48 protein-coding genes and 1 tRNA gene (2 of these 49 only partly in view) are annotated in these 56,366 nt (G+C 71.3%); 19 read left to right on the top strand and 30 right to left on the bottom strand.

Annotated elements, in window-relative coordinates:
- The 3 genes in view from ACQE3L_RS01600 to ACQE3L_RS01590 are tightly spaced (at most 4 nt apart) and all read right to left on the bottom strand, a layout consistent with a single transcriptional unit that may run on beyond the window.
- On the bottom strand, positions 1-47 hold the 5' end (the start) of the coding sequence (locus tag ACQE3L_RS01600) for a TRAP transporter permease (RefSeq protein WP_426962049.1). Its footprint begins 2,788 nt before the window's first position; the window shows 47 of its 2,835 coding nt (coding positions 1-47); its start codon is at positions 45-47; the stop codon falls past the left edge of the window.
- Positions 38-535, bottom strand: coding sequence for a DUF1850 domain-containing protein (locus ACQE3L_RS01595; RefSeq protein WP_426962048.1), 498 nt, complete (start codon positions 533-535; stop codon positions 38-40). Before ACQE3L_RS01595 ends, ACQE3L_RS01600 begins: the two co-directional genes overlap by 10 nt.
- A gap of 4 nt (positions 536-539) precedes the next feature.
- Positions 540-1,496 (bottom strand): TAXI family TRAP transporter solute-binding subunit, encoded by a 957-nt coding sequence (locus ACQE3L_RS01590; RefSeq protein ID WP_426962047.1) that lies wholly within the window; start codon positions 1,494-1,496, stop codon positions 540-542.
- A 158-nt stretch (positions 1,497-1,654) separates the two neighbouring features.
- Here ACQE3L_RS01590 and ACQE3L_RS01585 point away from each other — a divergent pair, with 158 nt between their 5' ends.
- Both ACQE3L_RS01585 and ACQE3L_RS01580 read left to right on the top strand, forming a co-directional pair.
- The gene (locus ACQE3L_RS01585; RefSeq protein ID WP_058365871.1) at positions 1,655-2,524 is read left to right on the top strand and encodes a CbiX/SirB N-terminal domain-containing protein; all 870 of its coding nucleotides are present in this window, start codon (positions 1,655-1,657) and stop codon (positions 2,522-2,524) included.
- Between the two features lie 2 nt (positions 2,525-2,526).
- The gene (locus ACQE3L_RS01580; protein ID WP_426962046.1) at positions 2,527-3,702 is read left to right on the top strand and encodes a DR2241 family protein; all 1,176 of its coding nucleotides are present in this window, start codon (positions 2,527-2,529) and stop codon (positions 3,700-3,702) included.
- Positions 3,703-3,733: 31 nt separating this feature from the next.
- Here ACQE3L_RS01580 and ACQE3L_RS01575 read toward each other — a convergent pair whose 3' ends face one another.
- The 4 genes from ACQE3L_RS01575 to ACQE3L_RS01560 all read right to left on the bottom strand — a co-directional run bounded on the left by ACQE3L_RS01575 (position 3,734) and on the right by ACQE3L_RS01560 (position 6,743).
- Positions 3,734-4,312 (bottom strand): DUF7524 family protein, encoded by a 579-nt coding sequence (locus ACQE3L_RS01575; RefSeq protein WP_426962045.1) that lies wholly within the window; start codon positions 4,310-4,312, stop codon positions 3,734-3,736.
- A gap of 143 nt (positions 4,313-4,455) precedes the next feature.
- The gene (locus ACQE3L_RS01570; protein WP_058365874.1) at positions 4,456-4,656 is read right to left on the bottom strand and encodes a methytransferase partner Trm112; all 201 of its coding nucleotides are present in this window, start codon (positions 4,654-4,656) and stop codon (positions 4,456-4,458) included.
- A gap of 78 nt (positions 4,657-4,734) precedes the next feature.
- A complete protein-coding gene (locus ACQE3L_RS01565) occupies positions 4,735-5,187 on the bottom strand; it encodes an OsmC family protein (RefSeq protein WP_426962044.1) in 453 nt (150 codons plus the stop codon).
- Positions 5,188-5,384: 197 nt separating this feature from the next.
- Positions 5,385-6,743: an adenylosuccinate synthase gene (locus ACQE3L_RS01560; RefSeq protein WP_426962043.1), complete on the bottom strand. Its 1,359-nt coding sequence runs from the start codon at positions 6,741-6,743 to the stop codon at positions 5,385-5,387.
- A gap of 277 nt (positions 6,744-7,020) precedes the next feature.
- On the opposite strand from ACQE3L_RS01560, the gene ACQE3L_RS01555 reads away from it, so the two are divergent.
- A complete protein-coding gene (locus ACQE3L_RS01555; RefSeq protein WP_426962042.1) occupies positions 7,021-7,326 on the top strand; it encodes a hypothetical protein in 306 nt (101 codons plus the stop codon).
- A gap of 94 nt (positions 7,327-7,420) precedes the next feature.
- Here ACQE3L_RS01555 and ACQE3L_RS01550 read toward each other — a convergent pair whose 3' ends face one another.
- The 8 genes from ACQE3L_RS01550 to folP all read right to left on the bottom strand — a co-directional run bounded on the left by ACQE3L_RS01550 (position 7,421) and on the right by folP (position 16,655).
- Positions 7,421-9,913 carry a DUF7527 domain-containing protein gene (locus tag ACQE3L_RS01550; RefSeq protein ID WP_426962041.1) on the bottom strand — a complete coding sequence of 831 codons (2,493 nt, stop codon included), beginning with the start codon at positions 9,911-9,913 and terminating at the stop codon, positions 7,421-7,423.
- A 133-nt stretch (positions 9,914-10,046) separates the two neighbouring features.
- Positions 10,047-10,520: an NUDIX hydrolase gene (locus ACQE3L_RS01545; protein ID WP_426962040.1), complete on the bottom strand. Its 474-nt coding sequence runs from the start codon at positions 10,518-10,520 to the stop codon at positions 10,047-10,049.
- 75 nt (positions 10,521-10,595) lie between these two features.
- The gene (locus ACQE3L_RS01540; RefSeq protein WP_426962039.1) at positions 10,596-11,057 is read right to left on the bottom strand and encodes a GNAT family N-acetyltransferase; all 462 of its coding nucleotides are present in this window, start codon (positions 11,055-11,057) and stop codon (positions 10,596-10,598) included.
- Positions 11,058-11,240: 183 nt separating this feature from the next.
- Complete coding sequence (gene psmA, locus ACQE3L_RS01535) at positions 11,241-12,011, bottom strand: archaeal proteasome endopeptidase complex subunit alpha (RefSeq protein WP_426962038.1); 771 nt, start codon at positions 12,009-12,011, stop codon at positions 11,241-11,243.
- A 3-nt stretch (positions 12,012-12,014) separates the two neighbouring features.
- Positions 12,015-12,494: an Rpp14/Pop5 family protein gene (locus ACQE3L_RS01530; RefSeq protein ID WP_426962037.1), complete on the bottom strand. Its 480-nt coding sequence runs from the start codon at positions 12,492-12,494 to the stop codon at positions 12,015-12,017.
- 6 nt (positions 12,495-12,500) lie between these two features.
- Positions 12,501-13,139: a class I SAM-dependent methyltransferase gene (locus ACQE3L_RS01525; RefSeq protein ID WP_426962036.1), complete on the bottom strand. Its 639-nt coding sequence runs from the start codon at positions 13,137-13,139 to the stop codon at positions 12,501-12,503.
- The gene (locus ACQE3L_RS01520; protein WP_426962035.1) at positions 13,123-13,818 is read right to left on the bottom strand and encodes an RNase P subunit p30 family protein; all 696 of its coding nucleotides are present in this window, start codon (positions 13,816-13,818) and stop codon (positions 13,123-13,125) included. The genes ACQE3L_RS01525 and ACQE3L_RS01520 overlap by 17 nt, the downstream gene beginning before the upstream one ends.
- 296 nt (positions 13,819-14,114) lie before the next feature.
- Positions 14,115-16,655 carry a dihydropteroate synthase gene (gene folP, locus ACQE3L_RS01515; protein WP_426962034.1) on the bottom strand — a complete coding sequence of 847 codons (2,541 nt, stop codon included), beginning with the start codon at positions 16,653-16,655 and terminating at the stop codon, positions 14,115-14,117.
- A gap of 114 nt (positions 16,656-16,769) precedes the next feature.
- On the opposite strand from folP, the gene trkA reads away from it, so the two are divergent.
- Together trkA and ACQE3L_RS01505 are read left to right on the top strand one after the other, a co-directional pair.
- Positions 16,770-18,110 carry a Trk system potassium transporter TrkA gene (trkA, locus tag ACQE3L_RS01510; protein ID WP_426962033.1) on the top strand — a complete coding sequence of 447 codons (1,341 nt, stop codon included), beginning with the start codon at positions 16,770-16,772 and terminating at the stop codon, positions 18,108-18,110.
- 78 nt (positions 18,111-18,188) lie between these two features.
- Positions 18,189-19,727, top strand: coding sequence for a TrkH family potassium uptake protein (locus ACQE3L_RS01505; protein ID WP_426962032.1), 1,539 nt, complete (start codon positions 18,189-18,191; stop codon positions 19,725-19,727).
- A 24-nt stretch (positions 19,728-19,751) separates the two neighbouring features.
- Here the strand turns inward: ACQE3L_RS01505 and ACQE3L_RS01500 are convergent, their stop codons facing one another.
- From ACQE3L_RS01500 to ACQE3L_RS01485, 4 genes are all read right to left on the bottom strand, one after another.
- Entirely contained in the window at positions 19,752-21,395 is a 1,644-nt protein-coding gene (locus ACQE3L_RS01500; protein WP_426962031.1) for a TrkH family potassium uptake protein, read from the bottom strand.
- On the bottom strand, positions 21,392-22,069 hold the full coding sequence (locus ACQE3L_RS01495; RefSeq protein WP_426962030.1) for a potassium channel family protein: 678 nt from the start codon (positions 22,067-22,069) through the stop codon (positions 21,392-21,394). Before ACQE3L_RS01495 ends, ACQE3L_RS01500 begins: the two co-directional genes overlap by 4 nt.
- A gap of 93 nt (positions 22,070-22,162) precedes the next feature.
- On the bottom strand, positions 22,163-22,420 hold the full coding sequence (locus ACQE3L_RS01490) for a hypothetical protein (RefSeq protein ID WP_058365887.1): 258 nt from the start codon (positions 22,418-22,420) through the stop codon (positions 22,163-22,165).
- A 109-nt stretch (positions 22,421-22,529) separates the two neighbouring features.
- Positions 22,530-23,657 carry a PGF-CTERM-anchored ABC transporter substrate-binding protein gene (locus ACQE3L_RS01485; protein WP_426962029.1) on the bottom strand — a complete coding sequence of 376 codons (1,128 nt, stop codon included), beginning with the start codon at positions 23,655-23,657 and terminating at the stop codon, positions 22,530-22,532.
- 62 nt (positions 23,658-23,719) lie between these two features.
- Between ACQE3L_RS01485 and btuC the strand changes: the two genes are divergently transcribed.
- The 4 genes from btuC to ACQE3L_RS01465 all read left to right on the top strand — a co-directional run bounded on the left by btuC (position 23,720) and on the right by ACQE3L_RS01465 (position 27,516).
- Positions 23,720-24,817: a vitamin B12 ABC transporter permease BtuC gene (gene btuC, locus ACQE3L_RS01480; RefSeq protein WP_426962028.1), complete on the top strand. Its 1,098-nt coding sequence runs from the start codon at positions 23,720-23,722 to the stop codon at positions 24,815-24,817.
- A complete protein-coding gene (locus ACQE3L_RS01475) occupies positions 24,814-26,112 on the top strand; it encodes an ATP-binding cassette domain-containing protein (protein ID WP_426962027.1) in 1,299 nt (432 codons plus the stop codon). Before btuC ends, ACQE3L_RS01475 begins: the two co-directional genes overlap by 4 nt.
- Before the next feature lie 99 nt (positions 26,113-26,211).
- Complete coding sequence (locus tag ACQE3L_RS01470; protein ID WP_426962026.1) at positions 26,212-27,207, top strand: class I SAM-dependent methyltransferase; 996 nt, start codon at positions 26,212-26,214, stop codon at positions 27,205-27,207.
- A 236-nt stretch (positions 27,208-27,443) separates the two neighbouring features.
- Positions 27,444-27,516, top strand: a tRNA-Thr gene (locus ACQE3L_RS01465).
- A 42-nt stretch (positions 27,517-27,558) separates the two neighbouring features.
- On the opposite strand, the gene ACQE3L_RS01460 is transcribed toward ACQE3L_RS01465, so the two are convergent.
- On the bottom strand, positions 27,559-27,894 hold the full coding sequence (locus ACQE3L_RS01460; RefSeq protein ID WP_426962025.1) for a hypothetical protein: 336 nt from the start codon (positions 27,892-27,894) through the stop codon (positions 27,559-27,561).
- Positions 27,895-28,121: 227 nt separating this feature from the next.
- Between ACQE3L_RS01460 and gfo6 the strand changes: the two genes are divergently transcribed.
- The 3 genes from gfo6 to gltB all read left to right on the top strand — a co-directional run bounded on the left by gfo6 (position 28,122) and on the right by gltB (position 35,712).
- Positions 28,122-29,195 carry a D-xylose 1-dehydrogenase Gfo6 gene (gene gfo6, locus ACQE3L_RS01455; protein ID WP_426962024.1) on the top strand — a complete coding sequence of 358 codons (1,074 nt, stop codon included), beginning with the start codon at positions 28,122-28,124 and terminating at the stop codon, positions 29,193-29,195.
- A 73-nt stretch (positions 29,196-29,268) separates the two neighbouring features.
- On the top strand, positions 29,269-30,744 hold the full coding sequence (proS, locus tag ACQE3L_RS01450) for a proline--tRNA ligase (protein ID WP_426962023.1): 1,476 nt from the start codon (positions 29,269-29,271) through the stop codon (positions 30,742-30,744).
- 306 nt (positions 30,745-31,050) lie between these two features.
- Positions 31,051-35,712 (top strand): glutamate synthase large subunit, encoded by a 4,662-nt coding sequence (gene gltB, locus ACQE3L_RS01445; protein ID WP_426962022.1) that lies wholly within the window; start codon positions 31,051-31,053, stop codon positions 35,710-35,712.
- Positions 35,713-35,773: 61 nt separating this feature from the next.
- On the opposite strand, the gene ACQE3L_RS01440 is transcribed toward gltB, so the two are convergent.
- Complete coding sequence (locus tag ACQE3L_RS01440; protein ID WP_426962021.1) at positions 35,774-36,595, bottom strand: aldo/keto reductase; 822 nt, start codon at positions 36,593-36,595, stop codon at positions 35,774-35,776.
- Between the two features lie 201 nt (positions 36,596-36,796).
- Here ACQE3L_RS01440 and ACQE3L_RS01435 point away from each other — a divergent pair, with 201 nt between their 5' ends.
- The gene (locus tag ACQE3L_RS01435; RefSeq protein ID WP_426962020.1) at positions 36,797-38,176 is read left to right on the top strand and encodes an MFS transporter; all 1,380 of its coding nucleotides are present in this window, start codon (positions 36,797-36,799) and stop codon (positions 38,174-38,176) included.
- Between the two features lie 30 nt (positions 38,177-38,206).
- Here ACQE3L_RS01435 and ACQE3L_RS01430 read toward each other — a convergent pair whose 3' ends face one another.
- Complete coding sequence (locus ACQE3L_RS01430; protein WP_426962019.1) at positions 38,207-39,214, bottom strand: amino acid kinase family protein; 1,008 nt, start codon at positions 39,212-39,214, stop codon at positions 38,207-38,209.
- Positions 39,215-39,293: 79 nt separating this feature from the next.
- On the bottom strand, positions 39,294-40,277 hold the full coding sequence (locus ACQE3L_RS01425) for a carbohydrate kinase family protein (RefSeq protein WP_426962018.1): 984 nt from the start codon (positions 40,275-40,277) through the stop codon (positions 39,294-39,296).
- 81 nt (positions 40,278-40,358) lie between these two features.
- Between ACQE3L_RS01425 and ACQE3L_RS01420 the strand changes: the two genes are divergently transcribed.
- Positions 40,359-41,366, top strand: a complete 1,008-nt coding sequence (locus ACQE3L_RS01420) for a transcriptional regulator TbsP domain-containing protein (protein WP_426962017.1) — start codon at positions 40,359-40,361, stop codon at positions 41,364-41,366.
- Positions 41,367-41,837: 471 nt separating this feature from the next.
- Here ACQE3L_RS01420 and ACQE3L_RS01415 read toward each other — a convergent pair whose 3' ends face one another.
- Positions 41,838-42,392: a GNAT family N-acetyltransferase gene (locus ACQE3L_RS01415; RefSeq protein WP_426962016.1), complete on the bottom strand. Its 555-nt coding sequence runs from the start codon at positions 42,390-42,392 to the stop codon at positions 41,838-41,840.
- A gap of 53 nt (positions 42,393-42,445) precedes the next feature.
- On the opposite strand from ACQE3L_RS01415, the gene ACQE3L_RS01410 reads away from it, so the two are divergent.
- Positions 42,446-42,724 carry a DNA-directed RNA polymerase subunit L gene (locus ACQE3L_RS01410; protein WP_058364933.1) on the top strand — a complete coding sequence of 93 codons (279 nt, stop codon included), beginning with the start codon at positions 42,446-42,448 and terminating at the stop codon, positions 42,722-42,724.
- A gap of 209 nt (positions 42,725-42,933) precedes the next feature.
- Here ACQE3L_RS01410 and ACQE3L_RS01405 read toward each other — a convergent pair whose 3' ends face one another.
- A complete protein-coding gene (locus tag ACQE3L_RS01405; RefSeq protein ID WP_058364932.1) occupies positions 42,934-43,152 on the bottom strand; it encodes a DUF7511 domain-containing protein in 219 nt (72 codons plus the stop codon).
- Positions 43,153-43,289: 137 nt separating this feature from the next.
- On the bottom strand, positions 43,290-44,105 hold the full coding sequence (gene hisF, locus ACQE3L_RS01400; RefSeq protein WP_426962015.1) for an imidazole glycerol phosphate synthase subunit HisF: 816 nt from the start codon (positions 44,103-44,105) through the stop codon (positions 43,290-43,292).
- A 162-nt stretch (positions 44,106-44,267) separates the two neighbouring features.
- Here hisF and ACQE3L_RS01395 point away from each other — a divergent pair, with 162 nt between their 5' ends.
- On the top strand, positions 44,268-44,414 hold the full coding sequence (locus ACQE3L_RS01395) for a DUF7550 family protein (protein WP_426962014.1): 147 nt from the start codon (positions 44,268-44,270) through the stop codon (positions 44,412-44,414).
- A 38-nt stretch (positions 44,415-44,452) separates the two neighbouring features.
- On the opposite strand, the gene glmS is transcribed toward ACQE3L_RS01395, so the two are convergent.
- Together glmS and glmU are read right to left on the bottom strand one after the other, a co-directional pair.
- A complete protein-coding gene (gene glmS, locus ACQE3L_RS01390) occupies positions 44,453-46,285 on the bottom strand; it encodes a glutamine--fructose-6-phosphate transaminase (isomerizing) (protein ID WP_426962013.1) in 1,833 nt (610 codons plus the stop codon).
- Positions 46,286-46,287: 2 nt separating this feature from the next.
- Positions 46,288-47,502 carry a bifunctional sugar-1-phosphate nucleotidylyltransferase/acetyltransferase gene (gene glmU / locus ACQE3L_RS01385; RefSeq protein ID WP_426962012.1) on the bottom strand — a complete coding sequence of 405 codons (1,215 nt, stop codon included), beginning with the start codon at positions 47,500-47,502 and terminating at the stop codon, positions 46,288-46,290.
- Positions 47,503-47,652: 150 nt separating this feature from the next.
- Here glmU and ACQE3L_RS01380 point away from each other — a divergent pair, with 150 nt between their 5' ends.
- From ACQE3L_RS01380 to ACQE3L_RS01370, 3 genes are read left to right on the top strand one after another with little or no spacing between them, the layout of a single operon-like run.
- A complete protein-coding gene (locus ACQE3L_RS01380; protein WP_426962011.1) occupies positions 47,653-48,264 on the top strand; it encodes a YqhA family protein in 612 nt (203 codons plus the stop codon).
- A 5-nt stretch (positions 48,265-48,269) separates the two neighbouring features.
- A complete protein-coding gene (locus tag ACQE3L_RS01375; protein WP_426962010.1) occupies positions 48,270-52,286 on the top strand; it encodes a pentapeptide repeat-containing protein in 4,017 nt (1,338 codons plus the stop codon).
- A 40-nt stretch (positions 52,287-52,326) separates the two neighbouring features.
- Positions 52,327-55,737 (top strand): pentapeptide repeat-containing protein, encoded by a 3,411-nt coding sequence (locus ACQE3L_RS01370; RefSeq protein ID WP_426962009.1) that lies wholly within the window; start codon positions 52,327-52,329, stop codon positions 55,735-55,737.
- Positions 55,738-55,788: 51 nt separating this feature from the next.
- Here ACQE3L_RS01370 and ACQE3L_RS01365 read toward each other — a convergent pair whose 3' ends face one another.
- The gene (locus tag ACQE3L_RS01365) at positions 55,789-56,001 is read right to left on the bottom strand and encodes a hypothetical protein (RefSeq protein WP_058364925.1); all 213 of its coding nucleotides are present in this window, start codon (positions 55,999-56,001) and stop codon (positions 55,789-55,791) included.
- An 87-nt stretch (positions 56,002-56,088) separates the two neighbouring features.
- On the bottom strand, positions 56,089-56,366 hold the 3' end of the coding sequence (locus ACQE3L_RS01360; protein ID WP_426962008.1) for an NAD-dependent epimerase/dehydratase family protein. The gene runs 727 nt beyond the window's last position; the window shows 278 of its 1,005 coding nt (coding positions 728-1,005); its start codon lies off the right edge, out of view; its stop codon occupies positions 56,089-56,091.

Genomic DNA, 56,366 nt, shown 5'->3' with positions numbered 1-56,366 from the left:
CGGTCGGTGCTGTCCGTCTCGGCGCCGGTGTCGTCGCTCAATCCCATTGGAAAATCTCTGGACGGAGGGTGGTTCGCGTCCCGACGTAAATGCGCACGGTTTCGGCGTTCGACAGCGCGACGAGGTCGTGGGTCTCCCCGTCGATCCGGAGTTCGTGGCCCGCGATCCGGCCGGGTTTGACGTACAGCTCCCCGGTCGAGTCGTTCGGCGCGAAGACGAACGAGCCGTTGCCGGTCCGCTCCACGTCCGCCTGTGCGGGCAGGCCCGCCCCGTACGAGGAGAACTCCATCCGCGTCATCACGAGCCGACCGTCGCGGCGTTCGTACGTCTCGATGACGGGCGTCTTCTCGACGCTGTGGGTGTACGACAGCACGAACCCCTCTGCGTCGCTCTCGATCAGCGTCTCGCCGTCGCTCGACTCGACGACGATGACCCGCTCGGTGAGCGGGGAGTCCGGGTGCGCGACGGCCGCCGCGGTCCCGCCCGCGAGCAGCGCGGCAAGCAGCAGCACGACTGCGGCCGTACGCGCGTTCACGGCGCTACTCGAAGTAGCGGGCCGCGCCCTCGTGCAGGTCGATCGACATGCCGTCCTGCGCGGAGTCGACGCTGATGAAGTCGGTCTTGATCGTCAGGTCGTCGAGGTTGTCGAAGATGGCCGCGGTGACCGCCTCGACCACGTCCGCCGAGTACTCCTCGCGCGTGGCGATCATCGCCTGCACGGAGACGGTGTTGATGTCCGACTCGAGCCCCTCGTAGGTGCCGCCGGGGATGGTGTCGTCCGCGAACCACGAGGCGGCGTCCTTGATCTCGTCGCGCGTGGACTGGTCGAGGCTGAGGATCTCCACGTCCGCGGTCTGTGCGAGGTCCTCGACCGCGCCGACCGGCCAGCCGCCGACGACGAAGGCCGCCTCCACGTCGCCGTCGCGGAGCTGGTCCGCGGCGGTGCCGAAGCCGGCGTTCTGCTCGTCGAAGTCCTCCTCGGTGATCCCGACGGTCTCGAGGATCTGGAGCGCGTTCACCTGCGTCCCCGATCCGAGGTCGCCGGTGTTGACTGACATCCCCTCCAGATCCGTCAGCGACTCGATGCCCGCGTCCGAGCGGACCACGATGTGGATCGTCTCGGGGTACAGCGTCGCGACGCCGCGGAGGTTCTCGATGGGACTGTCGGCGAAGGCGTCGATGCCGGTCCCGTTGGCGGCGAAGTACGCGATGTCGTTCTGCAGCAGCGCGAAGTCCGCGTCGCCGGAGCCGAGGCTCCCGGCGTTCTCGACGGACGCGCCCGTCGACTGGACCGTCAGCGAGTGGGGGGTCTCCTCGTCGACGACCGTCTTGAACTCGTTCGAGAGGGGGTAGTAGGTCCCCGACTGGCCGCCCGCGTGCCAGGAGATCTGCTCGCCCTCGCTGTCGCCGGTACAGCCCGCGAGACCGACGAGTCCGGCCCCGCCGATACCCTTGAGTACGTCTCGGCGGTTCGCGCCGAAGTTAGTGTTCGTCATGCAATCGTGGAATATGACTCGATATGATAAAGGGATATCGCATGATGAAGACCGATCTCTTCGAAAATAGTGCGAATAGGTAACAACCGACTGTACAGCGGACGCGCTCGGCCGCCGGCTCCGAAGTCCCTAAGGAGAGCGCGACCCTTCTCCCGGACATGCAGGCGCTCGTCATCGTGGCTCACGGGTCTCATCTCAATCCGGATTCGAGCACGCCCACCTACCGGCACGCGGACACGATCCGCGCGACCGGCGCGTTCGACGAGGTGCGAACCGGCTTCTGGAAGGAGGAGCCGCACCTCCGGGAGGTGCTCAGGACGACCGAGGCCGACGAGGTGTACGTCGTCCCGCTGTTCGTCTCGGAAGGGTACTTCACCGAGCAGGTGATCCCCCGCGAACTCCGCCTCTCGGGGTGGGACGTCGAGCAGTGGGGGTCGGACGGACTCTCCGCGGACCAGGCCACGCTGACGGCCGCGGACACCGGCCAGACGGTCCACTACTGCGGCCCGGTGGGGACCCACGAGGCGATGACGGACGTGCTGGTCCGGCGCGCGGAGACGGTGACCGGCGACCCCGACGTAGGCGAGGGGTTCGGCTTCGCGGTCGTGGGCCACGGTACCGAGCGCAACGAGAACTCCGCGAAGGCGATCGAGTACCACGCCGACCGCATCCGCGAGCTGGACCGCTTCGACGAGGTCCGCGCGCTCTACATGGACGAGGACCCCGAGGTCGACGACCTCCCCGAGTTCTTCGAGAGCGACGACGTGGTGCTCGTCCCGCTGTTCATCGCGGACGGCTTCCACACGCAGGAGGACATCCCCGAGGACGTCGGCCTCACCGACGACTACCGCGAGGGCTACGACGTGCCCGCCACCGTCGACGGCGTCCGGGTCTGGTACGCCGGCGCGGTCGGCACCGAACCGCTGCTGGCCGACGTGGTGCTCGAACGCGCCGCGGACGCGGGCGCGGACGTCGAGAACGCGCTGGAGTCGGTGCGCGAGACGACCCGCGTCGCCACGGGGGACTGACGATGGCGGACCGCGCCCCGGCGGCCGCCCCCGCCGACCCGCCGGACGTGACGCTCGGCGGCGCCGCCTTCGACGCGCTCGTCCGCGCGCTCGACGCCGGCGAGTCGGTCGACCACGGCGGCTTCACCGCACGGCCGGCCGACGCTGACGGCGACGGCTACCGCGTCGAGGCGGCCGACGGCGAGCGCCACGAGGGACTCTCCGAGAGCGGACTCCACGAGCTCGCGAGCGCGCACGCGACTGCGGTGACCGACTGGCACTTCCTGACCGAGCGGGTCGGCGAAGGCGGTCCGCGCGCCTCCTTCGTTCGGTGGCTGGAGGGCGTCGACGTGCACGGTGTCGACGCGGAGGGCGTGGCCGCCCGGTACGCCGCGCTCGCGGACGGCGCCGCCCGGGAGTGGGGCCAGCTGCTCGTCTCGGTCCGGCTCGGCGACCGGGGCGACCGCGTCTACGAGGTCAGACACGCCGACGAGGCGGGCGCGGACGCCGCGGACCTCGACGGCTACGACGACCCGCTGGAGGCGCGCCGGCTCGTCAAGTTCGACGACGACGACCGATACCGACCGCTCAAGACCGCGCCGACGCTCCCCACCGGCTGGGTCTTCGCGGCCCTCGACCACCGGAGCGTCTACGAGACGGTCGAGACGGTCTACCCCGCGACGGTCGCCAACTGGCACCGCGAGCGCGAGGGGGAACTCGACGTGAACCACTGGCGCGAGACGATGGAGCGGCAGTCGGGCATCTACGGCGTGATCCGGACGTGGGACCGCGGCGAGGGCCACGAGCACGTGAACTGGGTCGCGGAGGCGACCTGCGACGACTCGCAGTGCCTGAAGCGCCGCGAGTGGGAGTACGACGAGGAGACCGACCTCGACGTGGACGGCGGCGACGGCGTCTTCCCCTGCCGGGAGCCCTGTTCGCTCGTGGTCTCCGCCGCGCGCAAGTGGACGAAACTGGAGGGCGAGACCGAGCGCACCTACGAGTTCGAGCTGACGCCGAGCGAGAAGGAGCAGGTCGAGGCGATCATCGACGCGGTGGCGGACGACCGCACGGACGAGATCCGCGAGGCGGACGTCTACGAGGGGGCGAACCGCTACCGCACGCGGTTCCTGCGCGCGAAGCGGTTCGACGAGGCGGGGAACCTCTGCGGCGTTCCCACCGACGCGGACGAGGAGTAGCGCTCCGGTCCCGCACGAGGAGCGGGTCCGGTCACCGGACCGCGAGGTAGCTCGCCGCCGCGGCCGCGAGGACGACGACCGCGGCGCCCGCCTGAACCAGCGGGCTGTCGACGGCGAGCGCGACGGCGACCGCCACGACGAGCGCGACCGCCACCACCGCGACCGCGGTGACGCGCTCGCCGGTCAGGTGCTCGTCGACCGCCGCCGCGAGCGCCTCCGCCGGCGTCGGTTCCGGCTCGCGCTCCGGCGGCGAGGAGAGCGACTCGTCGACGATCACCGGCTGCTCGTTCCGCGGGCGGGGCTCGACCGCGAGCGTGACGTACTCCGTGGCCGCGCCGTGGCCGACGACGACTTTGAGTTTCCCCCGTACGGTGTCGTCCGGCTCGGCGGCGGTCACCTGGACGTGGGTGACGCCCTCGCTCTCGACGTAGTGGTTCGTGGCGGCCAGCGTCGCCACCTCCGCGAGCGTGTCGTCGAGGTTGAGGTGGACGTGACTCGCCTGCCCGCGGTTGACGAGCGCGATGCTGAACGACCCCTGGGCGGCGAAGCGGTCCGGCGCCGCGATGGAGTGGACGCCGTCCCCGTTCAACTCGACCTGCAGCGTCGACACACCTCGTCGTCGCGCCGACGCGTCAAAAAGGTTCAGTACGGCGGTTCGGTCCCCGACGCGGCGTCGCCACTCCGGTGCGGCGTCGCGACGGTGACGCGGCGCGCGACCGAGTCGGGTTCGCCGTCCGAAAAGGCCGGAGCTCCCTACGCAGCCGCTTCCTCTTCCTCGCGCATGTCCGGCGGGAGGAGGTTCGGGATGCCGTCCTCGATGGGGTAGACCTCGCCGCACTCCGTGCAGGTCAGCGTCCCGGCGATGACCTCGCCGTCCTCGCGCTCCGTGGCGTCGAGTTCGAGGTCCTCCTTGTCGAGCGGGCAGCAGACGATGTCCAGCAGCGACTCCTTCATGGTTCCGGGTTGACGGGGATTCGGCAAAAGCCTACGGGTTGGGCGGCGCGCCCCGCGATCGACCGGGCGTGGAGTCGGTCAGCGCAGGTCGACGCTCACGGCCGCAGGCGTGGCGTTCTGGAGGTTGTCGCCAACGGGACACCGCTCCTCCACCTCGGCGGCGAACCCGTCGAGTGCCTCGTCGTCGCCGTCCGCGGCGAGCTTGACCTCGACCCGGATCTCCTGAAACCCGGCGCGCGCCCCGTCGCTTCCATGCGCGAACTTCCGTGGGTCGAGATCGCCCTCCAGGCCGAGTTCGATCCCCTCGATTTCGACGCCGCGGTCTGCGGCGACGTTGTGCGCGGTGAGGTTGAGACACCCCGCCCACGCGCCGAGCAGGTACTCGACCGGCGTCGGCCCCTCGTTCGTCCCGCCGACCGCGGTCGGCTCGTCGACGACGAACTCGAAGTCGCGAACGCTCACCGTCGTCCGCGAGGACGTCTCTCCCTCGGCCGTCACGGAAAACTGCTGTGTCGGGTCGGTTTCGCTCATCGCGTGGCTATTGGTCGGACGCGGCGTCAACCCACGGACCGGACCGAGTGCTGCAGCCGTCGATGACGGTCAGTCTCGGTCAAAAATGGCCGATCGCGGGCCGTGTAACCTCCACGAGGCCGAAACCGTCGAGTTCTCGTCTCGTCTGCTTCGGCGATCGTTGCCGCGATCGCCGTCGACGGCGCGCCGCGGCCCTGCTACAGCCGGTCGAAGGGGTTCGCCAGCTCGACCGTCTCGGCGCGGTCCGGACCGACGCCGACCGCGTACACCTCGGTGTCGAGCTCCTCGGCGAGGTACGTGAGGTACGCCTGCGTCTCGTCGGGGAGCGCGTCTCCGCCCTCCGCGACGGCGGCGTCCCAGTCGGCGTCCTCGCTCCACGGCTCGAACTCGCGGAACACCGGCTCGCAGCGCGCCCACTCCTCGGTCGTCGCGGGGACCGTCTCGATGCGCTCGCCGTCGAGCTCGTAGGCGTGACAGACCTTCAGCTCGTCGAGGCCGGCCAGCACGTCGACGTGGTTCACCGCGATGCCGGTGAAGCCGGAGACGCGGGCGGCGTGGCGGAGCATCGGCACGTCGAGCCAACCGATGCGGCGCGGGCGGCCCGTGACGGTGCCGAACTCGCCGCCCTTCTCGCGGATGTAGTCGGCCAGTTCCTCCTCGCGGTCGGTGCCGTCGAGTTCAGTCGGGAGCGGCCCGCTGCCGACCCGCGAGAGGTACGCCTTCACGATGCCGACGACCTCGCCCTGCCCGACGACGGTCGGGCCGACGCCGGAGCCGACCGCGGCGCCGCCCGCGGTCGGGTTCGAGGAGGTGACGAACGGGAAGTTCCCGTGGTCGACGTCGATCATCGTCCCCTGGGCGCCCTCGTACAGCAGGTCGTCGCCCGCCTGCCGGCGCTCGTGGAGGAAGTCCGAGCAGTTGACGGTCATGTCCTCCTCGGCCATCCGGGCGCCGTGTTGCCCGTACTCGGCGACGAGGTGGTCGACGTCGAACGCCGAGGCGTGCTCGCCGGTCGAGACGTCGAGCCCGTACACCTCCTCCGCGAGCGCGCGCTTCTGCGGGACGACGTACGAGAGCCGCTCGCGCAACGCGTCGGGGTCGAGCAGGTCCGCGATCCGGACCCCGCGGCGGCCGGCCTTGTCCTCGTAGGTGGGGCCGATGCCGCGGCCGGTCGTGCCGACCTCCTGGCCCGACTCGTCGTCCGCCTTCGTCTCCTCCTCGACGCCGTCCAGCACGCGGTGGTACGGCATGATGACGTGCGCGCGGCGGGCGATGCGAACGTCCGGGTCGAGCCCCTGTTCGCGGAGGTCGTCCAGCTCGTCGAACAGCGTGCGCGGGTTGACGACGCAGCCGTTGCCCAGCACTCCGATCTTGTCGCGGACGGCCCCCGAGGGGACCAGCGAGAGCTTGTACTCGGTGCCGTCCTCGACGACGGTGTGGCCGGCGTTGTCGCCGCCCTGATAACGGACCACGACGTCCGCGTCCCCTCCCCACCGGTCGACGAGGGCGCCCTTGCCCTCGTCTCCCAGCTGGGAGCCGACGATGGTGACAGTCATACGTTCGTTCATCGGCAGGGGGTGTGAAACCGATTACGGTCCTCGGCGACTGATGATCCAAGAACGTGTCCTCTCGCCGAATCGGTTCCGTTTTTCTACCCTTGTACGTGCATGGGTGGCCCTCGGAAGGAAGCCGAGCACTCGACGGGCCACGGCCGGCCGCACCCGCGAACCGAACCGTTAACTACTCCCACGATAAACGATCGGACGCCGGTTTTCTCGGGACGCGCCGCGGACAGCAACTTTTAAACCCCCGAAAGACAAGTTAACATGTGGCATGATAGACCGACTTGAGAAGGAAGTCGATATGTTGGAACGGCACCTGCAGGTCCTGAAGATGGTCATCGAGAACGAGCCCATCGGGATCGTGAAGATGTCCAACGAGACGGGCTACCCCCACCACAAGGTGCGCTACTCGCTCCGCGTGCTGGAGGAGGAGAACCTGATCGAGCCCTCGAGCCAGGGCGCGATCACCACCGAGCGAACCCACGAGTTCGTCGACGACCTCGACGACAAGCTCGACGAGATCGTCGACAAGCTCGGCGAGATGCGGATCGACTCGGGCGCGGAAGTCGAGAGCTGAGCCGTCGGTTCGAACGTCGGTCACGGATCGCATCGTCGGTTTCGATTTCGTCCCTCCGTCGCTCGCAGGAACGCTTTCGGAGCGGCTCCTCCCGCTACAGTTCGGGCACCGTCAGGTGGAACCCGCCGTCTCGCGACTCCGCGAGACACAGGTGGTAGCCGCGCTTTCTGGCGATCTTCACGTAGCTCTTGCGCTTCGATCGGCTCAGGATGCCGCCGCCGGTGGCGTCGTCGGCCGTCTCCAGCGCCCCGGGCTCGAAGAAGCTCGACGTGACCGCGAACGCGGCCGCGAACGCGTCGTCGGACTCCGCGAGGTGGCTGCCGTGCTCGACCAGCTCCTCCAGCGTCCGCTCCGGCGTCGGCTCGCGGCTGTCGTTGAGGTCCGCGACGAAGAGCGGCGTTCCCATCCGGTCGCGCAACACCAGGTCGAAGGTGCGCTGCTCGCGTGTCTCCTCGCCGTCCTCCGTGCGTCGGATTGACGCGGAGCCGCCGATTTCCGCGCGGTCGATCTCCGGGATCGCGTCGTACAGGTCGGCGAGCGCCCCGACGTTGCCCGTCTCGCGCACCTCGAACGGGAGCTCCTCGGCGACCCACCGGGTGAAGCCGTACTCCATCGTGCCGCGGAGGAACTCCTCGTAGGGCTCGCCGTCGACGACGACACCCTCGTCCTCGAAGCTGGTGTGGTACTCCAGCCGGAGGTTCCCGGCGAGTTCCTCGCGGCTCACTTCCCCGTCGTGGGCCTTCTCCAGCGTGGCGCCCCCCTGCGACTCGTAGCGCACGAACAGGTTCGTCCCCGCGAGCGCGTCGGCGGGCGACATCGTCCGATCGCCGTCGGGAAGCTGTGCGCGCGCCTCGCGGAGGTCGCCGCGGACGGACTTCAGTTCGGACTCCAGCTCGGCGACCCGCGACTCCAACCGCTCGGCCTCCTCGCGGTACTCGTCGCGCTCGGCGGCGACCGCCTCGCGTTCCTCGGCCGCCTGCTCGCGCTCGGTCTCCGCGCGGTCGAGCTCCTGCTCGAGTCGGTTGACCTGCCGCTGGAGCTGGCTCCGCTGGACCGACGGTCGCTCGCTCACGGCCTGCTTCCTGTCGGCGGCCGTCTCGGGGTCCGCCTCCGACCCGGTTCCCGTCGGCCGGGGCTCCGTTCGATCGCCGCGGTCCCGGCCGTCGCCGCCGCTCGACCGGTCGCCGCTCGCTGCCTCGCTCGACCCGCCGCGCCCGTTCCGGGTCGACTGGCCTCCGCGCTCCGCTCGACCGCTCGACCGCTCCGCTCGACCGTCCGACCCCTCGCTCGACTGCTGTGGCCGCGTCCGGCCCGGCCCCGCCTCCGTCGGATCGAGCGCCGGGATCGACCGCGCCTCCCGCCACTCCTCCTCCTCGGAGAAGACGTCGTCGTCCGGGTCGGCCGGGGTCGACTCGCTCGTCGCCTCCGACTGCTGAGCGGCGACGTGGCCGGCCTCGCGCGTCTCGGCCGGAGCGTCCCCCCACCCCTCTGGAGGCCGTGCCCCCGAAGTGGACTCGTCGGCGGCGGTCTCGGCGTCCGACTCCCGGGACGGTTCGGGCCGGCGGTTCGACGGCGCAGCGGTCCGGCTCACGTCGGCGTCCGCGTCGGCGTCGCCGGCCGTCTCGTGGGTCGCGTCGTCGGCCGTCTCGTCCGCCCTCCCGCCGGTCGTCTCGCCGGGCGCCTCGTCGGTCGGCCCGTCGTCCGTCCGAGCGTCCGCGTCGGCCTCGGAGGCCCGCCTCCCGGCCTCGACCGTCTCCGAGTCGGATTCGGCAGCGGACTGTGCGGGGTCGGGATCCCCCGCTCCTGCGTCCGTGGGCTCGCTGGCCGCGGTGGACGACCCCGTGGCCGCCGAGGGGTCGGGGTCGATCGGCCCGACGGCCGTGTGGTCACTGTCGCCGTCGTCTGAGGCTGCTCGGTCGGACTCGGCCGTCTCGGCGGCGGTCCGTTCGTCCTCGCTGTCCTCATCGGCCGCGTCGGTCGCGTCGTCCGTCAGAGCGTCCGCGTCGGCCGTGTTGGCCGCGTTGGCTGCGTCGGCCGCGTTCGGCTCGGCGTCCGGAACCTCGCGCACGTCGAGGTCGACCTCGACCACGCGGTAGATGCCCACCTCGTCGTCGGCCAGGTCGAACGCCTCCTCGCCCGTCTTGAGGGTGCGGGAGTTGCCGACGAACGCGCACGCCAGCGACTCGCCGCCGTAGTAAGCGACGTAGTAGTCGCCCGACAGCACGTTCTCGGAGAGTTCGACGTAGCCGGTGAAGTTGCCGGCCGACAGCGTCGTGTCCGCCTCCGAGAGCGGGGTGTCGTTCGTGTAGTACTGCGCCCGCGTCTCGCCGCCCAGTTCCTGCATGGCGTACAGCAGCGGGAGGGCGTCGTGCGGGGCCTCGTAGGCGGTGCCCGACGCGTCCGCGAAGCCGTCGAGGTCGCCGTCGATCACTCCGACGACGCGGCCGTTCAGCATGAACAGCCACGCGGCGCCGTCGGTGACGGCCCCGGAGAAGTCCCGGTCCGCCAGCCGGCGGAGCCCGGCGTAGCCGTCCGCGTACGACGCCTCGTCCCAGCCGGTCACGTTGTCGATACGCTCGGCGTCCATTTGGGCTATCTCGCCGGAGGCGACGCAAATACTTTCCGGAGCGTGGGACGGGCGTCTGACACGTCTCGCGGGCGCTACGTGTTTTTCTCGTGACAGCGAGCCTGAACGCGTTCGACCGAGCCGCCCGCCGGTCTTACGCCTCGCCGACCGTCTCGATGGCCTCGATGCCGAGCCGGACCACGTCCGCGTCGAGGTCCGCGGCGCGGAGGTCCGCGGGCGCGTACCAGTCCCACGCGGCCGCCCCTCGCTCGTCGTGGCCGTCGGGGTCGATGTCGCGGCCGTCGACCCGCGCGAAGTAGCAGTGATCGATGTGCTGGTGGCCGACGCTGCCGTCCTCGTGGACGTTGATGTCGTGCAGCATCAGGTGTGCCGGCTGCGGGAGGCTGTGGCCCTGCGGCCCCTCGATGCCGGGGTCGTCCGCGACCAACTCGGCCTCCAGTCCCGTCTCCTCGCGAACCTCCCGCAGCGCCGCCTCGTGCGGGAGCTCGTCGCGGTCGACGTGTCCGCCCGGCGGGAGGCGGATGCCGAGCCGCTCGTGGGCGTGCAGCGCGGTCGCCCCGTCGTTGACGATGTACGTCGTCGCCGTGAAGTGGCGCGTCGTCTCCATGCGTCGGCTCAGGCGGGCGCGGAATATGGCCGGTTCGGTTCGCGGTCGGCCGGGTCCCGCCCGAACAGTTCCCTCTCAGAGTTCCTCCGTCCGGATCCACATCCCCTTCGAGGCCGGCGCGCTCTCCCGGAAGCCCCAGCGCTCGTAGAAGCCGTCGACGTCCGCCATCAGGTTGACGTACGCGCCCGCGGGCGCCTCGGTGCGGAGCCACGCGACGAGCGCGTCCATCATCGCCGTCCCGACGCCCCGCCCCTGATGCGCCTCCGCGACCGCCATGTCCGAGAGGTGGAAGACGGAGCCGCCGTCGCCGACGATCCGCGCCATGCCGACCGGCTCCCCGCTCGCCTCCTCCACGACGTGAACGCCGTAGGTCGTGTTCGGGAGCCCCCGCTCGACCGCCTCGCGCGACCGCGGGGTCATGTCCGCGGCCGCCCGCAGGGACAGAAACGCCTCGACCGAAGGGGTCGTCTCGCGGAGCGCGTAGCCGGCCGGGAGCGAGGGGTCGGCCGCCCGCCGCGCGTGCTCGTCGTCGCTCATAGACGGCGTCGCGCAGTCGCACCGGTTTGTGGTTTCGAAAAACTGCGGACCGCGCGGTCGGGGAGGCCCGGTCGCGCTCGGAGACGCAAAGCGGTGCGCTCGGGGACGGGATTGCGTGTGCGGGAACAGAAATGCGGCCGCCGAGACGTGCGTCTAGCGACAGAAATGCGGCCGCCGACCCGGCTATTCGTCGCCGTCGGCGGCGTCTTCGGCGTCGTCCTGTTCGTCCGCGAGCAGGCCGTGCTCCTCCAGAACCGTCTCCAGCTCCGCGGGGCTGCGCTCGTGGAACTGCTCGTCGTCGACCTCGATCGTGGCGACGCCGACGCCCTCGGGGGTGAGCCCGTCGTCGTTCACCTGGTCGAGCGCCTCGAGCGCGAGGCCGACCGCCTCCTCCGTCGAGAGGCCCTCCTCGTAGTGTTCCTCGAGGTAGTCGCGCACGTCGGAGCGGTTCGCGCCGATGGAGAGCGCCTTCCACTCGTAGGGGGTGCCCGACGGGTCCGTCTCGAACAGGCGCGGCTCGCCGTTCTCGATGCCGCCGACCACGAGCGCGACGCCGAACGGCCGCGCGCCGCCGACCTGCGTGTACTGCTGGATGTGGTCGGTGATGTTCTTCGTCAGCGTCTCGATGCCGATGGCCTCGCCGTAGCGGAGCTGGTTCACCTGCGCCTGTCGGCGGGCGAAGTCGATCAGCTGGCGGGCGTCCGCGACGTGGCCCGCGGAGGCGACGCCGACGTGGTCGTCGGCCTTGTGGATCTTCTCGACGCTCGCCGGCTCCATCAGCGGGGAGCGGGCGCGCTTGTCCGCCGCGAGGACGACGCCGTCCTCGGCGCGGACGCCGATGCTCGCGGTCCCGCGCTTGACGGCCTCGCGCGCGTACTCGACCTGGTAGAGGCGACCGTCGGGCGAGAAGATGGTGATCCCGCGGTCGTACGCCTGCTGTTGTTGTCCTTGCATGGTTTACTCGAAATCGAGCGGCGTCGCGCCCACGCGGCCCGCGTCCGCCTCGACGTCGGCCGCGTCCCCGCGGACGACGGCCGGTCGCTCGGACCCCGCGAACGCGACGTCTCTCCGTACCGAATTTCCGCCGCCCCGACCCATATATCTTTCCTCACAGGCACGTACCGTGCCCGAGATCCCGCGCACGGTCACGCGGACGGGGTCCCCGCCGACCTCGCTGATGCAGGCCACCGCCGCCCGCGCCTCGCCGACGTGGCCGTGTCTGACACGGACCAGCGCCTCGCCCTCGCCGTCGGAAAAGGAGAAGTCGAAGAGGGAGAGGTCGGCGTCCGCGCTCCCGGGGTCGCCGAGCAGGTTGCCCGCGCTGTACCAGAGCGCGCGCTGGAACTCACGTCGCGAGAGGTCGGCGTCCGGCCACGCCTCCAGCCCCACGGCGAGGTAGCGCCACCGCGGGCGGAGGTGTTTCGGGAGGTGCTTCACGCGACGCTACTCCGCCCCTGGCACCTCGTCGCCCTCGCCGATCCGGTGGGCGACGATCACGCCGATCATGTCGTGGACGCGCTCGACCGCGGTCACGGCGAAGCCCAGATCGGTGAACGCCTCCACGAGCGTCCCGACGGTTGCGGGGTCGTCGACCTCCGGGCCGTAGAACTCCTCGTTCCCCTCGGTCCCCTCGAAGAACATCAGGTCGCCGAGCACGATGCGGTCCGCGCCGGTCGCGGCCCACGCGGCCAGCGCCTCGCGCTTGCCCGCGTCGTCGAGGTGATGCAGCGCGAAGTTCGAGGTGACCACGTCCACGCTCGTCCCCGGGTCGAGGTTCGGGTCGCGGAACTCCCCGTGACCGAACTCGACGTTCTCGACGCCCTGCTTTTCCGCCTTCGCGCGGGCCTGGTCGAGCATCCCCTCGCTCACGTCCCGACCGATCACGCGCGCGGCGCGGTCGGCGACCCCGAACGCGATGGCCCCGGTTCCGGTCCCCATGTCCAGCACCACGTCCCTGGGTTCGGGGGCGGCGTGCTCGATCACCAGCGACGCGCAGGCGTGATACTCCTCGCTCTTGGACTCGTCGTAGTCGGCCGCCTTCTCGGTGAAGCGGGCGGCGTGTTCCTCAACGCTCTTCTTCATACCGCCCTCGTTCGACCCCCGGCGCAATGAACTCCTCGGAGAGCCGCCGCCGGTTCGTCCCGACGATCGCGTCCCACTCGGCCAGCCCCGCCGCGACGCGCTCCGCGGAGAAGCCGATCGCCTCGCCGACCGCCCGAAGCTCCCGCGGCGCCCTGAGCTGGAGGTGGCTCCGCGCGTTCGCGCTCACCACGTATGGCGCGTCGTAGTGGTCGACGATCTCGCGGAGCTTCCGGAGGTCCGAGAGCGCGCGCACGCGGTCGCCGCCGGTCGAGCGCAGCACCGGCCCGAAGTCGAACTCCACGCGCGTCCCGTGCTCGGCCGCCGCCTTCGCGAGCACGTGGTTGAACTCCCCCCGACCGGCCATCGGCCGCGAGAGCACGTCGACGCGGTCCGACTCGACCGCGAACCGGTTGAGCGCGTCGTCGCCGCCCCGCAGCGTCACCACGGTGAAGTCGGGCCGGAAGTTCCCGACCGCGCCGCCGGCGCTGCCGGGGTCGTCCGCTCGGATCTCGACGCCCGCGGCCACGTCGACGCCGTACTCCTCCCGGATCGCGTCCGCGTCGAAGTCGGCCTCGCGCGTGCGGACCACGATCCCGTCGTACCCCTGTTCGGCCGCGGTGCGGGCGAACCGCGCGACCGTCGCCTCCCCTTCGGGGTGTGCGTGGACCGCCTCGTACATGCCCCGGCGTTCGGCCCCCCGTGCTTTGGCGGTTGCGCTTTTCGGGGACCGGCCTCCTCGAGACTCGTCGAACCCGCCGCGAAGGTTCATACGGAAGGACGCGCCCAACGCGCCACGGGCGTTCGCGGTGTCTCACCCGGGACACCCGGAGTCCGAATAAGCCGGTCCGCCGCCCGCGGCGACGCGCCGTCGCGCGAGTCCGCCGGGAGCCGCGACGGCGGGCCGGTCGAGCCCTCGTCCGCCAGCCGCGGGTCCACCGAGCGTGCGCGCCGTGCCCGACCGGCCCGCCGTCGCGGCTACTCCAACTCGTCCGGATCGGCGGCCGCCTCCGCGGCGTCGACCGCGGCGCGGTTCGCGGCCACGTCGTGGACGCGCACGATGTCCGCTCCGCGATCGGTCGCGACCGCCGTGCCAGCGACGGTCGCCGCCTCGCGTTCCTCCGGTCCTCGTCCGATGGCGCCGAACAGCGACTTGTGGGAGTGGCCGACTAGCACCGGACAGCCGAGCGCCGCGAACTCGTCGACGCGGCCGAGCAGCTCGAAGTCCTCCGCGGGCGACTTCCCGAAGCCGAGACCGGGGTCGACGATCACGCGCTCGCGGTCGATCCCCGCGCGCTCGGCGAGCAACAGCCGCTCCTGCAGGTCGCCGACGACGTCCGCGACCACGTCCCCGTACTCCACGTCGGTCGCGGGGTCGACCGGCGCCTCGACGCTGTGCATCACCACGACCGGACAGCCGGCTTCGGCCACCACCTCGCGCATCCGCGGGTCCGCGAGGCCGGTCACGTCGTTGATCACGTCGGCGCCCGCGTCGAGCGCCGCCTCCGCGACCGCGGGCTTGCGCGTGTCGACGGAGACCCACACGTCGCCGGCCGCGACCTCGGGCACCTCGTTGACCGCCTCGACCACGGGCACCACGCGGTCGATCTCCTCGTCGACGGGGACGGGTTCCGCGCCCGGGCGCGTGGACTCGCCGCCCACGTCGAGGATGTCGGCACCCGCCGCGACCATGCGCTTCGCGCCGTCGACGGCGTCGCCCAGCGCCGCGTGTCGCCCGCCGTCGTGGAACGAGTCCGGCGTCACGTTGAGGATGCCCATCACCGCGGTGCCTTCGGCCCACGGATACGCCGCGTCGTCTCCCGCGCGGGACCCACCGCCCCGGCCGCTCACCGCGGTCGCGTCGAGCGGCGGCAGCTCGACCGCTTCGCGGAGGTCGCTCGCCACGTCCGCCATTCCGGTCCCCTCCGCCGCGAGCCGGATCGTCGCCTCGTCGTACGCCCCGACCGTCGCAGCGCAGACGACCGCGACCAGCTCGCCCCCGTCCGCCGCCTCGGAGACGATGCACTCGCCGTCGGCCGCCCGGATCGCCGTCGCCAGACGCTCCGCTCGCGCCGACTGGAGTCGGGTCTCCACGACGCGGTGGTCCAGCGACGGCGCCGTCTCGCCGACCGTCGCGGGGGCGGCGTCGGCGCTCTCCAGCAGCGCGGCCGCCTCACCCGCGTCCTCGACGCGGACCGGCCGCGGCGCGTGCGTGTACGTCGACCGCGCCTCGGCGACCGCGAACAGCGACCCGGTCACGAGCACGCAGTCCTCGGGGGCCGCGCGCTCGCGGGCGGTCCGGAGCGCATCCGCGACCGCATCGGCCGACTCGACCGTCTCCACGCCGCCGTTCCGGAACGCGGCGGCGAGCACCTCCGGGTCTTCCGCGCGGTCCAGGTCCGGCCGACAGGTCACCACGCTGTCGGGCGTCGGCAGGTTCTCGACGGTGCCGGCGTGGTCCTTGTCGTGCATCGCGGCGAACGCGAGGTGGAGGTCGCCGTAGTCGTAGTCCGCGAGCGTCTCCGCCAGCGTCTCGCAGGCGGCCGGGTTGTGCGCGCCGTCGAGGACCACGAGCGGCGCCGTCTCCAGCACCTCGAACCGGCCGGGCCACGTCGCCCGCGCGAGCCCGTCGAGGACCGCGCCGTCCGGGAGGTCGGCGTCCAGCGCCGCGGCCGTCGCCCGCGCGAGCGCGGTCGCGACGCCGGCGTTCGTCGCCTGATGCTCGCCGACCAGCGGAACGCGCGCGTCGTACGCCCAGCCGTCCCCGTCGACCGCGACCGCCGCGTCGCAGGGGCCGACCCGCCCCTCGTAGGCGGCGGTCACGTCCGGGTCCGTCGCGGGCGCCTCGACTCCCGGACCGTCGACGGTCACGACCTCGCTTCCCGCCTCGCCGGCGACCTCGCGGACCACGTCGAGCGCCTCCCCGCCGCAGGCGGTCACGAGCGGCGCGTCCGTGGGCGCGATCTTCGCCTTCGTCCGGGCGATCTCCGCGACGGTGTCGCCCAGCACCGCGGTGTGTTCGAGCGAGACGTTCGTCACCGCGGCCGCCAGCGGGGCAACCGCGCTGGTGGCGTCGTACTCGCCGCCCATGCCGACCTCGAGGACGGCCACGTCGACGTCGCGCCGTGCGAACTGCCAGATCCCCATGGCCGTGACGACCTCGAAAAACGTGAGCGGTTCGCCCGCGGCGGCCCGCTCGACCAGCCACGGCTTCGTCTCGGCGACGAACGCGGCGATGGCGTCGTCGCTCATCGGGCGTCCGTCGACCCGGACGCGTTCGGAGAGGTCCTCCAGGTGCGGGGAAGTGTACAGGCCCACGGAGAGGCCGGCCTCCCGGAGGACCGACTCCGTCATCCGCGCGGTGCTCCCCTTGCCGTTGGAGCCGGCGACCTGCACGAACGCCACGTCCTCCTCGGGGTTGCCGAGGTGGTCGAGGAGGGCCGCGACCGACTCTGTGCCCGGGCTGACGGAGAAGCGGCGGAGGTCGAACAGGAAGCTCGCCGCCTCGTGGTAGCGCATACCCGGAGGTGGTCGGGGCGTCGCTTTAGCGTAACGGACCCGGGTGGCCGAAGCGAACCCATTTAGTCGCTCCGCGTAAACGCCGCCGTATGACCATCGAGGAGGGGCCTTAGCGTGCGCGTCGTCATCATCGGGGCCGGGCAGGTCGGCGAGAGCATCGCGGCCGACCTCCAGCACGACCACGACGTGGTCGTCGTCGAGAACCGGGCCGAGCGCGCTGACGAGCTGACATACGCGCTCGACGTGCTGACCGTCTCCGGCGACGGCACGGAGCTCTCCACGCTGGAGGACGCCGGGGTCGCGGACGCCGACATGGTGCTCGCGACCACCGACGACGACGAGACGAACATCGTCGCCTGCTCGACCGCGAAGGCGCTCTCCGGGTCGGCGTTCACCATCGCGCGGATCAAGAACACGAAGTACCTGCGGACGTGGGAGCGCGACGAGGGCGCGTTCGGCATCGACTTCATGGTGTGTACGAACCTGCTCACCGCGGAGTCCATCGTCCGCGTCGTCGGGCTCCCGGCGGCCCGCGACGCCGACATGTTCGCGAACGGTCGCGTCCAGATGGCCGAGTTCGAGGTGAGCGAGGGGTCGGCGATCGCGGACCAGACCGTCCAGGAGGCGGACCGCTTCGATTCGCTGACGTTCGCGGCCATCCTGCGGAACGGCGACGTGGAGATCCCGCGGGGCGACACCTGCATCCAGACCGGCGACCGCGTCGTCGTCATCGGGTCGCCACGCAGCGTCCAGCAGTTCGCACGAACGCTCGCGCCGAAGCGGTCGCCCGAGAAGGACGCGGAGGTCGTCGTGATCGGCGGCTCGGAGATCGGCTACCACGTCTGCCGGCTGCTGGAGGAGCGCGGGCTCTCGCCGCGGCTCGTCGAGCAGGACTCCGACCGCGCCCGCAAGCTCGCGGAGGACCTCCCCGAGACGCTCGTGATGGAGTCCGACGCGACCGACATGGGCTTTCTCGAACGCGAGCACATCGGCGACGCCGACATCCTCGTCTCGACGCTCGACTCCGACGAGAAGAACCTGCTCGAGTGTCTGCTCGCGGAGCGGCTGGGCGTCGAGCGCACGGTCGCGGTGATCGACCGCACCTCCTACGTCGGCCTCTTCGAGACAGTCGGCGTCGACGTGGGGCTCTCGCCGCGGGAGGTCGTCGCCGAGGAGATAACGCGGTTCACGCAGTCCGGCTCCGCCGAGAACATCGCCTTCATCGAGACGGACAAGGCGGAGGTCCTGGAGATCCAGCTCGACGACTCCAGCCCGCTCGTCGGGCGGACGATCCAGGACGCGGTCGGGGACCTCCCGAAGGGCGTCGTCATCGGCGCCATCACCCGGAACAAGGAGTTCATCGTCCCCCGGGGCGACACCGAGCTACACCCCGGCGACCACGTCGTGGTCTTCGTGGACGCCGCGGTGCTCGACGAGGCGATGAGCGTACTGTAGCGGATCTCTTCGGAGACCCGGAGCTTTCTTGCCGCTCTCATTGGATAGCCGAACCATGTCTAGTTTCGTGGGAGGACCATGTCGGCCGTAAAAGTCGAGTGGCGAACGAGCCTCGCCGTCACCGGGACGGTGCTCAAGCTGATCGCGGCCGCGATGGCCGTCCCGCTGATCGTCGCGCTCGTCTACGGCGACGACCTACTCGTGTTCGGTGCGTCGATCCTGATCACGATCGGGATCGGCATGGCGCTCGAACGGCTCGACCCGGAGCCCGATCTCGGACCGCGCGAAGCCTTGTTGCTCGTCGCAATAGTCTGGTTTGCGGTCGCTGCCGTCGGAACGATCCCCTACCTGCTCGCCGGGTTCGGAACCGGGTCGACCCTCGCGAATCCGGTCAACGCGCTGTTCGAGTCCATGTCCGGCTTCACGACGACGGGCGCGACGGTAATGGGCGAAATATCGACCGACCAGCACTCACACGCCCTGCTGATGTGGCGACAACTGACGCAGTGGCTCGGCGGAATGGGGATCATCGTGCTGATGGTGGCTATTCTGCCGGAGCTTGCAGTCAACGGTGCCGAACTGATCCAAGCCGAAGCGCCAGGTCCGCAGCTCCAGAAGCTCACGCCGCAGATCCAGGAAACCGCACGCGTCCTCTGGAAAGTGTACTTCGCCTTCACGGTCGCGCTCGCGACTGTCCTCTATCTCCTCCATCTTGTCGGCTACGCACCGAACATGGACCTGTTTAACGCCGTCTCACACGCCTTCACCACGATGCCGACGGGTGGGTTTTCGCCGAAAGCGGACAGTATCGCGGCGTTCTCGGCGGCCGTCCAGTGGGCCATCATTCCGTTCATGGTGGTCGCAGGCGTGAACTTCGGGTTGTTCTGGCACGTTCTCACTGGCGAGACACGAAACTTCTTCCGTGACTCGGAGTTTCGGGCGTACCTCGGCGCTATCGCGGCACTGACGGCGGTGCTCTCGGGGCTGCTGTTTACCGGCGCCGCGCCGACGCTTGAGATCGGCGGTGCGACTGAAGGTACCTTCGAGAATTCGCTCCGACAGGCGGCGTTCCAGATCGGGTCACTGATGAACTCGACGGGATACGCGACCAGCGACTTCGCCCAGTGGAGCTCCTACGGACAGATCTATCTCCTGTTTGCGATGTTCGTCGGCGGGTCGGCCGGATCGACGGGTGGCGGAATCAAGGTCGTCCGGTGGCTCATCGTGCTGAAGACGCTTCACCGGGAGCTGTTCCGGACCTCACACCCCAACGCCGTCCGTCCGATCCGGCTCGCGGGCCGGGTCGTCGACGAGGCCGCGATCCGGGGCGTGATGGCGTTCTCGATACTCTACCTGCTGCTGTTCGGCGTGGGTGCGGTGTTCATCTCGCTGGACGCGGCGCGGATCGGGATCGATCTGACGCCGCTTGAGGCGATCGGCGGGTCGCTGGCGACGATCGGGAACATCGGCCCGGCGTTCGGCCGCCTCGGGCCCTTCGGATCGTACCTGATGCTCCCCGACACCACGAAGCTGTTCATGGTGTTCCTGATGTGGATCGGGCGGCTGGAGATCCTCCCCGTGTTGGTGCTTTTCACCGGCGCCTTCTGGCGCCGGTGACGGGGTTCGGTCACGTCGCCGCCATCAGTGGCCGAGCCCGTACACGACCGACCGAACCAGCGCGAGGACCGGAATGATCTCGAGCCGACCGATCCACATGTTGAACAGGAACATCGTCTCCGCAACCGGGTGCATGTCCGGTCCGGCGATGCCGGTCGAGAGTCCGACGTTCCCCTGTGCGCTCGCGACCTCGAAGAGGGCGTCCGCGTATCCGAACTCCGGCCCGGCGAGGTTGACCAGTACCACGCTCCCCGCCACGAGGAAGAGGATCCAGAGCAGGCTCACGATGGCGGCCTCGCCGAACTCGCGTTCCATCTCGCCGCGGTCGAGCACGCGGCCGTCGATACGGGCGACCGCGACCGCGCTACTCGGGAGGAAGGCGCGCGAAAACTGCCAGATTGCTCCCCGTCCGATGGTGTAAGCGCGGACGATCTTGATCCCGCCCACGGTGCTCCCGGCCGCGCCACCGATAACCATCGACGCGCTCGTGATCAGCTTTGCCCCATCGCCCCACTCGCCGATGGGTGCCGACTGGAAGCCCGTACAGGAGAGCGCGCTCACGAGCTGGAACGTAGAGTCTCGGAGCGCGTCCGTTTGAGCGCCCGTCAGCCCGAGCGCCGCCCAGTCTCCGTCGAAGGCGGCCGGGAGCGCGTTCGCGGTCAGGACGTTCTGAACGCCCAGCAGGACGACACCGACCGCCAGCAGGATGAACAGCCACCGCGTCTGGAGGTCGCCGTACAGCTCCCCGAGATCGTGGTCGGAGAGGACGGCGTAGTGGACCGGAAACGCGATGGCGCCGAGGACCATGACCGGTAGCAGCACTCCCTCCACGAGTGGGGAGTCGTACGTCGCGATCGAGTTGTCGGTGACGCTGAACCCGCCGGTCGTAAGCCCGGTCATCCCGTGGTTCAACGCCTGCCACGCGGTTTCCGCCAGCGAAAGCGTGGTCCCGTAACTGCTCGTTCGGATAGCGACGAACAGCAGCACGGCGGCCAGCAGCGTGTAGCCCACGACGATCTTCCAGACGGTCCGGACCGTCGAGACTACGCTCGGATGGATCCGCTCTGAGCGCGCCTCGCTTCGGTAGAGGGCGTAGCTCCCGCTGCCGGGACGCGCGAGGATCGCCACCGTCAGCACGATGACGCCCACGCCGCCGACCCACTGGATGAACGAGCGCCACCACTGGACTGCACGCGGGAGCGACGGTTCGTGTCGAGCCATGGTGAGCCCGCTACCCGTCCAACCGCTCATGCTCTCGAAGAGCGCGTGGAGGGGGTTCGCGAAGACACCGAGGCTGGACGCGTCGTAGGCCGCACCCGCGGGCACGTACGTCGCCATCACCGATGCCGGGACGAGGTGCGCCGACAGGAAGAACGGGAGCGCACCGAAACACGCGGTCGCGAACCAGCCGCCCGCCGCGATGACCATCCCGTGTTTCATCTTCGGTTCCGGTGCGGCCGCGAACCGCCGTCTGGCCGCGGCGCCTGCTACGACGGTGATGCCCGCGGACAGAAGGAACGCGGCGCCGACGTACCACTCGCCGAAGACGGCCGCGAGAGACGCGGAGACGACCATCAGCGTCGACTGCAAGCCGACGAGCGACCCGATGTCCCGGACGATGGTCGCGTAGTCGGAGGGCAGTCCCCCGACGCGTTTTCCGGCCGTCATTTGTCGGGACGTCCGAACAGCCCGTCGACGTTCTCCGGGACGCCGGACGCGGAGTAAATCGTCAGCAGGTCCTCGGGCTCGATACGGGTGTTCCCGCGAGGGGTAATCGGCGGCTCCCCGTCATCGCGCTCGACCGCAACCACGAGCATCTCGTCACCGAGGTGGCCCGCTTCCGCGGCCTCGGCCAACGTGAGTCCGGCCACCTCCCCGTTCGGGAACACCTCCACCTCGAAGACCTCCGCCGTCTCGCCGATGTGCATGTGATCGACGATGGAGGGTCGTCGGGCAGACCGATAGAGGTGTTCGGCGATCAGTCGCTGAGGGTTCTTCATCGTGTTGACCCCGATCCGCTCGAACAGCGCCATGTGTTCTGGGTCATGGACGACCGAGACGACCGTCGGTACGTCCAACTCGCGGGCGAGCAGACACACCATCACGTTCGTGGCGTCGTGGTCGGTCGTCGAGACGAGGCTGTCAGCCCGACCGGCCTCGGCCTCCTCGAGCGTCTCCTTCGTAGTCGCGTCCGCGTTGAGGACGAGACAGTCGAAGTCCATCGCGGCCTCGTTCGCGCGCTCCGGATCGCTCTCGATGACCACGACTTCGTTCCCGTCTCGTGTGGCCATCTCGATGAGCGGCCGACCGATGTCGCCGGCACCGACGATCACGACGTACATGGTCCGCACTGTAACAGGAATTCGGATAAGCGTCCCGATCGGTTGAGGGCGCTCTCGCTCGGCTCACTGGCCGCCGGTCCCGCCGGCACACGGTCAGTGGCGCTTGATGTGGTACGCATAGCCCCACACGAACGCCAGCACCGCGATGGCCGCGACGTACAGCGCCGTCGCGGTCAGGCCGGCGTCGAGCGTCACGATCGGATGCGCGCTCACGACGGTCGCGGCGGACTCGATCATCGCCTCCACGTCCCTGGTCGTGACGAGCGTCTCGATGAGTCGGGAGAGCACGGGCCCGACCAGCAGCACGACGACCGCCGCCATCGCGTGCGAGAGGCCAGTCTGCGTCGGCATACGTAGTACCTGCGCGGGGGCGGCAAAAATCTTTATTCGGACGACAGGTTCGCCGTCGCGGCGGGGCGTCGCCGCCGGCGACGGGGATCGAGGCGTTTCGGCCGCGCCGCTATCGCCGGACGCGAGTCGCCGCGAGCGCGCTCCCGAGGACGGCGACGAGCGCGGCGACCGCGCCGAAGCCGGGCGCGGAGTCGCCGGACGTGTCGCCCTCGGTGGTCCCGGGCGCCTCAGTCGTCGCGGGAGCCTCCGTCGCGTCCGCCGTCTCCTCGTCGTCGACCTCGCCCTCGGCCTCCACCGAGACCTCGGAGCGTTCCACGTACGTCGAGTTGTCGTAGATGTCCCCGTGGACCTGCCGGGTCATGTCGTGGATCGTGTTGACCACGCTGGCGGGCGCGGGCTGGTTGAGCCAGTGGACCTCCAGGTAGACCGCGTTGCCCTCCTCGCCCGCGGTCGTGCTGGCGTACGGCTCCTCGTCGAGCGCGGAGTCGCCGCGGCTGTTGACGACGATCCACTCGGGGTCGAGTTCGAGGACGACCTCGTCGGAGATCTGCGGGTAGCCGTCCGCGACCGTCGCGGCGGTGTTGTTCGTCCCCGCGAGCGTGAACGTCGCGTTGATGAACGTGTCGCCGCCGGCCACGAAGCCGCTGCCGAGCGGGTAGAGCACGCGCGGCCGGTCGGCGTCGGCGGTGACGTTCGAGACCGCGTCGACGTTCGCGTTCATCCACGCGTTCGTCTCGGCGGCGCCCTCGCAGTTGCCGGTCAGCTTCCCGATGGTGGTCGTCTTCTGGGCGATGTCGTCGGTGGTTTTCGCCTCCGGGAAGTGGTAGACGGTCAGGCCGGCGTCGCGCAGCGCCTGGACCTGCCCGGCGGAGGCGTTCGGCGCCAGCACGAGGTCCGGCTCCGTGCCGGCGACCTTCTCGACGTCGACGCCGCGCTCGGCGGAGACGTCGGTCTTCTCGTCGGCGCCGTCGAGGTACATCGCGTACTGGGTCACGCCGACGACCTGCGACTCGCCGCCGATCTCCCACATCGTCTGGGCCGCCGAGGGGTTCGTCGTCGTCACGCGCTCGGGCGGTTCTTCCAGGGTTATCTCCTCGCCGGTCGCGTCCGTCATCGTGACCGGGAACTCGCACGTCTCGTAGGTCGCGTCGGGCTGGGCCGCCGCGGGCGCCGCGAATCCGCCGAGCGCGGCGGTCGCGACGAGCAGCGCCGTCACCAGCACCAGTCTGTCACGCATCGTCTATCAAACGCGGATAGTCCAATAAGTATTTATCTAACGCAAGCCGGGTTGTGAACGAGATGCGCACCCTGACGCGGACCGCGGGCTGGTCGGCCGCGCTCTGCTGTCTGCTGGCGGTCGTCGTCACCGCCAGCGCCGCGCTCGGGCCCGTTCGCGTGCCGCCGGTCGAGGTGGCGAAGGTGCTGTTGAACGGGGTCGCGGTGCCCGCGAGCGTCGAGTTCGGCGTTCGCGGCGCGATCGGCCCCCTCCTGGTCCCGAGCGTCGACGTGGGCTTCGCACCCGTGTTCACCTACCCGGTCGAGGACCTCCACCGACAGATCGTGGTGAACATCCGGCTGCCGCGGATCCTGCTCGGAGCCGTCGTCGGTTTCGGGCTCGCGGCGGCCGGCACCGTGATGCAGGGGTTCTTCCGGAACCCGATGGCGGACCCGTCGATCATCGGCGTCTCCTCGGGCGCCGCGACGGGCGCGGTCGCGTTCCTCGTGTTCCCGGCGACGATCCCGTTCGGCTTCGGCCTGCAGGGCGCGGCGTTCTCGGGCGCGCTGCTGGCGGCGTTCGGCGTCTACGCCATCGCCACGCGGAACGGCCACACGCCCGTCGCCACCCTGCTCCTGGCCGGCGTCGCGGTCCAGACGTTCCTCGGCGCGGTCATCTCCTACCTCCAGTTGCAGGCGGAGAACAACCTCCGCGAGGTCGTCGCGTGGCTGATGGGCCACCTGGGCAACGCCTCGTGGGACGAGGTCCGGGTGACGGTCGTCGCCGTCCCGCTGCTGTTTCTGGTCCTGCTGGCGTACGCTCGCGACCTGAACGTCCTGCTGCTCGGCGAGGAGGAGGCCCGCGGGCTCGGCATCGCGGTCGAGCGCACCAAGTTCGTCCTGCTGTCGGTCTCGGCGCTGATCACCGCCGCGGGCGTGGCGGTGACCGGCGTCATCGGCTTCGTGGGCCTGATCATCCCGCACATGCTCCGGCTCGTGGTCGGCCCGGACCACCGGATACTGCTCCCGACCGCCGCGCTCGCGGGCGCCTCGTTCCTCGTCGCGGCGGACACCGTCGCGAGGCTCGGCGCCGCGGAACTCCCCGTCGGCGTGGTCACGGCCGCGGTCGGCGCGCCCTTCTTCCTGTTCCTGCTGCGTCGCCGGGAGGTGCACGAGCTGTGAGCCGGACGGACGGGGAGGTCGGCCCCTCCGGCACCGACCACTCCGGCTCCGGTACCGACCACTCCGACGCCGACCGCTCCGTGGCGTCTCCAGTCATCGGCGCCGAGGGCCTGACCGTCTCGCTCGGCGGCGTCGAGGTGCTGTCGGGCGTCGACCTCGAAGTCCGACCCGGGGAACTCGTCGGCCTCGTGGGGCCGAACGGCGCCGGCAAGACGACGCTCTTGCGCGCGCTCCGCGGGTCGCTCGACCTCGACGCGGGGACCGCCTCCGTGGGCGGCGATACGGTCGCGGGCCTCCCGGCGAAGGAGATCGCGCGGCGCGTCGCCTCCGTGCCGCAGGACGCGACGCCCTCCTTCGAGTTCACCGTCGAGCAGGTGGTGGAGATGGGCCGGACCCCGCACCGCTCCCGCTTCTCGGGACCGGACGCGACTGACGCCGCGGCCGTCGAGGAGGCGATGGACCGCACCGCAGTCGCACAGTTCGCGGACCGTCCGGTGACCGCGGTGTCGGGGGGCGAGCGCCAGCGCGTCCTCCTCGCGCGGGCGCTCGCGCAGTCGACTCCCGCGCTCCTGCTGGACGAGCCGACCGCGGGCCTCGACGTGAACCACGCCGTCCGCACGCTCGAACTCGTCTCGGAACTGGTCGCCGAGGGGAAGGCGGCGCTGGCGGCGATCCACGACCTCGACCTGGCGGCGCGCTACTGCGACCGGATCGTCGTGTTGTCCGACGGGGCGGTGCTCGCGGCCGGGCCTCCCGAGGAGGTGTTGACCCGAGGATCGATCCGCGAGGCGTTCGACGCGCGGGCGGCGGTCACCGAGGACGCGACCACGGGCGCGCCGCGCGTGACCCCCCTCCCGGACCTCCGCGAGGGCGCGCCGACCGCTCGGGTTCACGTCGTCGGCACCGGCACGCGGGCGGCGACCGTTCTGGGACGGCTCGCGGCGGCCGGCCACGCCGTGAGCCTCGGCGTCGCGCCGAGCGGCGACGCGGCCGCGGCGACCGCACGCGAGGTCGGGGCGGAGCCGGTCCTCGTCCCGGCGTTCGCGGGCGTGAACGACGACGCGCGCGAGGCGGCCGCGGAGCGGGCCGAGGGGGCGGACGCGGTCGTCGTCGTCGGTGAACCGGCTGCCGGGAACCGGGCGGTCGCGGAGACGGTTCCCCCCGCCCGTCGAGTGCTGGTCGACTGCGGCTCCCTCGACGGTGCGGCGGTCGGCGACGGGGACGTGGTGGAAACGGTCGGCGAGGTCGTCGCCGACGCGGACGAGAACCCGGTCGGCGGATTCCGGTTCGGCTAGTCGTCACTCTCGGCCGTCAGGCCCACCCTCCCGTCGAGGCCGATCGCCGGTGATCCGCGAAGCGTCACGCTTTATCCCCGCGGCCGCGGATGCCCGACGATGAGTGTCCCCTGCCTCGCCGTCTCCCGCGAGCGCGGCGAGACCGTCCGGAGCCGCCTCGCCGAGGCGGACGCGCTCGACGGCGACCACGAGATCACCGTCGAGGGCGACACGATCTACATCCCCGTCACGGACCCGGCGGCGGTGCCCGCGGACCTGGCCGGGGAGGTCGTCGAGCGCGAACCGGCGGCTCGGGAGTCCCCGGAGTCGCCCGCGGACATCCTCGGCTACGAGCCCTCCATCGAGCGCCTCGGCGACGTGGTGATCCTCGACGAGGACGACCCCGAGCGCGCCGCGGAGATCGCCGAGGCGGTGATGGCCTCGCACGTCCCCTGCGAGACGGTCGTCAACCGTGCGTCGCCGATCGAGGGGGAGTTGCGCGTCCGGCAGTGGGAGGTGCTGGCCGGAAACGGCACCGAGACGGTCCACCGCGAGTACGGCCACGAGTTCCTGCTCGACATCGCGGAGGTGTACTTCTCGCCGCGGCTCGCCACGGAGCGCCACCGCGTGACCGAGCAGGTCGACGCCGGCGAGCACGCGTTCGACATGTTCGCGGGCGTCGGCCCCTACGCGGTGCCGATGGCCGCGAAGGGCGCCGAGGTCGTCGCCTGCGACCTCAACGAGCGCGCGGTCGCGTACCTGCGGGAGAACGCCGAGCGCAACGGCGTCGCGGACCGGCTCACCGCGATTCAGGGGGACGTACGCGAGGTCGCCGACGAGTGGGCCGGCTGGGCGGACCGGCTGGTGATGAACCTCCCTCACTCCGCGGACGAGTTTCTGGACGCGGCCGTGACGCTCGCGGGCGATACGTGCGTGATCCACTACTACGACATCCAGCACGAGGACGACCCCTTCAGGCCGGGCGCGCGCGCCATCCGGGAGGCGGTCGCGGACGCGGGCGGCGAGTACGACGTGACCGTCGAGACCGAGCACGTCGTCCGGTCGTACGCGCCACACGAACTGAACGTCTGTCTGGACGTACGGCTGGAGAAGTAGAGCGATGTAGCGGTCGAGGGAAGCGATGGCGCCGGCCTGTTCCGTTTCAAAAAGTGCGCTGCCGTGATCGTCACCAGCAGCCGGAAGCCCTCGACCGCTCGTGCGGTCGCGGCGACGGGGGACAGCCGGTGCGTTGTCGCCGGATCGCTCGGACGAATCGGCGTGCGTCACCCTGACGCAGTGGCCCGATTCCGGAACCCTTATTTCCTTCATCGGGGTACGTGGAGGTACGTCGCGCCGGAGTAGCTCAGCTGGCAGAGCGATTCCTTCGTAAGGAATAGGTCGAGGGTTCAAATCCCTCCTCCGGCTTTCTCACGGAACGCCGCCGACCGCCGCCAGCCGTCCCGTTTCTCAGTCGTCTTCGTCGGGCTCGAACCCCAGCTCGCGCATCCGCTCGGCGACGCGTCGCTCCGTCTCCTCGGAGTACTCGCGCCGTGCGTCGCTCTCGACGTTGACGTACTTCAGCCGTCGCACCCGGTTGACGAGGTCGTCGGAGAGGTCGTAGTCATCCAGGTCGACCGCGAACAGCCCGAGGTCCTCGAGCAGCCGCTTCTGGACGCGGTCGGCCTCGGCGCCGGACGCCGCCCGACCCTCGGCGTCCAGCATCCCGATCACCTTCTCCTCGTCCAGCTGCTCGATCAGCCGGTCCATGCTCTTGGCGTCGGTCGCGTGCGGGCGGTCGTCCATGCCCCGATCATTGTTCTTTGCTCACATATGTGTTCGGACGGCACGGACACGTCCGGCGCGCTTCTCGGCCAGCGCCCCGTCACCCCCGAGAACGATGCCTCGATGGACGCCCGCGTCTCGGTTCCTCGATCCGACAGGACCGTCCTCTCGCACGGTTGGCGACCTCGTCCGACTCCTCCCGCTACCGCAACGCCAGCATCTTTTGCGCTGGCCCGCACCGTTTCCGTATGGACCTCGACGCGCTGTACGACCGCTTCGACGAGCGCGACTGGGAGACCCCCGCCGAGGGGACGCTCCGGGTCGCGATGGTCGGTCTCGGCGGCTGGACGCGGAACCACGCGATCCCGGCGGTCGCGGCCGGCGACTACTGCGAGACGACGGTGCTGGTCTCGGGCCACGCCGACAAGGCGGAATCGGTCGCCGCGGAGCTCCCGGGCGAGCCGGAGACGCTGGACTACGAGGCGTTCCACGCGGGCGCCGCCAGCGAGGCGTACGACGCGGCCTACGTCGCGACGCCGAACGCGCTTCACCTGCCGCACGTCCGCGCGGCCGCGGACCTGGGCAAGCACGTCCTCTGTGAGAAACCGCTCGAGGCGAGCGCGGAGCGCGCCCGCGCGCTGGTCGACGCCTGCGAGGAGGCCGGCGTGACGCTGATGACCGCCTATCGCCTCACCGCGGACCCCGCGGTTCGGTTCGCGCGGGAGCTCGTCCGCGAGGGCTACGTCGGCGAACCGGGACTCGTCCGCGGCCACATGACGCAGCCGGTGCTGGACCACGGCGACGCCGACCAGTGGCGGCTCGACCCCGACCTCGCGGGCCGCGGCACCTCGGTCACGGACCTGGGGATCTACCCCCTCAGCACCGCGCGGTTCGTGCTCGACGCCGACCCGGTTCGCGTCTCGGCGGCGATGTCCAGCGAGCACTCGGCGTTCGCGGACGTGCCCGACGAGCGCGCGAGCTTCCGGCTGGAGTTCCCCGACGGCCTCGTGGCCGACTGCGCGGCCAGCCAGAACCTCCAGCGGTCCGGGAGCTTCAGGATCGTCGGAACCGAGGGGGAGATCCGGTTCGATCCCGCGTTCTACGGCGACCCCCGACGCACCCTCGCGCTGCAGCGCGGGTCGACGAGTACGGAGTTCGCCTTCGACGCGGTCGACCAGATGCGCGCGGAGTTCGACTACTTCGGCAACCGCGTGCTGGCCGGCCGCGAACCGGAGGCCGACGGCGCCTTCGGCGCGGCCGACGTGGCCACCATCGAGGCGGTCTACGACGCGGCGAAGCGAGACGCACCGGTGGAGCTGTGAGGGAGCTCCCGAGACCGGGAGTCGGTGACACGCCTTCGGAGGGTTTACGTCCCACACGCCGGATTTTCCGGTAATGACCGAGGACGACCAGGAGCTCGGGATCACCGAGTCCAAGTCGCACAACACCGGTGAGTGGTACGCGGAGGTCGTACAGAAGGCGGGCCTCGCGAACTACGGTCCCGAGGGGATGAGCGGATTCATCGTCACGCGCCCCCGCGGCTACGCGCTGTGGGAGGCGGTCCAGGGCTTCCTCGACGCGAAGTTCAAGGAGACCGACGTACAGAACGCCTACTTCCCCATGTTCATCCCCGAGTCCTACCTCGAGCGCGAGAAGGACATCGTCGAGGGGTTCGACCCCGAGGTGGCGTGGGTGACCCAGGGCGGTCACGAGGAGCTGGAGGAGCGACTCGCGGTCCGGCCCACTTCCGAGTCCATCATCGCGCCCTACATGGCCCAGTGGATCCGGAGCCACCGCGACCTTCCCCTGCGCGTGAACCAGTGGTGCTCGGTCGTGCGCTGGGAGGCCACGGAGACGAAGCCGTTCTTCCGCACGAAGGAGTTCCTCTGGCAGGAGGGCCACACCGCCCACGAGAGCCACGAGGAGGCGTGGGAGGAGACGATGACGCGGCTCGACCAGTACGAGTCCGTCTACGAGGACCTGCTCGCCATCCCCGTGCTGCGCGGCCAGAAGCCCGACCACGACAAGTTCCCCGGCGCCCACACCACGACCACGGTCGAGGCGCTGATGCCCGACGGGAAGTCCGTGCAGGGCGGCACCTCCCACCACCTCGGGCAGTCGTTCGCGGAGGCGTTCGACATCACCTACTCGGACGAGGACGAGGAGGAACGCGTCGCGCACACCACCTCGTGGGGGCTCTCGTGGCGCTGTCTCGGCGCGCTGATCATGACCCACTCCGACGAGCAGGGGCTGGTGCTCCCGCCCACCGTCGCGCCCACGCAGGTCGTGATCGTCCCCATCTGGCAGGCCGACACGAAGGAGGACGTGCTCGAGTACGCCGAGGGCGTCGCGGACGACCTCGCGGACGCGGGCGTCAGCGTCGAACTCGACGACCGCGACGAGCGCAATCCCGGCTTCAAGTTCAACGAGCACGAGCTCAACGGCGTCCCCCTCCGGATCGAGATCGGTCCCCACGAGGTCGAGGACGGGGAGCTCACGCTGGTCCACCGCCCCGACGGCGAGAGCGCGGTCGAGGACCGCGAGGACGTGGCCGACACCGTGCGGTCCCACTTCGACGAGATCTACGGGAAGCTGTACGCGGCCGCCGAGGAGAACCTCGACGGCGAGGTGCGCGAGGCCGACGACCGCGCCTCCATCCTCGGCACGCTCGGCCAGCACGGCGGCTACGTGAAGACGCCGTGGTGCGGCGACGAGGCCTGCGAGGAGGAGATCAAAGACCAGATCGCCGCCGAGATCGTGATGGTCCCCTTCGAGGACGAGGACGACCTCGTCGACGCCGACCACGAGGAGACCTGCGGCGTCTGCGGCGAGGCGGCCGAGCGGACGGCCTACTTCGCGAAGTCCTACTGACTCGCGGAGTTGGTCCGTCACGCTGCGACCGAAACCGAACGGTTGATCACACGGATCTCCCAATATCTCTCCCGATCGGGTTTACAGTATAAACCTAAATGGCAAAATATCTGGAGAGTAGGCCGCTCCCATCTCCGTAAATGCCTTCGATATCCAAAAATACACGTCATCGATGGCCGACCGTCTACCCATGTGCATCAATGCCAGTCCCTGAAGAATAATGACCTAATATTCCCTAATGGGTGGGTAAGGCACCCTACCCATATCAGGGTTAGTCCTTTAACTCGAACTGCGTTTTGGTAGTGTATGACCAAGCCACACAGTAACACCCTCGAACCGGACGCGTCCGGGTCGGCGGGTCGCGACGCGGAGGCGAGCGGAGACGGGCTCGCGTCGCCGGACGACGACCGATCGAACTGCGGCGTCGGCGGGGTCGTCGACCTCGCGGGCGAGCCGAGCCACGACACCGTCGCCGACGCGGTCTCACTGCTGGAGAACCTCCAGCACCGCGGGACGACGGGAGCGGAACCGAACACCGGCGACGGCGCCGGGATCATGGTCGAGCGCCCGGACGGCTTCTTCGAGTCCGTCGTCGACGCCGACCTGCCCGACGAGTACGCGGTCGGCTCGCTGTTCATGCCCGAGGAGCCGGCCGCGGAGGCGGCGCTTCACGAGGTCGTCGCGGAGACGTTCGCCGAGTACGGGCTCGAGGTGCTCGCGTGGCGCGAGGTGCCCACCGACGCCGACGGCGCGGACCTCGGGGCGACCGCGCTCGACTCCGAGCCGAACGTCGTGCAGGTGTTCGTCGCGCCCGCCGCCGACGCGGACCTCGACGCGCGCTTCACCGACCCCGAGGCGGACGACACGGACGCGAACCCCCACCTCGGCTTCGACCGCGCGCTCTACGTCGCCCGGAAGGCCGTCGAGTCGGCCGCCGCGGACGTGGATGGCGGCGGCCGCTTCTACGTCTGCTCGCTCGACCGCCGCCGCGTCGTCTACAAGGGCCTGCTGAAGGGCGACCAGCTGGCCGCCTACTTCCCCGACCTCTCCGACGAGCGGTTCGCGAGCCGGGTCGCGCTGGTCCACGCCCGCTTCTCGACGAACACGCTCGGCGCGTGGCACCTCGCGCACCCGTACAGAAACATCGTCCACAACGGCGAGTTCAACACGATCCAGGGCAACATCAACTGGATGCGCGCCCGGGAGACGGACGTCTCCCACCCAGGCTTCGGCGCGGACCTGGAGACGGTCAAGCCGGTCATCGACGACCCGAACCAGTCCGACACCGCCAGCGTCGACAACGCGGTCGAGCTCCTGCTCCAGACCGGCCGGGACCTCCCGCACGCGCTCCGGATGCTGATCCCGGAGGCGTTCCGCGGCGACGACCTGATGAGCGAGGAGCGCGCCGACTGGTACGACTACCACGCCTCGCTGGTCGAGCCGTGGGACGGCCCGGCGCTCGTGATCGGCTTCGACGGCGACCGCGTCGCGGGCGTCCTCGACCGGAACGGGCTGCGCCCGTGCCGCTACGAGGTGACGAGCGACGACCGCCTCATCGTCGGCTCGGAGGTGGGTGCGATCCCGACCGACCCCGGCGAGGTCGAGTCCCGCGGCCGCCTCCAGCCCGGCGAGATCTTCGTCGCGGACTTAGAGAGCGGTCGGGTCGTCCCCGACGACGAGGTCTTTGACGACCTCACCGACGAGAAGTACGGCGAGTGGGTCGACGAGGAACAGGCCGCCCTTGAGGAGGTCGCGGCCGAGACGGGCGACGCCGCGGCGGACGCGGACGACGCCGATCCGGCCGAGCCCACCGTCGAGGAGGTGCGCGCCCACCAGGCCGCGTTCGGCTACACGACCGACTCGCTGAACCACCTCGTCGAGCCGATGGCCGAACAGGGGAAGGACCCGGTCGGCTCGATGGGCGACGACACGCCCCTCTCGGTGCTGACGGAGGTCGACCGCCCGCTGTTCACCTACTTCAAACAGCTGTTCGCGCAGGTGTCGAACCCGCCCATCGACTACATCCGCGAGGAACTCGTCACCTCGCTGGAGTCGCGGCTCGGCTTCCAGCGCAACCTGCTGGACGAGTCGGCCGACCACGCCCGCCAGATCGTCTGCGACTCCCCGGTCCTCACCGAGGCGGAGACGGCCTCGCTGAAGGCGCTCGGCGACGACCCCGACGACGCCTTCGAGAGCGCTGTCGTGGACGCCACCTTCGACCCCGACGCGGACCTGGCGGACGCGGTGGCCCGCCTGCGCGACGACGCGGCCGCGGCCATCGAGGCCGGCGCGGACGTGGTCGTCGTCTCCGACCGCGCGGTCGGCCCGGACCGGCTCGCCATCCCGAGCCTGCTGGCGACCGGGGCGGTCCACCACCACCTCGTTCGCAACGGGCTCCGCAACCACGCCGGCCTCGTCGTCGAGTCGGGCGAACCCCACGAGGTCCACCACCTCGCCACGCTGGTCGGGTACGGCGCCGGCGCGGTGACGCCGTACCTCGCGTACGACTCCATCCGCGACACGGTCGCGGGGCCGGACGGCGCGGACGCCGACGAGGCCCTCGCGGCGTACAGAAAGGCGCTGGAGGACGGCCTGCTGAAGACGATGGCGAAGATGGGCATCTCCACGGTGGAGTCGTACCAGGGCGCCCAGATCTTCGAGGCGGTCGGGCTCGACTCCGAGTTCGTCGGCGAGTACTTCGAGGGGACGGAGATCAGGACCGAGGGGATCGGCGTCGACGAGATCGAGGGCGACCTCCGCGCCCGCCACGCGATGGCGTTCGGCGCTGACCCTCAGCTGGAGACCACCGGCGAGTACGAGCACCGCTCCTCGGGCGTGAAACACGGCTGGAACCCGCAGACGGTCGGCACGCTCCAGCAGGCGGTCCGCGCGGGCGACTACGAGCAGTACGAGGAGTTCGCCGACCTGGTCAACGACCAGTCCGAGAGCCTCCAGACGCTGCGCGGCCTGCTCGAGTTCGACTCCGACCGCGACCCGGTTCCGGTCGAGGAGGTGGAGCCGGTCGAGGAGATCGTGGAGCGCTTCTCGACGGCCGCGATGAGCCTCGGGAGCCTCTCGCCGGAGGCCCACGAGAACAACTCCATCGCGATGAACCGCCTCGGCGCCAAGTCCAACACCGGCGAGGGCGGCGAGCCGCCGGAGCGGTTCGACACCGAGCGCGAGTGTAACGTCAAGCAGGTCGCCTCCGGGCGCTTCGGCGTCACCGCGGAGTACCTCGCGAGCGCCGACGAGCTACAGATCAAGATGGCGCAGGGCTCCAAGCCCGGCGAGGGGGGCCACCTCCCCGGCGAGAAGGTCAACGAGATGATCGCGCACGTCAGGTGTTCGACGCCCGGCGTGGGGCTCATCTCGCCGCCGCCCCAGCACGACATCTACTCCATCGAGGACCTCAAGCAGCTGATCTACGACCTGAAGGCGGCCAACCCCGAAGCGGACGTGAACGTCAAGCTCGTCTCGGAGGCCGGCATCGGCACCATCGCCGCGGGCGTGGCGAAGGCGAACGCGGACGTGGTCCACGTCTCCGGCCACTCCGGCGGCACCGGCGCGTCGCCGAAGACCTCGATCAAGAACGCGGGGCTGCCGTGGGAGCTCGGCCTCGCGGAGGCGAACCAGATGCTGCGGGCGACCGGCCTGCGCGACCGCATCCGGGTCACCGCGGACGGCGGGCTCAAGACCGGCCGCGACGTGGCCGTCGCCGCCCTCCTCGGCGCTGAGGAGTACGTCTTCGGCACCGCGTCGCTGGTCACCTCCGGCTGCGTGATGGCCCGGCAGTGTCACGAGAACACCTGTCCGGTCGGCGTCGCCACCCAGCGCGAGGACCTGCGCAAGCGGTTCCCGGGCGAGCCGGAGCACGTCATCAACTACATGACGTTCATCGCGCAGGAGCTGCGCGAGATAATGGCCGAACTCGGCTACACCGACCTCGAGGAGTTCATCGGCCGGCCCGACCTGCTGACCCAGCGCGAGACCGACCACGAGAAGGCGAGCCACCTCGACCTGTCGGCGGTCATCGCCGACCCCGCGGGCGACGTGCGCACGAAGATCCGCGAGCAGCGCCACGAGGAGGTCGCGACCGCGCTCGACTGGGACCTCATCGACGCCGCCGAGCCGGCGCTCGCGGAGGGCAAGCCGGTGACGGTCTCCGAGGACGTGACGAACGTCGACCGCGCGGTCGGCGCGACGCTCTCGAACCGCGTCGCCTCCGAGTACGGCGGCGAGGGACTCCCGGACGACACGATCACCTGCGACCTCGACGGCTACGCGGGCCAGAGCTTCGGCGCGTTCCTCGCGCGCGGCGTCACGATGGACCTCACCGGCGCCGCCAACGACTACGTCGGCAAGGGGCTCTCGGGCGGGAAGGTGGTGATCCGGACGCCCGCGGACGCCGGCTACGACCCCGCCGACAACGTCGTCGCGGGCAACGTCTGCCTGTACGGCGCGACCGCCGGCGAGACCTACGTCAACGGCGTCGCTGGCGAGCGCTTCGCGGTCCGCAACTCCGGCGTGAAGGCGGTCGTCGAGGGCGTCGGCGACCACGGCTGCGAGTACATGACCGGCGGCGTCGTCGCGGTGCTGGGCGAGTTCGGCCGCAACTTCGCGGCCGGGATGTCCGGCGGCGTGGCGTACGTCCACGACCCCGACGGCGAACTCGCCGAGAAGGCCAACACCGGGATGGTGACGCTCTCCGACGACCTCTCCGAGCGCGACGAGGCGATGCTCCGGCGGCTGGTGGAGAATCACGCCGCCTACACCGACAGCGCCCGCGCGCGGGAACTGCTCGACGACTGGGCGAACGCGGTCGAGGCGTTCACGCGCGTCCTCCCCGACGCCTACGCGGACGTCATCGCGGAGGGCGTCGGCGACGACGTGCGCGAGGACCTCCCCGACGCGGCCGAGGCGGGCGCCAACGTCCACGGCGACGCCGGCGCGGTTTCGGGCGACGACTGAGCGTCGAGGCCGCGCCTGACGGGGTTTTTGTCGATGACGTCAAGCAGCACGAGCGTCCCGCTTATCGGTTCCAGGCCGCCTCGTCGGGGTCGATCAGGCGCTCCTCGGCGTCGATCCCGTCGATAGCCGCGAGGTCCTCGTCCGGGAGGTCGACCTCGAGCGCGGCGTAGTTCTCGTCGACGTGGTCGCCGGTCCCCTTCGGGATCGGGACGACGCCGCGGGCCAGCGCCCACGCGAGCGCGGCCTGCGCGGGCGAGCAGTCGTTGCGCTCGGCGACCGCGGTCAGCGTCGGGTCGTCGAGGACCTCCCCGCGGCCGAGCGGCGAGTAGCCGACGAGGTAGTGGCCGTCGTCGTGTGCGAGCTGCCGCAGCTCGTCCTGCCGGAACCGCGGGTGACACTCCACCTGATGGGCCGCGATGGGCGCATCGAGGATCCCCGCCGCCTCCTCCAGCAGGTCGGAGGTGAAGTTGGAGACGCCGACGTGACGGGTTACGCCCGCCTCGCGGAGGTCGTCGAACGCCGGCAGCGTCGCCGCCGCGTCGTACGCGCTCGTCGGCCAGTGGACGTACAGCAGGTCGACGTAGTCGAGGCCGAGTCGGTCGAGGCTCTCGCGGGCGGTCTCTCGGACGTCCTCGGGCGCGAGGTTATCGGGGTGGACCTTCGTCGCCACGACCACGTCCTCGCGCGAGACGTCGGCGTCGGGGTCGTCGAACGCGCGCGCCAGCCCCTCGCCGACGGCCGCCTCGTTGTCGTACATCTGCGCGGTGTCGACGTGTCTGTAGCCGCGCTCGAGCGCGCGGCGGACGGTCGCGGCGCACTCCTCGGGGTCGTCGTTGCCGGAGGTGCCGAGACCGAGCGTCAGGTCGAGGTCGGTGTCGCTCATGGCCCTCCGTTCGGCCGGGGGGCGCATAAGCGGCGGTGCTGCGGAAAGCGAGGCGGGCACCCGCGTCGCGCTCGCGGAGCCCCACCGCTCCCCGACGAAGCCGTCGCGCTCGCGGAGCCCCACCGCTCCCCGGCGAAGCCGGCGCCTCGCGCGGAACGCCTTTTGTCCCGGAGCGAGAGAGGTCGACGTGGTGACACGGACGTGAGCGACCGGTGGCTGTACGCGTGGGGGGCGGGCTACGCCGCGGTCGGGGCCGCGTCGCTCCTCCTCCCGCTGTACGCGGTCTCGCTCGGCGCGGGCGCGGCGGTGGTGGGAGCGATGGCCGCCACCGCCGCCTTCGCGGGCGTGCCCGGCGCGCTGCTGTGGGGACGCCTCGCGGCCCGAACCGGGCGTCGGCGGCCGTTCGTCCTCGTCGCGCTCGGGGCGCTCGCGGGCGTGCTGGCGCTGGTCCCGTTCGCGAGCACGCCGCTCGGCCTGCTCGTCGGCAACGCGGCGATGTGGTTCGTCGTCTCCGCGGCCGCGCCGGTCCTGAACCTGATCGTCGTGGAGGGCCGGCAGGTCGCCGAGTGGGACGCGCGGATCGCCCGACTCAACGCGGTACAGGGCTACGGCTGGGTCGCGGGGCTTGTGCTCGGAACCGTCTGGACCGCGACGGTCCCGCGCGCGCTCGGCGCGGTGGCCGCACAGGAACTGTTGTGCTTCCTGCTCGCGGTCGTCGCGACGGGCGCGCTGGCGGCGGCCGCGCGCTGGTACCCCGAGCCCGCGACCACGAGCGCCGCGCGGTTCCGACGCGTCTTCGCACGCCTCGACCGGGACGGCTGGGGCGCCGGTCGGTACATCAGGTCGGTCCCCTACGGGCCGACGCGCCTCTACTGGGTGCTGACGGGGTATCTCGGCCGTGCCCGCCGAGCGCGTCGCCGTCCCGACCGCGAAGGAGGGGCGGCGGACGCGACCGCGGGTGACCCCGAGCGGTCCGCCCGGGACCGCTTTTCGGGCCCCCTGACCGCCTACCTCGCGGCGGCGACGCTGTTCTCGGTCGGCTTCGCGGTGTTCTGGGGACCGATGCCGGCGTACCTCGCGGAGGCCGGCTACGCGACCGGCGTCGTCTTCGGCCTGTTCCTCGCCGCGAACGTCGGGTCCGCGGTCTGTTACACGCCGGTCGGCCGCCTCGCGGCCCGACGTGGCCCCGCCGTGGTCCAGAACGTGGCGCTCGCGGGCCGCGCGGCGCTGTTCCCGGCGGTCGCCGCGCTCGGAACGGTGCTGCCCGCGGTCTCGCTCCCCGCGACCGCCGCACTCGGCGGGCTGTTCCTGGCCATCGGTGTGACGTGGGCGATGATCGCGGTCACGGCGACCGGGCTCGTGACGCGGCTCGCGAACGAGGCCCTCCGGGGGGACGCTCTGGGCGCCTACTCCGCGCTCGCCGGCGTCGGGACCGGCCTCGGGAGCGCGCTCGGCGGCCTGCTCGCGGGCGTCGCGGGCTACGCGGTCGCGTTCTGGGCGGCGGGCGGGGTCGTCCTCGTCGCGCTGGCGGTGCTCCTCCGGGCCGAGCGCTCCGCGTCCGAAACCGCCCCGACCGCGTGACCGCCGGCCCACCGTCGACCGGGCCGCCGCTCACTCCGGAACGATCCGGGTTCCGGAGTCGCCGTCGAGCGCCTCCGCGAGCCGGTCCGGCGCGGCGATCAGCGCCTCGCCGCCGGTCTCCCCGGCGAACGTCGCGCAGGCGTCGATCTTCGGTCCCATGCTCCCCGCGGGGAACTGGTCGTCCGCGGCGTGTTCGCGGACCTCCGCGGGCGTCGCCTCCGCCAGCCGTCGCTGGTCCGGCGTCCCGTAGTCCAGATACGCCGCGTCCACGTCCGTCAGGAACAGGAGCGTGTCCGCGCCGACCGCCTCCGCCACGAGCCGCGACGTGCGGTCCTTGTCGACCACCGCGGCGACGCCGTCGTACGCGCCGGCGTCCGGCGCGGTTCCGCCGTCATCGCTGTCACCGCCGTCACCGCCGTCACCGCCGTCGGCGGGGACGACCGGGACCCCCCCGCCGCCGCCGCAGATGACCGGCCCGCCGTCGTCGTCGGCCAGCCGACGGATCCGGTCGGCCTCCAGCAGTTCCTCTGGCTCCGGCGAGGGGACGACCCGCCGGTGGGCGGTGGCGCCGCCGGCCGCGTCGTCCCGGCCGTCCGCGGAGCCGGACGAGCGATGGACCGCCGTCGTCTCGAACGGCTTCGCGGCCGCCTCCTCGGCCGAGTAGTAGGGGCCGACCGGCTTCTGTGGGTTCTCGAACGCCGAGTCGTCCGGGTCGACTCGGACGCGGGTCACGACGGCGGTCGGCCGGCCGCCGAGCGCGTCGCCGAACTCCCCGGCCAGCAGGTAGCCGACCTGCGCCTGCGTCTCCGCGACGAGCACGTCAAGCGGCTCCGGGTCGCCCTCGGCCGCCTCTTCGGCGAGCAGGCGGTGGCCGACCTGCGGTCCGTTCCCGTGAGTCAGCGTCAGGTCGTGGCCGCGCTCGACGAGCGGTGCGAGCGCGTCGCGCGTCTCGCGGATCCGGGCGCGCTGGTCGGCGACGGTCCCCTCGCCGCTCTCGAGGATGGCGTTGCCGCCGAGCGCGACGACGGTGTCCGACATGTGCGACGCGTCGTGGCCCGGCGGGAAGGGGGTTGCGGCCGGAGCGTCGGGACCGCGAACCGCGACCGGCCGAGCGCCCCTACTCCCCGCGGAGGGCCGCGACCGCCTCCCGGTCCGGGAGCGCCGTCATCGCCCCCTTCTCGGTCGTCGTCCGGGCGGCGACCGCGTTCGCGAACGCCACCGCCTCGGCCAGCGACTCGCCCGCCGAGAGCGCCGCGACCGCGCCCGCGGTGAAGGCGTCGCCCGCGCCCGTGGTGTCGATCGGCTCCGCGGCGTATCCCCCGTGGTCGACCGCGATCGGCTCGTCGCCGTCGTTCCACGGGGCGTCGGGGGTCGCGTACGCGAACGCGCCGGCGCCGCCGAGCGTCACCAGCACCGTGTGCGGGCCGTCGGCGGCGACCGCGGCCGCGGCGTCTGTCGCGGAGGCCGGGTCCGACTCGTCGACGGCGGCGCCGTCGTACCCCGCGGCGTCGAGGTCCTCGGGCGAGACTTTCACCACGTCCGCGAGCGCGAACGCCTCGCGGCAGGAGCCCGGGAAGTCGAAGTCGGTCCACAGTTCGGGGCGCGCGTTGGGGTCGAACGAGACGGTCGCGCCGGCCTCGCGGGCCCGCGCGAGCAGGTCCAGCGTCGCGGTCCGGGCCGGCTCGTCGGCCAGCGTCACGCCCCCGGCGTGGACCCAGTCGGTCTCCGCGAGCGCCGCCCCGTCCACCCCGCCCGGCTCCATCCGGGTGTCCGCGCTGCCGTCGCGGTGGAAGGAGAACGCGCGGTCCGCGTCGGGGTCGAGGCTGACGAACGCGAGGCCGGTCTTGGCGTCCGGGTCCCGCTCGACGTGCTCGGTCGGTACGCCGGCGTCCGCGAGGGTGGCGGCGAGGAAGTCGCCGAAGGGGTCGTCGCCGACCCGGGTCCAGAAGGCCGGGGGGCGACCGAGCCGCGCGAGCCCGACCGCGACGTTGGCCGGCGCCCCGCCCGCCCGGCGGTGGAAGGTCTCCACCTCGTCGAGCGGCCCCGGCTCCTCGGGGATGAAGTCGATGAGCGTCTCACCGGCGACGAGGATCTGCTGCATGCCCGACCCTGCGCCCCTCGCCGGCCTTAGTCTTCGGCTTCGCGCGAACATTTATGCCCGCACCCGGCGAGTCACCGACGAATGGCCGACTCGACGCCGACACTCCCGCTCGCAGGGGGAACGCTGGGGCTGTCGGGCCCCCGGCCGGTCCTGCTCGTGGACCCCGGCGAGCGGCTCCTCCGAAGCGTCCTCGACGCGCTGGCCGACGCGGCCCCCGCGGTCGCGGCGCCGACGGTCGGGACGCTCCGGAGCGAGGTTGACGCGCGCGAGGACCACGCCACCGGGTCGATCGACCTCCCGCATCCGGTTCCGGAGTCGTTCCCGCACCTGCGCGTCGCGGCGCGCGAGCCTGTGCTTGACGCGGTCCTCGACGGCTTCCACGCGGCGAGCCGCGTCGCGGCGTTCCGCGAGGCCGACGCGCTCTCGCTCGTGACCGTCGAGGCGCGCGAGCCGAGCACGCTCCTGGTCGCCGACGGCGCGGTCGCGGTGCCGCTCCCGGCCGCGGACGCGGCGGGGTACGCGGCCGTCCGCGAGACGGACCCGGAGCGGGTCGACGAGGTCCGGGGCCGGTGGGAGACCCGGCTGACCGACGCCGAGCCGTACGCCCTGCGGACGCCCTCCCGTCGCGCGCTCTTCGGCGCGTTCGCCGGGCGGTGCGACGCGGACGTGGCGGCGGAACTGCTCCGCCTGCTCGACGCGCTCCCCGAGGTCGACCGCGGGGACCCCTGCGACCACCTCGACTGCGTGTACGCCGCGGGCGCGCGCCGCGACGCGGTCAACTACGGGCTCCGGCGCGCGGCCGAGGACTGCGGACTGGCCAGCCCCGCGACGCTCTCGTCGGTGAAAGCCGAGTTCGAGGCGGCCGGCCTGATCGAGACGGAGCCGGTCCCTCGCCGCGTCGGCCGCCCACGCCAGCGGATCGTCCCGGCTGACGACAGGCTCGCGGCCGCGGCGGCCGAGGAGGTTCCGGGCTTCGTCGCGGCGGCAAAGGGCGACGGGACGGACGGAGGGGCCGATGCCGCGGACGCGGCCGAAGCCGAGACCCACGCCGCCTCCGGCGTGGATCCGACCGCGGGCGACGACGCCTGAGGTGGGGTTACGGATGGGGTGACACGCTCGTGACGCTGCGGGAGCGTCCCCGTCGCGTGCCGCGACCATGCTGCGCGATCGGCCGCGGCTGTCCGTTCAGCCACCACGGTGGTGCGGTCGGCGCGCGCGAGCAACGCGCGCGAGGGAGGGCTGGACGCGGCCGCGATGTGGTGCTGTCCGCGGCCGCGTCCAGCCCGAGGTTGGGGAGGTGCGAGGCCGCCGTGCGGTCGCGGTGCGGTGCTGTGCGGTGGGTGGGACTGACGGGGCAGTCAGCTCGATCCGGCCACGACGACGCTCTCGCGAGCCTGTCGAGCGAGAGTCAGCGAGTCGTAGCCCGGCAGCCCGCGACTGCAGGCAGCCCGCACCGTCCGCCGGTACGCGGCCGGTCGAACCGGCAGGGGATTCCTGGGTGGCGCCGCCCAGGTCGGCAGGATCAGCAGCAGAAACAGACACGACGGCGGAGCCTTCCTCTCAGACCGCGTCGGCGGACATCGTCAGCTGCTTCCGGTAGTCGGAGAACCCCGCTTTCTCGTAGAAGGCGAGCGCGCGCTCGTTGTCCACATCCACGTCGAGGCGGAGCTCCGGACAGCCTTCCTCGCGGGCGTCGGCCGCAGCACGCTCCACGAACCGGTTCGCGAGCCCGGAGCCGCGATGCGGCTCGGCGACGTAGATGTCGCCGATCACGAGCCGATCGGGCCGGTCGAACACGTCGGGACAGGCGTCGACGCCGGTCAGGACGAAGCCGGCGAGGTCGGCGTTCGGGGGGAAGTCGTCCGCCAGACGCCCGTCGGTCGGGGGTTCCTGTGTCCCGGTTTCCCCGACCGCGACCCAGCCGCGGCGGCCCTCCTCGAGCAGGTCGCGGTGGAAGGCGACGTTCTCCGCGATGAGCTCCTCCTCGGGCCGGTCCGCGAGCGCGTGCGCCTCGACCGTCGCGGCCAGGTCGCGGTGGTACGGGAGCCACAGCTCCTCGGCAAAGCGTCGGAGCGCGTCGTAAATGCTTGCGGGACGCGTGCGAGGGCCTCTCACCCGGATCCGGCGGAGACGAAACCTTCAAACGCCGCTCGGGCGAACCGTACCCCATGGAACTGCGGGTCATCGAGAAAACCGAGGAGGAGCTCCGTCTGGAGATCGCGGGCGAGGACCACACCTTCATGAACGTGCTGAAGGGCGCGCTGCTGGAGACCGACGACGTGGCGGCCGCGACCTACGACGTCAACCCCGAGCAGTCGGGCGGCCAGACGGACCCGATCCTCACCGTGAAGACGGAGTCCGGCGACCCCCTCGACGCCGTGGGCACGGCGACCGAGGCGATCAACGAGAAGACGACCGCGCTCGCGGACGCCGTCAAGGCGGCCTGAGCGCGCCACGGACCCGAGGCCGGGAGCCGCTCGACCCCGGCCCGTCGGTCGTGGACTGCCGACCGCGAACCGGAGCACCGATTTCTGTCGACCGTCGCCGCGCTTCCGAGTGACGACGCCCGACTCACGACGCCCGACTCGCGGCGCTGCGGCTGGCGGGCGTTCCCGTCCGGACGGAGAAATTCGCCGCCGGCCGCGTCACCGACCGACTATCGCCAGTCGGCCGCGGGAACCACGTCCGCGTCCGCGACCGTGAGCCAGCGCGTCGTCCGGCGCTCCGGCTCGCGGTCCGCCTCGTAGAACGTCCACTCCTCGTCGCCGTTCGGACCCTCGGCTCGCTGGCAGACGAGCGGCGAGTCGTCCTCGCCGGGTGCTCGCCGCGGCGGTGCCCCGCTGCCGACAGGTCCTCCGGACTGCGTGGTGGACATGTGTATCCGACGATTGGGCGTCGGGGTAAAAAGGTGGTCCGATCCGATTATCAGGTGTGGATCCCGGGAGGGCGGCCGGATCGAGACGGGGTTCGCGACGGTGTCGTGGCCGTTCGAAGCGCCGGATATCCGGCCGGTCAGAGCCGCACGGGCACGCCGCGCTCGTCGAGGTACTCCTTGACCTCCTCGATGGTGTACTCGCCGTAGTGGAAGATGGAGGCGGCCAGCGCGGCGTCCGCGCCGCCCTCCTCGAACACCTCGTAGACGTGTTCGGGGCCGCCGCAGCCCGAGGAGGCGATGACCGGCGTCGAGACCGCCTCGGAGACCGCCCGGATGAGCGGCACGTCGTAGCCGTCCTTCGTCCCGTCGCGGTCGATGGAGTTGACGAACAGCTCCCCGGCGCCGCGCGCCTCGGCCTCCGCGGCCCACGCGACCGCGTCGATCCCGGTCCCCTCGCGGCCGCCCTTTTTGGTGCACTCGAACCAGACGTCCTCGCCGTCGACCTCGACGTAGTGCTCGCCCGCGTCGTCGTACCGGCGGCGGGCGTCGACGGAGATGACGATACACTGGGAGCCGAACGCGGCCGCGCCCTCCTCGATGAGCGCGGGGCGCTCCAGCGCGCCGGTGGTGATCGACACCTTGTCCGCGCCCGCGCGGAGCGTCTCCTTGATGTCCGCCTTCGTCCGGATGCCGCCCCCGACCGTCAGGGGGATGAAGCACTCGTCGGCGACCGCGGAGACCACGTCGAGCATCGTCTCGCGTCCCTCGGCGCTCGCGGTGATGTCGAGGAAGACGAACTCGTCGGCGCCAGACTCGTTGTACTTCTCGGCCAGCTCGACCGGGTCGCCGGTGTACTCCAGGTTCTCGAAGTTGACGCCCGTGTAGACGGCCGCGTTCCCGTCCTCGTCGAGGTCCACGTCGATGCAGGGGATGATCCGCTTCGTGAGGCCCATTCGTTGGGAGGATTTCGCGCCGCGGGCTACAAAAAGGGCGCGACGCCGGCCGTGGCTACAAAAAGGACGCAACGTCGGCCGTTCCGGGACCCACGCTCGCTCACCCGTTCCGACCGGCCCGGATCGGGTGCGCTTTTGTACCGGGCGAACGCACCGTCGCCCATGGCAGACCACTCGCACGAGCCGGACCCGGACGAGCGCGTAACCGCACCGATGCAGGACTTCGGCGGCCGCGAGGTCGGGATCGGCCTCGTCGTCCTCCTCGCCGGCCTCGCGGTCGCGTACGGCGTCCCGCTGCTGCTCGCCTGACGGCGGTCGAAGACGGTGAATCCGGGCTGATCCGCCTCTTACTCCACGGTGACGCTCTTCGCGAGGTTCCGCGGCTTGTCTATTGATCGCCCCTTCTCGTTGGCGACGTGATAGGCGAACAGCTGGAAGTAGACGTTCGCGACGAGCGGTTCGACGACGCCCGCCTCGGGGACGGCGAACGCCTCGTCGAGCGCGTCCGCCTTCTCGCCCGCCGAGACCGCACCGAGCGCGGGCGCGCCGCGCGTCTGTGCCTCGGTGACGTTGTTCATCGTCTCCCGGGGCTTCGCGCCGTCCGTCAGCACCGCGAGGACGGGCGTCTCCGGGGTCACCAGCGCGAGGGGGCCGTGTTTCAGCTCGCCGGCCGCGAACCCCTCCGCGTGGTCGTAGGAGATCTCCTTCAGCTTCAGCGCCCCCTCGAGCGCGACCGGGACGCCGAGCTCGCGGCCGACGAAGAAGAACGCCTCCGAATCGCCGTACTCGCGGGCGGCCGCCCGCACCGCGTCCTCCGCGTCGAGCGCCTGCTGGACCGCGCCGGGCAGCCCGCGGAGGTTCTCGACGGCGGTGCGGGCCCGCGCGGCCGACATGGCGTCGCGCCCGCGACCGAGCGCGACCGCGAGCATGGCCAGCGTCGTCACCTGCGAGGCGAACGTCTTGGTCGCCGCGACGCCGATCTCCGGGCCCGCGCGGATGAACACCGCGTCGTCCACCTCGCGTGTGATGGTGCTACCGAGGGTGTTCGTCACCGCGAGCGTCCGCGCGCCGGCCGCCGCGGCGCGCCGGATCGCCCCCAGCGTGTCGGCCGTCTCCCCGCTCTGCGTGACCGCGATCGTCAGCGTGCGGTGGGGGTCGCGCCCGCCGCCGAACTCGTACTCGCTCGCGATCTCCACCGTCGTCCGCACGTCGGCGAACTCCTCGATCAGCTCCGCCGCGTACCGGCCCGCGTAGTAGGAGGTGCCACAGGCGACGATCTGCACCTCGTCGAGGCTGTTGAGGAACGGCTCCGGGAACTCGACGTCGAGGTCGACCGCGCCGCGGTCGGCGTCCAGCCGCCCCGAGATGGCCTGCCTGAGGGCGGTCGGCTGCTCGTGGATCTCCTTGCGCATGTAGTGCTCGTAGCCGGCCTTCTCCGCGGCGTCGGCCTCCCATTCGACCGTCTCGACCGGGCGGTCGACCGCCTCGCCGTCGTGGAACACGTCGACGCGTCCCGGCTCCAGGACCGCCACGTCCCCGTCCTCCAGGTACGTCACGTCGCGCGTGTGGTCGAGGAACGCCGTCACGTCGCTGCCGACGAACGACGCCGCCTCGCCGTGGCCGAGGACGAGCGGGCTGTCCTGTCGCGCGACGACGATGCGCTCGGCGGCCTCGTGGACCGCACAGATCGCGTAACTCCCCTCCAGCCGGTCGTCGATGCGCTCGACCGCGGTCCGGAGGTCCGCGCCCGCCGCCAGTTCCTCCTCGATCAGGTGGGGGATGACCTCGGTGTCCGTGTCGCTCGTGAACGCGTGGTCGGACAGCTCCGCCTTGAGCGTCTCGTGGTTCTCGACGATGCCGTTGTGGACGACCGCGACCGACCCCTCGCAGTCGGTGTGGGGGTGCGCGTTCGCGTCCGTCGGCGGCCCGTGCGTGCTCCAGCGCGTGTGGCCGATCCCGCAGGTGGCCTCGGAGTCGGGAACGTCGAGGTTCGCGACCTCGCCCGACCGCTTCGTGACGGTGAGCCCCTCGGCGCCCGCCCGCTCCTCGCCCGCGCCCGCCGCGCCGTCGACGAGCGCGATCCCCGCGGAGTCGTAGCCGCGGTACTCCAGGTTCTCCAGGCCGCGGTAGACGATGGGGCCGGCCGCCTCGTCGCCGACGTAGCCGATGATCCCGCACATGTTTACCCCCTCCTGACGACCGCGCCGGTCTCTATCCGACCGTCGAGCGCGACCCCCGGATCGACCGTCGCGTCGTCGCCGATCACGGTGCCGGCGTCGAGCGTCGCGCCGCCGCCGACCGTCGCGTTGTCGCCGACGACGCCGCCGAGTCGCACGTCCTCGTGGGCCTCGCCGTCGACGACGAGCGTCGCCGTGCCGCCCGCCACGGTCGCGTTCGCGCCGATCCGCGCGTTGCCCGCGACGATCGCGTCGCGCACCACCGCGCCCGGTTCGATGACCGTGTCCGGGAGGACGACCGCGTTCTCGACCACCGCGGTCGCGCCGACGTGGACGTTCCGCCCCAGCGCCGTGCTCCCGCCGACGACGGCGCCCGGGCCGAAGCGCACGTCCGCGCCCACGACCACGTCGTCCGCGACCGCCGCGTGTGCCGGACCGGCGTCGGTCGCTCCGGCGTCGCCGGTCCCGTCGGGTCCGTCATCCCCGCTTCCCCCGCCCGCGCCGGCGGCACCGACGAGTGAGGCGTTCACCGCGAGCAGGTCCCAGAGGTGGGAGACGTCGTACCAGTCGCCGTGGTACTCGACCGCCTCGATCGACGACTCGCGCGCGAGTCGGTCGAGCGTGTCCGTGATCCCGAGCTCGCCCGCCGGCGACGTGTCGCGGACCGCGTCGAAGATCGCGGCCGAGAACCCGTATACCCCGGCGTTTATCCGGCCGGCCGCGACCGGCGCCTCCGGCTTCTCCTCGACGCCGACGACCCGCCCGCCCTCGAGGCTGACGACGCCGTACTCGCGCGGGTGCTCCACGTCGGTCACCGCCATCACGGGGCTCCGGCCGTCGACGGTCGCGTCGCGGACGTCGCGGACGATCGACGCGTCCACGATCCGGTCGCCGTTGAGGACGACGAACCGGTCGCCGACCGCGTCCTCGGCCTGCAACACGGCGTGGCCGGTGCCGAGTTGGTGGGACTGCTCGACGTACTCGATCTCGAGGTCCCACTCGCGGCCGTCGCCGAAGTGGTTCCGGATGCGCTCGCCGCGGTAGCCGACGACGAGCACCACGCGGTCGATGCCGGCGTCGGCGACCGCCTCCACGACGTACTCCAGAATTGGCCGGTTCGCCACGGGGAGCATCGGCTTCGGCCGCCGGTTCGTCAGCGGCGCGAGCCGGCGCCCCTCGCCCGCCGCGAGGACGACGGCAGTGACGGGTTCGCTGGTCATGGACGATGGTCGCCCCGTCCGCCGATAAATCCTCCGTCGTCCGCGATTCCCGTGACGCGAGCGCGGGTGACCTCGCCCGCTCAACCGCCACATCGGGGACGGAGGTGGCAAAAAAGTAAAGTGTGTGTCGGGGTCACAAGTCCCTATCCAATGTCGGGTGACGATACGCGGTCGGACGGTGGTGGTGGTGAGGTCGGGACGGCCGGCGGAACCGGAACGGCCGTCAGTCAGGTGGATGACGCGGAGAAGGACTCGATGGAGCAGTGGCTCGACGCCTACTTCGAGCCCTCCTTCTTCCGGCTCCGGTACCTGCTGTTGGTGCCGGTGCTCGTCTCGTTCGTCGGGTCGCTGGTGATGTTCTACGTCGGCGCCTACGACACGTACAAGGCGCTGTACGCGCTGATAATCCAGGGGCAGTCCAGCGGCGAGGCCGTGATCCTCCCGATCGTCAAGGCGCTCGACGCCTTCCTGATCGGGATCATCCTTGTCATCTTCTCGTTCGGGATCTACGACTTCTTCATCAGCAAGCTCGACCCGGCTGAACACGCCGGCGTCCGGCCCGACTGGTTCAAGTTCGACTCCACCGGCGAGCTCAAGAACAAGCTGATCGAGCTCGTGCTGGTCATCCTCGCCATCCAGTTCTTCGAGCAGATGATCGCGAACGTCGACGGGTTCGAGGACCCGATGCTCTACCTGATCATCCCGGCCGGGGCGGCGATCCTGGCGGTCAGCCTCGGCTTCTTCAAGTGGGCCACGGAGTGATCCCCGTGGCGTGTTCCTACCGGTTCGATCCCGCCGAGTGGGAGGGGGACCGGGAGAGCACCCTCGCGGAGGCGTGGACCTGCCCGCACGAGGAACACGAGGACGCCGACCGCTGCGTGTTCCACCTCCCGCCCGAGCGGCGCGAGGAGCTCGGCGTCGACGCGGCCGCGGTCGAGTCGGCCCTCCGCGAGGCCGCCGCGGCCGACGGCCGCCGGACCAAGCAGTTCGTCGGCGCGCACCTGCCGGCGGCGACGCTTGACCACCTGGTGGTCGACGCCGCCGACCGGTATCCGATCGACCTCCGGCACGCGCGGGTCGAGGGGACGTTCGCGGCGCGCAATGCGGACCTTCGCCAGCCGGTCGACCTGCGGGACGCCCGGCTCGACGCGGTCGACTGGCGCGAGGCCGCCTTCGCGCATCGGTGTGACCTGTCCGGGGTGACGGTCGGGGGGCGCTTCGACGTGACGAGCGCGACGTTCGAGGGCGACGTCGACCTCATCGAAGCGACGTTCCGCGACGAGGTCCGGTTCGAAGAGGCCCGGTTCCACGGCGACACCTGCCTGCGCGAGACGGTCTACGAGGCGGACGCCTCCTTCGACGGCGTGGAGTTCCGCGGCGACGCCAACCTCAAGGACGACGACGCCTGCTTCGAGGACGCCGTCTTCCACGCCGGGGCGTCGTTCCGCAAGGCGGTGTTCAGGTACGCGGACTTCGTCGGCGTCGCGTTCCGCGAGCCCGTCTCCTTCGACGAGGCCACGTTCACCGGCGACGGCGAGTTCAGGGACGCCGCCTTCGACGCCGGCGCGTCGTTCCGCGGCGCCGAGTTCCACGGCGACGCCAACGTGCTCTACGACGACGCCGACTTCTCGGGCGCGCGGTTCGGCGGCGACGCGGCGTTCACGCGCACGGAGTTCACGCTGGCGAACTTCACGGGCGCCGCCTTCGAGGGGGACGCCGCCTTCGACGACGCCGCCTTCGCGGAGGACGCCTTCTTCGACGACGTGCGCGTCGAGGGAACCTTCGAGGCCGCGGAGGCCCGGTTCCTCGGCGACACGAGCTTCGAATCGGCCGCGTTCGCCGACGCCGTTCGGTTCCTCGGCGCGGAGTTCGAGGGGTCGGACAACGCCACCGACGACAACCTCACCTTCGCGGACGCGACGTTCGCCGACGCCGCCCGGTTCGACGGCGCGGTCTTCACCGTGGCGCGGTTCGACGGCGCCGCGTTCGCCTCGGCCGTCTTCGACGACGCCGTCTTCGGCGACGACGCCTCGTTCGCGGCCGCGGCGTTTTCCGGGGACTGCTCGTTCGACGAGGCGCGGTTCCGGCGGGACTGCTCGTTTGCGGGCGCCGCCTTCGAAGCGGCCGCGAGCTTCGCCGGCGCCGAGTTCGACGGCGGGGACAACCTCGAGGACGAGGACGCCACGTTCCGGGAGGCGGCCTTCGACGGTCCGGCAGTGTTCCGCGCCGCGGCGTTCCGCAACGCCACGTTCACCGACGCCGCCTTCCGCGACGACGCGCGGTTCGCGGGCGTTCGGATAGCCCAGCGGGCGCGCTTCGACCGGACGACGTTCGCCGACGGGGCCGACTTCGACGAGGCGCGGTTCCGCGGCGACGCCGACTTCTCCCACGTGCGCGTCGACGCCGACGCCTCGTTCCGCGGCGCCGAGTTCCACGGCGAGGCGAACGTGAACCACGACGACGTGACCTTCGCGGACGCGACCGTCGACGGCGACGCGGACTTCGAGGCCGCGCGGTTCAGATACGCCGCCTTTCGGGGGATCGAGGTGACCGGGCGAGCGGGCTTCGACGCCGCGGTGTTCGCGGACGACGCGGAGTTCTCCGACGCCACCGTCCGCGGGACGCTCTCGCTCGAGGAGACCCGCTTCCGCGACGACGCCGCCTTCGACGGCGCGTCCATCGGCGGCGACCTCGACGCGGCGGGCGTGGAGTTCCGCGGCGGCGACAACGTCCTCAACGACGACGTGACCTTCGCCGGCGCGACCGTCGCGGGCGAGGCGACCTTCGAGAAGGCGGCCCTCGCGTACGCGGAGTTCGCCGACGCGACGTTCACCGGGCCGGCCACCTTCGCGGGCGCGACCTTCGAGAAGACCGCCCGGTTCATGGGCGCGACGTTCGAGGCGACCGCGTCCTTCGAGGAGACGCACTTCCGGCGCGACGGGCGCTTCGAGGACTGCACCTTCGGCGGCGCGGTGACGTTCTTCGGCGCGGAGTTCGACGGCTGGACCGACGACGCCGACGACGCCGCGTTCGGCGGTGCCGCCTTCGGCGACGACGCCGACTTCGACGCCGTCGAGTTCGGGACCGCGGGGTTCGACGACGCGACCGTCGCGGGCGCGGCGACGCTCTCGCGGTCGTCGTTCGACGGGTTCCACGCCGAGCGCGCCGTCTTCGAGGGGACGGTCGACCTCTCGTTCACCGCGTTCGAGGGCGCCGTCGACCTCACGGGCGCCGCCTTCGCCGCGCCCGTCGACTGCATGGAGATCCGGTTCGAGAGCGACGCCTGCTTCGCGGACGCCGCCTTCGAGGCGGGCGTGACCTTCCGGGGGACGGAGTTTCTGGGCGGGGCCTACACCGTCGACGACGCCGACTTCACCGGAGCGACGTTCGGCGACGACGCCGACTTCGGTCTGACGACGTTCCGCTTCGGTAACTTCGCCGGGGCGACGTTCCGCGGCGAGGCGGCGTTCCCCGACGCCGTCTTCGAGGGCGAGGCGCGGTTCGCCGACGCCGTCTTCGAGGGGGCCGCCGCGTTCGACGGCGTCGAGTTCGAGTCCACGGTCGACTTCTCCGGAGCGTCGTTCCGGGCGGCCGGCTCCTTCGAGAAGGTGCTGTTCCACGAGGCGACGACGTTCGCGGAGGCGCGGTTCCGGGACGGCGCGAGCTTTCGGGCCTCGCAGTTCGAGGCGACCGCGAACATGCACGAGGAGGACGCGGACTTCGGCGGCGCCGTCTTCGAGGCGGGGGCCGACTTCGGTCGCGTCACCTTCGCGTACGCCAACTTCCGAGGGACGACCTTCGGCGAGGCGGCGACGTTCGTGGGGGTGACGGTCAGCGAGAGCGCGGCGTTCCGGCCCGAAGCGGGCGAGCGCGGGGAGACGCTGGTGGACCTCCGCGACGCGGCGATCGGCGGCGGGACGATGGGCCAACCCGAGGTCGGCAGCGCGTTTTACGACCTCACCGACGCTGTCGTGGGCTCGGTCACGCTCGACCACTCCGACAGCGCCTACCCGCTCTTCGACCATTTCCGGTTCTGTAACACCGACTTCGATGGGTTCGACTTCAGCGCACACAAGGCGCACCTCGCGGAGAACGGGTGGTCGATCCACGAGTTCGCGGCCGGCGACGCGGTCATCCCGGAGGGGAGCGTCGCCGCCATCGACAACCCCGCGACGCTGGAGAACACCTACCTGAAGGCGAAGAACTGCGCCAGCGACTACGGGGACCGCAAGGCCGCCGCCGAGTTCTTCATCCGCGAGATGATCTACCGGCGCAAGAAGAACTGGAAGATCGCGGCGGGTTACGACGTGGCCGAGAACGCCAACCTCGCGACCCACGACGCCGTCGACGCGTTCGTCCCGTGGGAGGGCGACGCCGAGGACGCCTCCGACGTGGGGGCGCTCGGCCGGGTCCGCGCGCTCGGCAAGTGGGCCGGCAACAACGTGCTCTACCAGACCTGCGGCTACGGCGAGCGGCTCTGGCGGATCGTCTACATCTCCAGCGTCGCGATCGTGTTCTGGGCGCTGCTGTACACGATCGTCCCCACCGGCGGCGAGGGGTCGAGCCTGCGGACGGTCACCAGCGCCGCGGAGTTCGCTACCCCCGACGGCCTCCTCGCGGTCGGCCAGAACATGTACTTCAGCACGGCGACGTTCATCACGCTGGAGTACGTCGGCGCTCCCGGAAGCTCCCTCGCCCGATGGCTCGCCAGCCTCGAGGCGTACTTCGGCGCGCTGTTGATAGCGCTCGTCGTGTTCGTGCTCGGGAGGCGGGTCGCGTGGTGACGCGCCGCTCGCGGGGGCCGCGCCACGGGGTGACCGCCCCGTGAGCGACCGCTGTGAGTACCGGCTAGAGCCCGCACGCGAGGCCGACGAGGAGCCGAGAGCCGCGGCCAACCACCACGGCCCCGCGGAGGCGTGGGAGTGCCACCGCGAGGCCGTCGAGGGGACCGACAGGTGCCCGTTCCACCTGTCGCCGGAGCGGCGCCGCGAGGTCGGGGTCGACGACGACGCGCTGCGCGAGCGGTTTCTGTCGGCGGTCCGCGAGGGCGGACGGCGCCGCAAGCAGTTCCTCGGCGCCAGGTTCGAGGGGATCGACCTGAGCTACCTGATCGTCGAGGGGGCCGACAACCACCCGATAGACCTGCGCTACGCGGTCGTCGACGGTACCGTCGACGTCGAACGGGCGACGGTGAAACAGGCGGTCGACCTGCGGCACGCGAGCGTGGCCGCGATCGACGGTCGCGACGCCGAACTCGAGGACGCGTGGCTGTTGGACGAGGCGACCGTCGACGCCGTCTCGCTGACCGGGGCGACGTTCGCGGACGACCTGGAGGCGTCCGGCCTCCGCGTCGCGGGCGAGGCGACCCTCGACGAGACGCGGGTCGACGGCGACACCTGCTTTCGCCGGGCCCGCTTCGAGGGTCCCGCGAGCTTCCGGGGCGTGGAGTTCCGCGGCGACGCCAACCTCCTCGACGACGACGTCTGCTTCGAGGACGCCGTCTTCGCGGGCGACGCGACGTTCCTGAAAGCGGAGTTCCGGTACGCCGACTTCGAGGGGACGACCTTCGAGGCCGACGCCGGCTTCGCGGAGGCGACCTTCGACAGCGACGCCGAGTTCATCGACGTGGCCTTCGGGGGGGCGGCCGACTTCCGGGGCGCGGAGTTCCGCGGCGGCGATAACGTGCTCTCGGACGACGCGGACTTCGAGCGCTCCACGTTCGCCGGGCGGGCGAGCTTCACCGCGGCCCGCTTCGCGTTCGCGGACTTCCACGAGGTCGTCTTCGAAGGGGAGGCGACGTTCGCCGACGCGGCGTTCGACGGCGACGCCGACTTCCGGGGCGTCGAGGCCCGCGCTGGGGTCGACTTCGGCGAGGTCCGCTTCGCCGGCGACGCCGACTTCTCGTCGCTCGTTCTCGAGGAGGGGGCCGACTTCACCGGGGCGGAGTTCCGCGGCGGGGACAACGCCGACGACGAGGACCTCTCGTTCAGGGACGCTGAGATCCGCGGACCCGTCGACTTCGAGATGGCCCGGTTCCGGTTCGCGACGTTCGCTGACGCCCGGTTCGGGGCGACCGCGGGGTTCGCGCACGCGACGTTCGACCGCGAGGTGGTGTTCGCCGGGGCGGCGTTCGCCGGGACGGTGACGTTCGACGAGGGGCGGTTCGACGACGACGCCGACTTCTCGGGGGCGGCGTTCCGCGACGACGCCTCGTTCCGGGGCGTCGAGTTCCGCGGCGGCGACAACGTCGACGACGAGGACCTCAGCCTCGCCGACGCGACGTTCGAGAGCGAGGCCGACTTCCGGCGAGGGGAGTTCGGCGAGACGACCGCCGTCGACGCGACGTTCAAGGGGCCCCTCGTGCTGGTCGGCGCGTCGTTCGGGCGCGCGGCCGCCTTCGACGGGGCCGCCTTCGAGGGGCCGGTCGACGCGTCGGGGGTCGCGTTCTCGGGCGGAAACACGGTCGAGGACGCCGTCTCGTTCGAGGACGCCACCTTCGAGGACCGGGCCGACTTCGACCGGGCGTGGGTCGCGACCGCCACCTTCGCGGGCGTCGCCTTCGAGGGCGCCGTGGCGTTCAGGGAGGCGTGGTTCGACGACACGACGACCTTCGAGGGGGCCACCTTCAGGGACCGCGCGGTGTTCCTGCGAAGCCGATTCGACCACGACGTCTGCTTCGCGGACGTCGCCTTCGAGGCGCCGGCGACGTTCCGCGGGAGCGAGTTCCACGGCGGCGAACACGCCGTCGACGACGCCGACTTCCAGGACGCGACGTTCGCGGCCACCGCCGACTTCGAGCGGGTGGAGTTCCGCTACGCCCGCTTCGACGGCGTGCAGGTGGCCGCCGAGCTCGGCTTCAAGGAGAGCCGCTTCACCGGAACGGCCAGCTTCGAGGGGGTTTCCGTGGGCGGGGACGCGACGTTCTCGGGGGCGGTGTTCGAGCAGGCGGCCGGCTTCGCGGGCGCCGAGTTCGCCGGCGCCGCGTCGTTCGACCGGATCCGGTTCGACGACGACACCTCGTTCGCGGGCGTCCGCTTCGCCGGGGAGGCGAACTTCAGGGCGACGGAGTTCCGCGGGAAGACCAACCACGAGAACGACGACGCGACGTTCGAGGACGCGGTCTTCGAGGGCGACGCCGCGTTCGCACAGGCCCGGTTCGAGTACGCCAACTTCACCGGCGTCGAGGTCCGCGGCGGCGCGAACTTCCAGGACGTCCGCTTCAGGGAACTGGGCGCGTTCGACCGCGCGACGTTCCACGACGAGGTCACCTTCGAGCGGGCGCGGTTCCACTACGCAACGTTCGAGGGCGTCACCTTCGCGGCGCCCGCCGACTTCGCCCACGTCCGGTTCGACGAGCGCGTCACGATGCGCGCGTCGTGTGCGGCCGGGATGCAGGCGGTCGACATGAGCCACGCGACGCTGGCCGGCGGCCGGATCACCCAGCCCGCGGAGGACCCCCCCGTCTACGACCTGACCGGAGCGACGCTGGGCGAGGTGCGGCTGACCGGCGACCGCCGGGACCTCTTCGACGAGTTCCGGTTCAAAAACACCACGTTCGAGGACTTCGATTTCACCCGCCACAAGGAGTCGCTCGCGCGCAACGACTGGGTGATCCACGAGTGGGCGCCCGCGGAGTCGTCGCGCTTCCCCGAGGTGGAGCCGATAACCGACCCGGCGGTCCTCGAGAGCACCTACCTCAAGGCCAAGAACGGCGCCGCCGACTTCGGCGACAGGAAGGCCGCCTCGGAGTTCTTCATCAAGGAGATGACCTACCGGCGCCGGAAAAACGCCGCCATCGCGTTCCGCGCGGACGGCGACGCGGACGGCGCGGCCGACCCGCTCGCCCGGTTGACGGCCGCGGGCAAGTGGGTCGGGAACGGGGTGCTCTACCAGACCTGCGGCTACGGCGAGCGGCTCTGGCGAGTGATCTACATCTCCGCGTTCGCCATCGTCACCTGGGGGTTCCTCTACGCGACGCTGACGGAGGGGACCCGCGGGGCCAGCGACCTCACGACGGACGGCATCGACAGCCTGAGCGCGCTGTTGACGCCGGAGGGACTCATCATCCTCGGGAAGAACCTCTACTTCAGCATGGTCACCTTCACGACGCTCGGTTACGGCGACATCCAGCCGGTCGGGACGACCGCCCGGACGCTCGCCGGCCTCGAGTCGTTCCTCGGCGCGCTGCTGCTCGCGCTCGTCGTGTTCGTGCTCGGGCGGCGCGTCGCGTGGTAGGCGGTCGGCTCCCCTCGAGTCCCCCGAGAGGAACGACGCCGCGACCCGCGTTCAGATCGTGCCGTTCGACCGCCGGTTGCAGTTCGGACAGGCCCACCGGTAGTGCGTCGACCCCGAACTGAGGAGTCCGCCGCTCTCCTCTTTGATCTGGAGATCTCCACGCCGCTGTGCGCAGTCGGCGTGGAAGTTCATCCCGCACTGGCTGCAGTTCTCCTTGGCACCCGAGTCGCCACAGTACGCGCAGTCCGTCGAGAACAGTCCCATGAGTACAGACAACTCTTGACATACGTCAGCTAATAAAACTTATTGCGTTGGTACGATCGGCGGAGGCGCACGGGGGCCGGCGGCCCCCTACGAGTGACGCTCGAGCAGCCGGCGGACCGAGTCCGCGACGCTCTCCTCGGGCTCCCACCCGAGCGTCTCCCGCGCCGCCGAGACGTCGACGCCGAACTCCTCGACCATCGTCTCCGCGCCGCGGGGGTTCTCGACGAGTTCCACGTCGACCGCCGTCCCCAGCAGGTCGCCGGCGGCCTCGCTGACGATCTCCGCGACCGCCATCACGCTCATGTCCTCCGTGCCGGCGATCTCGTAGGTCTCCGTGCCGGTCTCGCCGCGGTCGAGCTGTGCGA

It is taken from the genome of Haloparvum alkalitolerans (assembly GCF_050122995.1).
Classification (GTDB): Archaea; Halobacteriota; Halobacteria; order Halobacteriales; family Haloferacaceae; genus Haloparvum; species Haloparvum alkalitolerans.
This window is presented reverse-complemented; position numbering and strand designations above follow the sequence as displayed.

Excerpts from the sequence above, each read along its gene's own strand:
- ACQE3L_RS01590 (WP_426962047.1), bottom strand. The coding sequence starts at position 1,496 with ATGACGAACACTAACTTCGGCGCGAACCGCCGAGACGTACTCAAGGGT.
- ACQE3L_RS01585 (WP_058365871.1), top strand. The coding sequence starts at position 1,655 with ATGCAGGCGCTCGTCATCGTGGCTCACGGGTCTCATCTCAATCCGGAT.
- ACQE3L_RS01580 (WP_426962046.1), top strand. The coding sequence starts at position 2,527 with ATGGCGGACCGCGCCCCGGCGGCCGCCCCCGCCGACCCGCCGGACGTG.
- ACQE3L_RS01570 (WP_058365874.1), bottom strand. The coding sequence starts at position 4,656 with ATGAAGGAGTCGCTGCTGGACATCGTCTGCTGCCCGCTCGACAAGGAG.
- ACQE3L_RS01565 (WP_426962044.1), bottom strand. The coding sequence starts at position 5,187 with ATGAGCGAAACCGACCCGACACAGCAGTTTTCCGTGACGGCCGAGGGA.
- ACQE3L_RS01560 (WP_426962043.1), bottom strand. The coding sequence starts at position 6,743 with ATGACTGTCACCATCGTCGGCTCCCAGCTGGGAGACGAGGGCAAGGGC.
- ACQE3L_RS01555 (WP_426962042.1), top strand. The coding sequence starts at position 7,021 with ATGATAGACCGACTTGAGAAGGAAGTCGATATGTTGGAACGGCACCTG.
- ACQE3L_RS01550 (WP_426962041.1), bottom strand. The coding sequence starts at position 9,913 with ATGGACGCCGAGCGTATCGACAACGTGACCGGCTGGGACGAGGCGTCG.
- ACQE3L_RS01545 (WP_426962040.1), bottom strand. The coding sequence starts at position 10,520 with ATGGAGACGACGCGCCACTTCACGGCGACGACGTACATCGTCAACGAC.
- ACQE3L_RS01540 (WP_426962039.1), bottom strand. The coding sequence starts at position 11,057 with ATGAGCGACGACGAGCACGCGCGGCGGGCGGCCGACCCCTCGCTCCCG.
- psmA (WP_426962038.1), bottom strand. The coding sequence starts at position 12,011 with ATGCAAGGACAACAACAGCAGGCGTACGACCGCGGGATCACCATCTTC.
- ACQE3L_RS01525 (WP_426962036.1), bottom strand. The coding sequence starts at position 13,139 with ATGAAGAAGAGCGTTGAGGAACACGCCGCCCGCTTCACCGAGAAGGCG.
- ACQE3L_RS01520 (WP_426962035.1), bottom strand. The coding sequence starts at position 13,818 with ATGTACGAGGCGGTCCACGCACACCCCGAAGGGGAGGCGACGGTCGCG.
- folP (WP_426962034.1), bottom strand. The coding sequence starts at position 16,655 with ATGCGCTACCACGAGGCGGCGAGCTTCCTGTTCGACCTCCGCCGCTTC.
- ACQE3L_RS01505 (WP_426962032.1), top strand. The coding sequence starts at position 18,189 with ATGTCGGCCGTAAAAGTCGAGTGGCGAACGAGCCTCGCCGTCACCGGG.
- ACQE3L_RS01500 (WP_426962031.1), bottom strand. The coding sequence starts at position 21,395 with ATGACGGCCGGAAAACGCGTCGGGGGACTGCCCTCCGACTACGCGACC.
- ACQE3L_RS01495 (WP_426962030.1), bottom strand. The coding sequence starts at position 22,069 with ATGTACGTCGTGATCGTCGGTGCCGGCGACATCGGTCGGCCGCTCATC.
- ACQE3L_RS01490 (WP_058365887.1), bottom strand. The coding sequence starts at position 22,420 with ATGCCGACGCAGACTGGCCTCTCGCACGCGATGGCGGCGGTCGTCGTG.
- ACQE3L_RS01485 (WP_426962029.1), bottom strand. The coding sequence starts at position 23,657 with ATGCGTGACAGACTGGTGCTGGTGACGGCGCTGCTCGTCGCGACCGCC.
- btuC (WP_426962028.1), top strand. The coding sequence starts at position 23,720 with ATGCGCACCCTGACGCGGACCGCGGGCTGGTCGGCCGCGCTCTGCTGT.
- ACQE3L_RS01470 (WP_426962026.1), top strand. The coding sequence starts at position 26,212 with ATGAGTGTCCCCTGCCTCGCCGTCTCCCGCGAGCGCGGCGAGACCGTC.
- ACQE3L_RS01460 (WP_426962025.1), bottom strand. The coding sequence starts at position 27,894 with ATGGACGACCGCCCGCACGCGACCGACGCCAAGAGCATGGACCGGCTG.
- gfo6 (WP_426962024.1), top strand. The coding sequence starts at position 28,122 with ATGGACCTCGACGCGCTGTACGACCGCTTCGACGAGCGCGACTGGGAG.
- proS (WP_426962023.1), top strand. The coding sequence starts at position 29,269 with ATGACCGAGGACGACCAGGAGCTCGGGATCACCGAGTCCAAGTCGCAC.
- gltB (WP_426962022.1), top strand. The coding sequence starts at position 31,051 with ATGACCAAGCCACACAGTAACACCCTCGAACCGGACGCGTCCGGGTCG.
- ACQE3L_RS01440 (WP_426962021.1), bottom strand. The coding sequence starts at position 36,595 with ATGAGCGACACCGACCTCGACCTGACGCTCGGTCTCGGCACCTCCGGC.
- ACQE3L_RS01430 (WP_426962019.1), bottom strand. The coding sequence starts at position 39,214 with ATGTCGGACACCGTCGTCGCGCTCGGCGGCAACGCCATCCTCGAGAGC.
- ACQE3L_RS01425 (WP_426962018.1), bottom strand. The coding sequence starts at position 40,277 with ATGCAGCAGATCCTCGTCGCCGGTGAGACGCTCATCGACTTCATCCCC.
- ACQE3L_RS01420 (WP_426962017.1), top strand. The coding sequence starts at position 40,359 with ATGGCCGACTCGACGCCGACACTCCCGCTCGCAGGGGGAACGCTGGGG.
- ACQE3L_RS01410 (WP_058364933.1), top strand. The coding sequence starts at position 42,446 with ATGGAACTGCGGGTCATCGAGAAAACCGAGGAGGAGCTCCGTCTGGAG.
- ACQE3L_RS01405 (WP_058364932.1), bottom strand. The coding sequence starts at position 43,152 with ATGTCCACCACGCAGTCCGGAGGACCTGTCGGCAGCGGGGCACCGCCG.
- hisF (WP_426962015.1), bottom strand. The coding sequence starts at position 44,105 with ATGGGCCTCACGAAGCGGATCATCCCCTGCATCGACGTGGACCTCGAC.
- ACQE3L_RS01395 (WP_426962014.1), top strand. The coding sequence starts at position 44,268 with ATGGCAGACCACTCGCACGAGCCGGACCCGGACGAGCGCGTAACCGCA.
- glmS (WP_426962013.1), bottom strand. The coding sequence starts at position 46,285 with ATGTGCGGGATCATCGGCTACGTCGGCGACGAGGCGGCCGGCCCCATC.
- glmU (WP_426962012.1), bottom strand. The coding sequence starts at position 47,502 with ATGACCAGCGAACCCGTCACTGCCGTCGTCCTCGCGGCGGGCGAGGGG.
- ACQE3L_RS01380 (WP_426962011.1), top strand. The coding sequence starts at position 47,653 with ATGTCGGGTGACGATACGCGGTCGGACGGTGGTGGTGGTGAGGTCGGG.
- ACQE3L_RS01365 (WP_058364925.1), bottom strand. The coding sequence starts at position 56,001 with ATGGGACTGTTCTCGACGGACTGCGCGTACTGTGGCGACTCGGGTGCC.